General features: G+C 54.5%; 60 protein-coding genes (1 of these 60 running past the window's edge). 44 read left to right on the top strand and 16 right to left on the bottom strand.

The features are described 5' to 3' along the window. Positions 1–77: 77 nt before the first annotated feature. From JK213_RS09475 to JK213_RS09510, 8 genes are all read left to right on the top strand, one after another. Positions 78–841 (top strand): IS5 family transposase gene (locus JK213_RS09475; RefSeq protein ID WP_194263529.1). Its coding sequence is split into 2 segments (ribosomal slippage): positions 78–411 and positions 411–841, totalling 765 coding nucleotides; the frame shifts between segments, so codons are not numbered across the junction. Positions 842–1060: 219 nt separating this feature from the next. After that, positions 1061–2338 carry a type II restriction endonuclease gene (locus JK213_RS09480; protein ID WP_194262719.1) on the top strand — a complete coding sequence of 426 codons (1278 nt, stop codon included), beginning with the start codon at positions 1061–1063 and terminating at the stop codon, positions 2336–2338. Positions 2339–2568: 230 nt separating this feature from the next. Then, positions 2569–4017, top strand: a complete 1449-nt coding sequence (locus JK213_RS09485) for a DUF262 domain-containing protein (protein WP_211571370.1) — start codon at positions 2569–2571, stop codon at positions 4015–4017. Beyond that, on the top strand, positions 4010–4216 hold the full coding sequence (locus JK213_RS16080) for a DUF262 domain-containing protein (protein ID WP_211571371.1): 207 nt from the start codon (positions 4010–4012) through the stop codon (positions 4214–4216). The genes JK213_RS09485 and JK213_RS16080 overlap by 8 nt, the downstream gene beginning before the upstream one ends. Beyond that, positions 4210–6099: a DUF262 domain-containing protein gene (locus JK213_RS16085; protein ID WP_211571372.1), complete on the top strand. Its 1890-nt coding sequence runs from the start codon at positions 4210–4212 to the stop codon at positions 6097–6099. The genes JK213_RS16080 and JK213_RS16085 overlap by 7 nt, the downstream gene beginning before the upstream one ends. A gap of 565 nt (positions 6100–6664) precedes the next feature. After that, entirely contained in the window at positions 6665–8131 is a 1467-nt protein-coding gene (locus JK213_RS09500; protein ID WP_194262721.1) for a catalase, read from the top strand. A 90-nt stretch (positions 8132–8221) separates the two neighbouring features. Beyond that, positions 8222–8686 carry a nuclear transport factor 2 family protein gene (locus tag JK213_RS09505; RefSeq protein WP_194262722.1) on the top strand — a complete coding sequence of 155 codons (465 nt, stop codon included), beginning with the start codon at positions 8222–8224 and terminating at the stop codon, positions 8684–8686. A 196-nt stretch (positions 8687–8882) separates the two neighbouring features. After that, entirely contained in the window at positions 8883–9803 is a 921-nt protein-coding gene (locus tag JK213_RS09510; protein ID WP_194262723.1) for a LysR family transcriptional regulator, read from the top strand. Positions 9804–9827: 24 nt separating this feature from the next. Here the strand turns inward: JK213_RS09510 and JK213_RS09515 are convergent, their stop codons facing one another. From JK213_RS09515 to JK213_RS09540, 6 genes are all read right to left on the bottom strand, one after another. Then, on the bottom strand, positions 9828–10238 hold the full coding sequence (locus JK213_RS09515) for a DoxX family protein (protein WP_211571373.1): 411 nt from the start codon (positions 10236–10238) through the stop codon (positions 9828–9830). A 196-nt stretch (positions 10239–10434) separates the two neighbouring features. Next, complete coding sequence (locus JK213_RS09520; protein WP_322783048.1) at positions 10435–11022, bottom strand: YceI family protein; 588 nt, start codon at positions 11020–11022, stop codon at positions 10435–10437. Between the two features lie 4 nt (positions 11023–11026). Then, positions 11027–11638: a cytochrome b gene (locus JK213_RS09525; RefSeq protein WP_211571374.1), complete on the bottom strand. Its 612-nt coding sequence runs from the start codon at positions 11636–11638 to the stop codon at positions 11027–11029. A gap of 4 nt (positions 11639–11642) precedes the next feature. Continuing rightward, entirely contained in the window at positions 11643–12260 is a 618-nt protein-coding gene (locus JK213_RS09530; protein WP_211571375.1) for a YceI family protein, read from the bottom strand. Positions 12261–12405: 145 nt separating this feature from the next. Beyond that, on the bottom strand, positions 12406–14013 hold the full coding sequence (locus tag JK213_RS09535) for a Na+/H+ antiporter (protein ID WP_211571376.1): 1608 nt from the start codon (positions 14011–14013) through the stop codon (positions 12406–12408). 52 nt (positions 14014–14065) lie between these two features. Next, the gene (locus JK213_RS09540) at positions 14066–14974 is read right to left on the bottom strand and encodes a LysR family transcriptional regulator (protein ID WP_194262728.1); all 909 of its coding nucleotides are present in this window, start codon (positions 14972–14974) and stop codon (positions 14066–14068) included. 118 nt (positions 14975–15092) lie between these two features. On the opposite strand from JK213_RS09540, the gene JK213_RS09545 reads away from it, so the two are divergent. After that, positions 15093–16181: an alkene reductase gene (locus JK213_RS09545; RefSeq protein WP_194262729.1), complete on the top strand. Its 1089-nt coding sequence runs from the start codon at positions 15093–15095 to the stop codon at positions 16179–16181. Positions 16182–16542: 361 nt separating this feature from the next. Here the strand turns inward: JK213_RS09545 and JK213_RS09550 are convergent, their stop codons facing one another. From JK213_RS09550 to JK213_RS09560, 3 genes are all read right to left on the bottom strand, one after another. Beyond that, the gene (locus JK213_RS09550; protein WP_194262730.1) at positions 16543–17628 is read right to left on the bottom strand and encodes a hypothetical protein; all 1086 of its coding nucleotides are present in this window, start codon (positions 17626–17628) and stop codon (positions 16543–16545) included. 322 nt (positions 17629–17950) lie between these two features. Further along, positions 17951–18376: a hypothetical protein gene (locus JK213_RS09555; RefSeq protein ID WP_207728994.1), complete on the bottom strand. Its 426-nt coding sequence runs from the start codon at positions 18374–18376 to the stop codon at positions 17951–17953. A 142-nt stretch (positions 18377–18518) separates the two neighbouring features. Beyond that, positions 18519–20036, bottom strand: a complete 1518-nt coding sequence (locus tag JK213_RS09560) for a hypothetical protein (RefSeq protein WP_194262731.1) — start codon at positions 20034–20036, stop codon at positions 18519–18521. Between the two features lie 373 nt (positions 20037–20409). On the opposite strand from JK213_RS09560, the gene bfr reads away from it, so the two are divergent. Continuing rightward, positions 20410–20898 (top strand): bacterioferritin, encoded by a 489-nt coding sequence (gene bfr, locus JK213_RS09565; protein WP_194262732.1) that lies wholly within the window; start codon positions 20410–20412, stop codon positions 20896–20898. 44 nt (positions 20899–20942) lie between these two features. Here bfr and JK213_RS09570 read toward each other — a convergent pair whose 3' ends face one another. Then, complete coding sequence (locus JK213_RS09570) at positions 20943–21143, bottom strand: bacterioferritin-associated ferredoxin (protein WP_194262733.1); 201 nt, start codon at positions 21141–21143, stop codon at positions 20943–20945. Positions 21144–21230: 87 nt separating this feature from the next. Continuing rightward, the gene (locus JK213_RS09575) at positions 21231–21695 is read right to left on the bottom strand and encodes an Lrp/AsnC family transcriptional regulator (RefSeq protein ID WP_194262734.1); all 465 of its coding nucleotides are present in this window, start codon (positions 21693–21695) and stop codon (positions 21231–21233) included. Positions 21696–21812: 117 nt separating this feature from the next. Between JK213_RS09575 and alr the strand changes: the two genes are divergently transcribed. The 5 genes from alr (at position 21813) to JK213_RS09600 (ending at position 26122) form a co-directional block, all read left to right on the top strand. After that, on the top strand, positions 21813–22961 hold the full coding sequence (alr, locus tag JK213_RS09580; protein WP_194262826.1) for an alanine racemase: 1149 nt from the start codon (positions 21813–21815) through the stop codon (positions 22959–22961). Between the two features lie 85 nt (positions 22962–23046). Continuing rightward, entirely contained in the window at positions 23047–23493 is a 447-nt protein-coding gene (locus JK213_RS09585; RefSeq protein ID WP_194262735.1) for an Rrf2 family transcriptional regulator, read from the top strand. A gap of 208 nt (positions 23494–23701) precedes the next feature. After that, positions 23702–24019: a DUF2849 domain-containing protein gene (locus JK213_RS09590; protein WP_194262736.1), complete on the top strand. Its 318-nt coding sequence runs from the start codon at positions 23702–23704 to the stop codon at positions 24017–24019. Then, positions 24016–25689: a nitrite/sulfite reductase gene (locus JK213_RS09595; protein ID WP_194262737.1), complete on the top strand. Its 1674-nt coding sequence runs from the start codon at positions 24016–24018 to the stop codon at positions 25687–25689. The genes JK213_RS09590 and JK213_RS09595 overlap by 4 nt, the downstream gene beginning before the upstream one ends. Further along, a complete protein-coding gene (locus JK213_RS09600) occupies positions 25676–26122 on the top strand; it encodes a DUF934 domain-containing protein (protein ID WP_194262738.1) in 447 nt (148 codons plus the stop codon). Before JK213_RS09595 ends, JK213_RS09600 begins: the two co-directional genes overlap by 14 nt. On the opposite strand, the gene corA is transcribed toward JK213_RS09600, so the two are convergent. Then, positions 26119–27096: a magnesium/cobalt transporter CorA gene (corA, locus tag JK213_RS09605; RefSeq protein WP_194262739.1), complete on the bottom strand. Its 978-nt coding sequence runs from the start codon at positions 27094–27096 to the stop codon at positions 26119–26121. The genes JK213_RS09600 and corA overlap by 4 nt on opposite strands. A gap of 182 nt (positions 27097–27278) precedes the next feature. Here corA and trpB point away from each other — a divergent pair, with 182 nt between their 5' ends. Both trpB and trpA read left to right on the top strand, forming a co-directional pair. After that, a complete protein-coding gene (gene trpB / locus JK213_RS09610; protein ID WP_194262740.1) occupies positions 27279–28517 on the top strand; it encodes a tryptophan synthase subunit beta in 1239 nt (412 codons plus the stop codon). Then, a complete protein-coding gene (gene trpA, locus JK213_RS09615; RefSeq protein ID WP_194262741.1) occupies positions 28514–29326 on the top strand; it encodes a tryptophan synthase subunit alpha in 813 nt (270 codons plus the stop codon). Before trpB ends, trpA begins: the two co-directional genes overlap by 4 nt. Positions 29327–29369: 43 nt before the next feature. Here the strand turns inward: trpA and JK213_RS09620 are convergent, their stop codons facing one another. After that, a complete protein-coding gene (locus JK213_RS09620; protein ID WP_194262742.1) occupies positions 29370–29933 on the bottom strand; it encodes an HdeD family acid-resistance protein in 564 nt (187 codons plus the stop codon). Between the two features lie 274 nt (positions 29934–30207). Here JK213_RS09620 and accD point away from each other — a divergent pair, with 274 nt between their 5' ends. The 3 genes from accD to JK213_RS09635 are packed head-to-tail and all read left to right on the top strand — an operon-like array spanning position 30208 to position 33958. Then, positions 30208–31077, top strand: coding sequence for an acetyl-CoA carboxylase, carboxyltransferase subunit beta (gene accD, locus JK213_RS09625; RefSeq protein ID WP_194262743.1), 870 nt, complete (start codon positions 30208–30210; stop codon positions 31075–31077). Then, positions 31077–32399 (top strand): folylpolyglutamate synthase/dihydrofolate synthase family protein, encoded by a 1323-nt coding sequence (locus JK213_RS09630; protein ID WP_194262744.1) that lies wholly within the window; start codon positions 31077–31079, stop codon positions 32397–32399. Before accD ends, JK213_RS09630 begins: the two co-directional genes overlap by 1 nt. 44 nt (positions 32400–32443) lie before the next feature. Then, positions 32444–33958: a replicative DNA helicase gene (locus JK213_RS09635; RefSeq protein WP_099286014.1), complete on the top strand. Its 1515-nt coding sequence runs from the start codon at positions 32444–32446 to the stop codon at positions 33956–33958. Between the two features lie 540 nt (positions 33959–34498). Here the strand turns inward: JK213_RS09635 and JK213_RS09640 are convergent. Then, the gene (locus JK213_RS09640; RefSeq protein WP_235993467.1) at positions 34499–34807 is read right to left on the bottom strand and encodes a helix-turn-helix domain-containing protein; all 309 of its coding nucleotides are present in this window, start codon (positions 34805–34807) and stop codon (positions 34499–34501) included. A 197-nt stretch (positions 34808–35004) separates the two neighbouring features. Between JK213_RS09640 and JK213_RS09645 the strand changes: the two genes are divergently transcribed. The 24 genes from JK213_RS09645 (at position 35005) to JK213_RS09760 (ending at position 54629) form a co-directional block, all read left to right on the top strand. Further along, positions 35005–35310, top strand: coding sequence for a transcriptional regulator (locus tag JK213_RS09645; protein WP_194262746.1), 306 nt, complete (start codon positions 35005–35007; stop codon positions 35308–35310). 56 nt (positions 35311–35366) lie between these two features. Beyond that, positions 35367–35876 (top strand): hypothetical protein, encoded by a 510-nt coding sequence (locus JK213_RS09650; RefSeq protein WP_249200517.1) that lies wholly within the window; start codon positions 35367–35369, stop codon positions 35874–35876. A gap of 440 nt (positions 35877–36316) precedes the next feature. Beyond that, positions 36317–36466 (top strand): hypothetical protein, encoded by a 150-nt coding sequence (locus JK213_RS09655; protein ID WP_194262748.1) that lies wholly within the window; start codon positions 36317–36319, stop codon positions 36464–36466. Positions 36467–36542: 76 nt separating this feature from the next. Beyond that, the gene (locus tag JK213_RS09660; protein ID WP_322783049.1) at positions 36543–36911 is read left to right on the top strand and encodes a hypothetical protein; all 369 of its coding nucleotides are present in this window, start codon (positions 36543–36545) and stop codon (positions 36909–36911) included. Next, complete coding sequence (locus JK213_RS09665) at positions 36895–38208, top strand: phage terminase large subunit (protein WP_194262750.1); 1314 nt, start codon at positions 36895–36897, stop codon at positions 38206–38208. The genes JK213_RS09660 and JK213_RS09665 overlap by 17 nt, the downstream gene beginning before the upstream one ends. A gap of 46 nt (positions 38209–38254) precedes the next feature. Beyond that, positions 38255–39673 carry a phage portal protein gene (locus JK213_RS09670; RefSeq protein ID WP_194262751.1) on the top strand — a complete coding sequence of 473 codons (1419 nt, stop codon included), beginning with the start codon at positions 38255–38257 and terminating at the stop codon, positions 39671–39673. 14 nt (positions 39674–39687) lie between these two features. Next, positions 39688–40185 carry a phage scaffolding protein gene (locus JK213_RS09675; protein ID WP_249200519.1) on the top strand — a complete coding sequence of 166 codons (498 nt, stop codon included), beginning with the start codon at positions 39688–39690 and terminating at the stop codon, positions 40183–40185. Between the two features lie 70 nt (positions 40186–40255). Continuing rightward, positions 40256–41635: a DUF4043 domain-containing protein gene (locus tag JK213_RS09680; protein ID WP_194262752.1), complete on the top strand. Its 1380-nt coding sequence runs from the start codon at positions 40256–40258 to the stop codon at positions 41633–41635. Between the two features lie 54 nt (positions 41636–41689). Next, complete coding sequence (locus JK213_RS09685; RefSeq protein WP_194262753.1) at positions 41690–42091, top strand: hypothetical protein; 402 nt, start codon at positions 41690–41692, stop codon at positions 42089–42091. Between the two features lie 10 nt (positions 42092–42101). Further along, positions 42102–42701, top strand: coding sequence for a hypothetical protein (locus JK213_RS09690; protein ID WP_194262754.1), 600 nt, complete (start codon positions 42102–42104; stop codon positions 42699–42701). Positions 42702–42712: 11 nt separating this feature from the next. Continuing rightward, positions 42713–43699, top strand: a complete 987-nt coding sequence (locus JK213_RS09695) for a hypothetical protein (RefSeq protein WP_194262755.1) — start codon at positions 42713–42715, stop codon at positions 43697–43699. Positions 43700–43794: 95 nt separating this feature from the next. Beyond that, positions 43795–45282, top strand: coding sequence for a phage tail protein (locus JK213_RS09700; protein ID WP_194262828.1), 1488 nt, complete (start codon positions 43795–43797; stop codon positions 45280–45282). Continuing rightward, the gene (locus tag JK213_RS09705; RefSeq protein ID WP_062108428.1) at positions 45283–45708 is read left to right on the top strand and encodes a hypothetical protein; all 426 of its coding nucleotides are present in this window, start codon (positions 45283–45285) and stop codon (positions 45706–45708) included. Then, positions 45705–46022 carry a hypothetical protein gene (locus JK213_RS09710; RefSeq protein WP_194262756.1) on the top strand — a complete coding sequence of 106 codons (318 nt, stop codon included), beginning with the start codon at positions 45705–45707 and terminating at the stop codon, positions 46020–46022. Before JK213_RS09705 ends, JK213_RS09710 begins: the two co-directional genes overlap by 4 nt. Before the next feature lie 787 nt (positions 46023–46809). Then, complete coding sequence (locus tag JK213_RS09715) at positions 46810–47034, top strand: hypothetical protein (protein ID WP_194262757.1); 225 nt, start codon at positions 46810–46812, stop codon at positions 47032–47034. An 18-nt stretch (positions 47035–47052) separates the two neighbouring features. Next, positions 47053–47967: a hypothetical protein gene (locus JK213_RS09720; RefSeq protein ID WP_194262758.1), complete on the top strand. Its 915-nt coding sequence runs from the start codon at positions 47053–47055 to the stop codon at positions 47965–47967. A gap of 4 nt (positions 47968–47971) precedes the next feature. Then, on the top strand, positions 47972–48184 hold the full coding sequence (locus tag JK213_RS09725) for a hypothetical protein (RefSeq protein WP_194262759.1): 213 nt from the start codon (positions 47972–47974) through the stop codon (positions 48182–48184). Further along, complete coding sequence (locus JK213_RS09730; RefSeq protein ID WP_194262760.1) at positions 48181–49242, top strand: hypothetical protein; 1062 nt, start codon at positions 48181–48183, stop codon at positions 49240–49242. The genes JK213_RS09725 and JK213_RS09730 overlap by 4 nt, the downstream gene beginning before the upstream one ends. Continuing rightward, entirely contained in the window at positions 49239–49862 is a 624-nt protein-coding gene (locus JK213_RS09735) for a phage baseplate assembly protein V (RefSeq protein ID WP_194262761.1), read from the top strand. The genes JK213_RS09730 and JK213_RS09735 overlap by 4 nt, the downstream gene beginning before the upstream one ends. Further along, positions 49859–50218 (top strand): phage tail protein, encoded by a 360-nt coding sequence (locus tag JK213_RS09740; RefSeq protein ID WP_194262762.1) that lies wholly within the window; start codon positions 49859–49861, stop codon positions 50216–50218. Before JK213_RS09735 ends, JK213_RS09740 begins: the two co-directional genes overlap by 4 nt. Positions 50219–50262: 44 nt before the next feature. Beyond that, positions 50263–51402, top strand: a complete 1140-nt coding sequence (locus JK213_RS09745) for a baseplate J/gp47 family protein (RefSeq protein WP_194262763.1) — start codon at positions 50263–50265, stop codon at positions 51400–51402. A 41-nt stretch (positions 51403–51443) separates the two neighbouring features. Then, on the top strand, positions 51444–52682 hold the full coding sequence (locus JK213_RS09750; RefSeq protein WP_194262764.1) for a hypothetical protein: 1239 nt from the start codon (positions 51444–51446) through the stop codon (positions 52680–52682). Between the two features lie 4 nt (positions 52683–52686). Beyond that, on the top strand, positions 52687–53373 hold the full coding sequence (locus tag JK213_RS09755; RefSeq protein ID WP_194262765.1) for a hypothetical protein: 687 nt from the start codon (positions 52687–52689) through the stop codon (positions 53371–53373). Beyond that, positions 53373–54629 (top strand): hypothetical protein, encoded by a 1257-nt coding sequence (locus tag JK213_RS09760; protein WP_194262766.1) that lies wholly within the window; start codon positions 53373–53375, stop codon positions 54627–54629. Before JK213_RS09755 ends, JK213_RS09760 begins: the two co-directional genes overlap by 1 nt. 5 nt (positions 54630–54634) lie before the next feature. Here the strand turns inward: JK213_RS09760 and JK213_RS09765 are convergent, their stop codons facing one another. Together JK213_RS09765 and JK213_RS09770 are read right to left on the bottom strand one after the other, a co-directional pair. Beyond that, positions 54635–55948, bottom strand: coding sequence for a cytochrome c (locus tag JK213_RS09765; protein ID WP_194262767.1), 1314 nt, complete (start codon positions 55946–55948; stop codon positions 54635–54637). Beyond that, positions 55945–57671, bottom strand: the 3' portion of a protein-coding gene (locus tag JK213_RS09770) for a GMC family oxidoreductase (protein WP_408869899.1). The gene runs 49 nt beyond the window's last position; only the last 1727 of its 1776 coding nucleotides appear in the window; its start codon lies off the right edge, out of view — the gene reads right to left on this strand; it ends in the stop codon at positions 55945–55947. The genes JK213_RS09765 and JK213_RS09770 overlap by 4 nt, the downstream gene beginning before the upstream one ends.

Here is a 57671-nt window from a genome sequence, read left to right on the forward strand (position 1 = left end):
CTAGGCTCAGGACCTATTAATTTATTGAACTGAGCGGTGTTCCGTGATTCACAGTCTTACCGATGGAGGGTGGGCCTGTGAGTGATGTGTTTATGCTGTCTGAGAGCCAGATGAAGCGGATTGAGCCTTTTTTTCCTCTGGCGCACGGCGTGCCCCGCGTGGATGACCGGCGTGTTCTGAGCGGGATCGTTTATGTCATCCGTAACGGTCTTCAGTGGAAAGACGCTCCGAAAGCGTATGGTCCGCACAAGACTTTATACAACCGTTTTATCCGGTGGAGCCGTCTGGGTGTCTTTGACCGGATATTTGTTGCCCTGACAGAGCAGGCTGGCCGTTCGAAGCGTCTGATGATCGATGCAACACACCTCAAGGCACACCGGACAGCGGCGTCCCTGCTCAAAAAAGGGCTTTTCCCCGGCATATCGGACGGACAAAAGGCGGCCTGAACTCAAAACTTCATGCCGTGTGCGATGATCAGGGCCGACCTGTCCGCCTTCATCTGACTGCTGGACAGGTCAGTGATTTCAAAGGTGCTGATGTTTTGCTGGCGGACCTGCCGGATGAGACAGAGGAAGTCATCGGAGATCGGGGATACGACAGCAATAAGATCAGACAGTCTCTCGCAAACCGGAACATCACCGCCTGTATTCCACCAAAGAAAAACAGGAAATCAAAGCCACCTTACAATTGGCATCAGTATAAAAAGCGCCATCTGATCGAAAACATGTTCGCAAAGCTGAAAGACTGGCGACGGGTGGCAACACGATACGACCGCTGCGCTCATACATTCATGTCCGCAATCTACATCGCAGCAAGCTTCATCTTCTATCTTAAAGAATGAGTCCTGAGCCTAAAACCCCGCTAAGTCAACGGCTTAGCGGGGTTTTGCTATGCGTAAATTGAGGTCATCTTCTGGAGAACTGTTTAATTACAGAGACTTAGGCAGGGTAAGTTCAAAGCGGGGGTATCATACCGTGCAACCACTTGCGATTATCCGCATTGACGTGAGCTGCTGTTACAATCACGCTCAGAAGCGAATGTGATTTTAGCTTCTGGATTGATGACCGACCTTATTCGAGACCTTATCCTTCGCTGGCGGGACGATCCGGCAGGGGCTTATCAGAGCTGGTTTCTGTGGGACGAGCGTATCAAGAACTTTCGCTCTATCCGCCGCGGTCTGCAGCAGGTCGTTGCCGAGATTGCCGGGGGCACATTCGGGGTCGCCTATCGTGGCTCATCCCTGGAAACGGTCGTCCATTCAATTGCTGAACAGCGTCAGATTTTCAAGGGAGCGAATCATGCGTTCCTTTGGAAGCCGAAGCTACGCATTCCCGATATCTACGAAAATCCTGCCAACCAGAAAGCATTCGGGCAGCTTCTCGAGACCTGTCTGTGCTGCAATACCGAAGTGCATGTGGTCTCGGCCGTTCATGCAATCGATGCCCGGAAGATAAAAGGGCTGGGACCAGCCGTCGCCAACCTGCTGTATTTCCTACATCCCACGATCATGCCGCCTTTCAATACGGCGATCGTGAACGGCTATAATTCCTTGACCGGATCAAAGGTGAAGCTGAGGCGATGGGAGGAATATCTTGCGATGCGGCAGGGTATCCTGAAGCTGAATGCGACCTACCGTTTGCTGCTGTCTAATGATCTGGGCGCTATTGGAGGACTGCTGTTTGATCTTGGAAGTGGACGCTATTCAGCACCGCCTCTTGAGGACGACGAAACAGCGCGGAAACTCTGGGAAGCCGATCTTCACCAGGTGAGGGAGCAGAGCGCAAAAGAGGCCCGGATCCTCGCTGCGGAGCGGGAAACGGATCATACCCATACCCAGATTCAGGGCTGGCTTCGCGATCTGGGACTTTCCCTGGGGTATGATGTCTGGATTGCGGCCAATGACCGCAGTCGTCCATGGCAGGATGGCAAGCTGGGGGATGGCTGCCTGTCGGTATTGCCGGGCTTCACGGCGGAAACGCAGGGAGCGGAATCCGTGCGCCTGATCGATGTCCTGTGGCTGGACCAGGAAAGCCACAAGATCGTTGCGGCATTCGAGGTCGAGCATTCAACGACCATCTATTCCGGCATCGTGCGGATGTTGGATCTTGCTCTCGGGTCGGAGGCGCAGGCTCTGGAGGGCCTGTTCCTTGTGGCACCGGACAAGCGAGAAGCCGATGTGCGGGAACAGTTGAGACGGCCGGCGTTCAGAAGGATTGCCGATCTGAAAGTCCGGTATCTGTCTTATGGGGCGCTGGAGAAGGATCGTGAGGCAATTGAGCGCTTTGGTCACGGACTGAAGCCTATTCAGGCCATATCCCATCTCCTTACCCCAGCATGATAGTGATGACAGGCATGGCAGGAGAGGGATATGCCCACTATCGAGCAGTGATAAGGAAAAATAACCATTCATACTGCCGGTAATTTTGACAGTATCATATGTGCTGCCTCCAGATGTGATTCAGGTCAAAACGAAAGTATTCTATAAATGACGGTCTTTAAACTCATTGAACTGTGTATCTTTTACGCTCAGAACTAACTCTTTGGCCGAGTGCTTTTTAAGAAGATTTGATGATGGAAAACATTAACAATCAGGTTCTTTCAGTGCGTCAACTTCTGGCTTTGACGCAACTTTCTATCCCGACGTATCAACGTCCTTATCGCTGGGGAGCGCGAAATATAGCCGATCTCTTTACCGATTTGGCTACTCATCAAAATAAGAGCGCCTATCGATTGGGCTCTGTGGTATTTTATCAGCACACAGATAAAGACGAAAAACTCGATATTGTCGATGGTCAGCAACGAACTCTGACTTTGATGTTGACTGTCAAGGTGCTGATTGAGGTGCTGGACGAAGAAAGTAGAGACGGCAAGAAGCAAGCAACCAAATTCCAGCGCCAAGATATTCGACAACAACTTGAGGCATTAAGGGAGCCCATCGGTGCGTTTATGGAGCGGACGCGTTTTTCTAGCCGCGATTCAGAGGTAAACCTCAGACGAAATTATCTAGAGTTGCATCGGAGGGTGGCCCGCTCGGAATTTGATGAGCAGAAAATCGATTTCCTACTCAATAAATGTCAGGTGGTCTGCTTTGTCCTCGAGGATATTTCCGAGGCGTTTCAGTTCTTTGATTCGCAAAATGCCCGAGGGCGCGATTTGGCACCTCACGATCTGCTCAAGGCATTCCATCTGCGCGAATTTGCCGAGCACGAGGCCTACCGCAAGGCAGAGGCCGTTGCTCATTGGGAACGCCTGCCCAGCAACGAACTGGCCCATCTATTTGCCTTCTATCTTTATCGAGTGCGTCAGTGGGCCGAGGGCAAGTCAGCGCGCTACTTTGGTAAAGGGAATGTGAAGATCTTCAAAGGGGTCAATCTCGAGCGGGTAGGTCACTTTCCTTATGTAGAGTCACTTCGTATCGCCCACCATTTTGTTGACGATTACAATAGCCAATATCAGCGCAAGATAGATGGCCAGCGCATGGTTTTCCCGTTTCATCTCGACCAGATGATCATTAATGGTCGACGCTTCTTTGAGATGGCCGAGCACTATCAGAAGCTCGTGGCTGCAATTGTGGCTCAGGAAACTGCCTCTACTCAGGAACAACCAGCTATGCTGCTTGATGACGCGCTGACGAAGCAAGCAGGCAAAGTGCTCTTTACCTTGAATCACTATGCACGTCGTCATCGTACAGGCGATCGCTATGTGCGGGCCATGTTTGACTGCGCTCTGATCTTCTATATCGACAAGTTTGGCAGCCAAGGGCTGTCGTTGGCCATTGAGAAATGCTTTATCTGGGCCTATCGCTGTCGTATTCGTCAGCAGGTGGTGCAGCTGGCAACCATGGATAATTATGTGCTGGAGCACAACCTGATCCGTGCCATTCGTGATGCTCATCAGCCTTCTGATCTGCAGGCGTTCTATTTGCCAAACATAAGTAGAAGAGAAAACAAGAACAATTGTAACGGCAATAAAGATGAGCTGGTCGAATTATTTCAGGAAATGAATTACTATGTCTGACGCAATTGTTCGTCCGTTCTCCATCCGTGCGTTGCTGGAAGATAGTGCCCGTTATGTGGTGCCCATGTATCAGCGCAACTATGCCTGGGGCGAAGGGGAAATCACTCAATTGTTGCAGGATGTGCTCGATTATCAGAGTAAGAAAAATATAGAAGGCACAAATCAGACTTACTATATTGGTACCTTGGTACCTTGGTAGCTTACGCTCGGGCCGACGGTACCTTTGAGGTAATTGACGGCCAGCAGCGCTTCACGACCCTTTCCCTTCTGGCGATTTGGCTCAAAAACCAGAAGAATAGGACCTTAGATATGAGTTGGTATCGAGAATGTAACCTCTCTTTTGAAAGTCGTCCGGTTTCGAGCCATACTTTCGAGTATTTATGGAAGGGTGTTGAACTCTACCGTTTACGGGGGAATGCCTTTAACGAAGGTTTGGTGAATGGCTTTGAACTGATCAATAAAGCTTCGACCGAGCTTGGTCTGGTCGGCACAAAATTGACGGCTTTTTGTGAATATTTATTCAAGAACGTCCAGATTTCTCGTATCGAAGTGCCCAAGGATACAGATCTCAATCACTTCTTCGAAGCGATGAACAACCGCGGTGAGCAGTTGGAAAAGCACGAGGTGGTTAAGGCCAGGATGATGGAGGTGTTGAACCGGATTCCTGAAGTAGAAACACGTCGCCAGGATATCTATGTACTCGGGCGGGTATGGGATGCCTGCGCCAATATGGAACGCTATATTCAATACGGTTTTACACCTGCTGAACGTCATAGCCTGTTTGCCGAAAATGACTGGGGGCAGTTTATACCTCAGGATTTTGAGTGCCTGCGCAGTCTGCTGACTTTCTCTTGTAGTGCGAACTCAGAGGACAAAACGGAGGATTGCCCCTTCACGGCTAACCACGGACGCACCCTATTGGCCATTTTGCACGACGATACGCTCGACGTGGTGAACAATGTTGAAGAGGAAAGTGCTGGCTCAGAGCGATTTAGCAGCGTCATTAATTTTTCCAACTTTTTGCTTCATGTATTGAGGCTCGTAAGTCGAGGTCCCGCCAACACGGAAGGCGTACCGCTTGATGATAAGCAACTGATCGATCAGTTTGAGTTGCGCGTGATGCAGCAGGCCGATCCGGTAGCGGCTGTCCAGCGCTTTACCTATGCCCTGCTAAAAACCAAGTACCTGTTTGATCAGTTTATCATCAAGCGTGAGTTTGTGGATGGCAAGGATGCCTGGAGCCTTAAACGGCTGCATTGGTATTCAAAAGACAGTGTCAGCTATATCAATACATTTGATGATAATGATGGTGGTTTTAGAGGTATTAATAGACGTATATTGATGCTATTATCGGCATTTCATGTATCGACTCCTACGTTGGTTTACAAACACTGGCTTAATGGAGCCTTACGCTATCTGTTCGATAACTTTAATCCGGAGAATCCGGTAAGGGCAGATGCCTATCTTGGCTATCTAGAGTGTCAGGCGCAACGCTTTGTCTTCCAGCGTTTTTTGGCGCTAGGCGAATCAGCTTCCTATTATCAAATGATTTACGGCGATCCTTCCATTTTGCCTCAGATCGTAGTTAATGAGCAATGGCGGGAGATGGTCCAATCCAAATTATGTTATGGTCATATTGAGAACAATTTTGTCTTTAACTTCCTAGACTACCTTTTGTGGATAAAAGAGCGTGGCAAAGGTAAAAATTCTGATCAAGTGATTAACTTTTTTGAGTTTACCTTCCGAAGCTCGGTGGAGCATTTTTCCCCCCAGCATCCTATGAATGGTTATAAAACGGTAGAGAATGTTGCACTTCATGCTTTTGGAAATCTTTGCTTGATTAGCCATAGCAAGAATTCGCGCCTGAGTAATTTTCAGCCTCAACAGAAGCTGGAACATTTTGAGGTAAGTCTTGGCAATGGCCAGATCGATAGCTTGAAACTGCTCTCGATGATCGAGTTGATGAAAGCAAGAGGACGCTGGCAAGAGGCCGAAATTTCAGAACATCAGAACAAAATGATTGACGTACTGGCTGAGTCGCTCCGGCATTTTTCGTCATTTCAAACGAGAGGGTCGCTTTGAGTTGATCAGAAAATAGTTCCTTGAGCGCGAGACAGAATGTCAGAAAAATCACCTGACTATCCTTCGGGGCGTGAGCAAGAATATTTTCCCCTGTTGTGAAGTGTAAGCGAACATGGCTCTGAATAAACAAACACTCCGTTTGACGAGGGCAGGGGGGGGGGATGGATTTCAGTGATGGAGTTAAGCGCAGGCGGAAAAAAGTGCATTAAAACAGCTTATTAATCCCGCTTTGCTCTCAACTTGCGATTGCTGCAATTTGAGAGCCAATCCTGCCCCTGCAACCAACGATACTTGCAATACGAACGCATCATAAACCCTAACCCGGAAACGGGCTGGGGCTTTTGTGCGTCTGCCCGGAATACGGAGTATTTATCGGGATTATGCAGCAATTAACGCGGATAATCATGATATGGTTAGAGGCGTGTTTGTCTCTAATGGCTGGAACCACTTTGCATGGCTGTGCGTAGTGTCTGAATATTCGGTCAGATGTCATCTTTTAGACGACGTTTGATAGCTGCATCGGTGTTTGTGGTTCATATTCAGAAAGCGTTCGAAGGAGATGGTTATGACGGATGAGACGAAAACAATTCATACGACTGAATCGGGTATCGCTGTCTCCAGTGACGAACATTCTCTGACAGTTGGTGCGGATGGTCCGATCCTGTTGCACGACCACTATTTGATTGAACAGATGGCGGCGTTCAATCGCGAGATGATCCCGGATCGCCAGCCGCATGCTAAGGGAAGTGGCGCGTTTGGCCGGTTTGAAGTCACCCAAGACGTCAGCCGATATACCTCGGCGAAATTTCTTCAGCTTGGTGTGGTGACTGAAGTTGTAGCGCGATTTTCAACAGTTGCCGGCGAAGCTGGAAGTCCGGACACATGGCGCGATCCCCGCGGTTTTGCTCTGAAATTTTATACTGAAGATGGCAATTTCGATATGGTCGGCAATAACACGCCGGTCTTCTTCGTGCGCGATCCCCTCAAGTTCCAGCACTTTATTCACTCGCAGAAACGCCGCGTCGATAATGGTTTGCGCGATAACGACATGCAGTGGGATTTCTGGACACTGAGCCCAGAGACCGCGCATCAGGTAACGTGGCTGATGGGTGACCGCGGCATTCCGGCTAGCTGGCGTCATATGGACGGGTTTTCCAGTCATACCTATTTGTGGGTGAATGCGACCGGAGAGCGCTTCTGGGTCAAATATCACTTCAAAACCGATCAGGGCATCAAGTGTCTGACGCAGGAGCAGGCAGGTCAGCTTGCAGGCACTGACGCCGATTATCACCGGCGCGATCTTCATACGGCGATCAAACGTGGTGAGCATCCGAGCTGGACGCTCAAGATGCAAATCATGTCGTATGAAGAGGCCAAGACCTATCACATTAATCCGTTCGATCTGACCAAGGTCTGGCCGCAGGGCGAATATCCCCTGATTGAGGTCGGCAAACTGACATTAGACCGCAATCCGACGGATTTTCACTCCCAGATCGAACAACTCGCGTTCGAGCCGAATAATTTCGTGTCGGGAACCGGACTGTCCCCTGACAAGATGCTGCTGGGGCGTTCGTTCGCTTATGCGGATGCACATCGGGCACGGCTGGGCGTGAACTACAAACAAATCCCGGTCAACGCGCCGAAACGCCCTGTTCACGGCTATATCAAGGGAGGGGCGATGCGGATGCGCGAGGCACGCGATCCGGTATATGTTCCGAACTCAAAGGGTGGTCCCGTTGCCGACGCGCAGCGCTTTCCGGAAAGTGCGGTCTGGGCGGCAGATGGCGACTTCGTGCGTGCGGCTTATACATTGCGTCCGGACGATAATGATTTCAGTCAGGCCAATGCTCTGATTAACCACGTTATGGACGATGCGGCGCGCGACCGACTTGTGAATAATATTGTCGGCCATGTGTTGCAGGGCGTTGAAGAACCCGTCCTGTCGCGAGTGTTCGAATACTGGTCGAAAATCGATGCGACCATCGGATCACGGGTGAAAGACGGTGTGCTTTCCAAACGGACTGCACATTAAGACTGTTTGACGTTGGGGTCTCGACGCATGGCCTGAGGCGGTGGAAGCTGCAGCCGTTTTTCCACAAGTTTTTGGAACCGGAGATTTATTATGTCTCGTCCGCCACTGCCGCCTTTCAATGCCGAGACCGCCGCGCTTAAGACACGGTTGGCCGAAGATGCGTGGAATAGTCGTAACCCGCAAAAAGTCGCGCTTGCGTATAGTCCTGACAGTCAGTGGCGCAATCGGGAGGTATTCGTACAAGGGAGAGAAGAGATCGTCTCTTTCCTGACTCACAAATGGGCATGTGAGCATGAGTATCGGCTTATCAAAGAAGTCTGGGCGTTTTGGGGGAACAGGATAGCAGTACGCTTTGCCTATGAGTGGCATAATGCCGAGGGACAGTGGTTCCGGTCTTACGGCAACGAAAACTGGGAGTTCGATGAAAACGGTCTGATGAAACGGCGTTTTGCCGCGATCAATGATTTGCCGATTGAAGCCGGTGCTCGGCTGTTTCATTGGCCACAAGGAAGACGGCCGGATGATCATCCGGGTCTTTCGGATCTGAGGCTTTGAAGGGATACATTGCAGTCGACTAAAAAAGCCTGCGAGTTTTCAGGAATTTAGGAGAATTCGGTTTAGAGGGGAAAGAGGGCGCTGAATCATGCAGCCACTTGCGATTATTCCCAAAGTGGGTTTTGTGGAACCTCCTCCGTGACATGCTCAGAAACCGGCAGCGTGTGGCGAACTGCTGGTGTCAGGGATTGTTGATATGAGGTTACCGGATTTCGAAGCCTGGGCCATTTTCGCCAAAGTGGCTGAACGCGGTTCTTTCGTACGGGCAGCCGAAGAGCTTCAGCTTTCCAAACCGACGATTTCGAAAGCCGTCAGTCGTCTGGAGCAGTCTCTGGGTGTGGCGTTGTTCAGCCGGAATTCGCGACAGATGTCCGTGACGGAGACAGGTCGTATGCTGCTGGGGCATGCGAACCGGATTCTTGCTGAAGCAGAAGCTGCTGAAAGCGAAGCCCGTGGAGGCACTCATCGTCCTTCAGGCCTGATTCGGGTTGCTGCTCCCATGACGTTTGGAATCAGACATCTTTCCCCCGCTCTTCCGGCCTTTTTGGAGAAATATCCGGATATCGACATCACCGTGGACTTTAGTGATTCCCTCGTTGATCTCGTGGCTGAAGGTTACGATCTGGCTTTGAGGATTGCATCTCTGGCTGATTCTTCTCTGCGCGCCCGGCATCTTTGTGGCGTCCGCCTCCTTCTGGTCGCAACGCCGGAGTATCTGGATAGTATTGGACGTCCGACGCATCCGCGTGATCTCGAAGGGCAGAAAAGCTTCGTTTATACAAATACGTCCGCCCCCGGTACATTGCGCCTGACCTCCACAAAAACCGGTGAGGACTATGTGCTGTCTCAGGCTTCGCGCTTTCGGGCAGATAATGCAGAGGCTTTTCTGCCGGCCCTGAAAGCGCATCTGGGGTTTGGTCTGTTTCCCGAATTCATGGTCTGGGATGGCATGCAGGATGGTCGGTTTGAACAGATACTGCCGGACTGGGATGCCGCAAGCATTGCGCTTTATCTCGTGACATCCAGCAGTACGCTCCGTCCTTTCCGGGTCAACGCCTTGATGGACCATCTGGTCTCGGCGTTTGAACACCCGCCCTGGGCCAACACGACCGCATGAGGTTTGGCCAGAAAGATTGCGGACTTATCGACGCAGGGCGTCCACAGAGAAACGACCGGCCCCTGAAGTAGCAAGGGCGAGAAGGCCGCCTGCAATACTGAAATTCTTGTAAAAATGGATCCACATATCGTAACGGACCATACCATCAAACGTCCAGTAATGATGCCCGATGAACGCGGTGACGATCGTATAGACAGCCAGAAGAATGGAAAGCGGCGTCGTTAGGAAACCGGCGACAAGAGCCAGTCCGATACCGAGTTCGGTCGTGATGGCGATAATAGCGGACACTGTTGGAACCGGGGCACCTGTGCTGGTCATATATCCTACGGTTCCTTCAAAGCCCGTCAGTTTGCTCCATCCCATCAAAACGAACAAAAGGGCCAGAAGGATGCGTGAGGCGAGAAGAACCTGATCGCGTGGAAAGGACATGTTCATCGGTTTGTCTTTCGTGTTTGAAAGTATCTGACATTCAGCCGGAATTTTGCAGGACTGCTCTTCGGGGCTGTTGATGTCTGTTTTAGCGGCGCTTCATGTGCCAATAAATGGAAATGATAGAAATATTATGTTTCTATATTTTTATTGAAAAGGCCGCGTCCATTCCGTCAGCCGAAGGACGCAGCAATGAATTCTGTTACTGATGCGGCGATGACCCAGACGTCTGGTTTGCGGTAACATCGATGTTTACACCCACCTGAAGCGCAACCCACTGCCCAGTAGCCCACGGGCCCTGACCAACGCCGAAGGTGGAGCGGATCAGATCAAGATGGCCTTTGGCGTGAGCTGTCTGGCCACTGATGTCGAGTGTGAAAGGCAGGGCTTCGGGTTTGCTGACGCCACGGATCGTCAGCGTTCCAACAGCTTCGTACGCATTGCCGCCTTTGGCCCGGAAGCTGCGGGCTTCAAATGTCGCAGTCGGGAAGCTGGCCACATTGAACCAGTCACTTCCCGGCATGGCCCCATCACGCTGTTTGTCCGCTGTTGTGGCGCTTGCAACATCGATCGTGATTTTCGCATGTCCCTCTTCGGGATGAGCCGGGTCGAAAGAGATGGTTCCGTCGAATTTTCCGAAATGTCCCGTAAAGGCATTTCCGGTCTGTGTTCCCGAAAAACCGATCGTGCTGTGAGCCGGATCAATCGTCCAGTCTGCGGCGAGAACAGGTGTTGCGGCCAGAACGCTCATGGCGAACGCTGAAAAGGCTGCTTTTTTAAGGAAAGCCACGATGTCAGTCTCCGTGTTTGGGAAGAGATTTTCTGCCAATGGCAGGAAGCATCTGTCGCAGAATGTTATCGTTCAAAACGAAATGGTGACGCAGGGCAGCGGCGATGTGCAGAACAATCAACGCCAGCAGAAACCAGCCGCCCCAGTGATGCACCGCTTTCAGTGCGGCTTCGACGGGGGCCTTGTTCTGCAACGTTGAAAGCACCGGCAGATCGGGCCAGAGGATGGTGCCGTACAGCAGGGTTGGAATCCCCAGAGCGGACACCGACACCATGGCCCATCCGCTCAGCGGCATGAATATTTGCAGGCCGTACAGAGCAGCGTGCGTCAGATGGGCCGCCATGCGCTCGAGCCCCTTCATGTCACGGGGAAGCTCTGGGGGCCTGTGCGTCAAGCGCCAGACAATCCGCAGGGCAATAAGAATCATGACCGTAATACCGATCGACTTGTGAAGCTGGTACAGCTGAAAAACACGCATCGGATCAAGGGGCAGATGATCCATGACCAGCCCCATGACAATCAGGGTCAGGATCCCCGCAGCGATCAACCAGTGAAGGATGATCGCCACGCCCGTATATCGCGTGATCCCGCGGCTCTGCTTTGCGGGCGCTGTCATGAACTCAGCCCTGCTTTTCGAAAGCGCCAGCAATCCGCAGCTGCACGGCATCGCTGACATACGGGACATACATCTTCACGCCGAAATCGCTGCGCTTGATGGTGCCTGTGGCTTCAAAACCGGCTGTGTATTTCTTGTCGAGCGCGTTCACACCTGCGCCGATGAAATGAACCTTCAGCGTCTCAGGCTTCGTAACACCATGGAGCGTCAGATTGCCGGTGACGATGGCATCGGCTTTGCCCGTGCGGCGGACGGAGGTGGATTCAAACGTGGCGTTAGGATACTGCGCCGCATTGAACCACTGGTCGCCCTTGAGTTCTTCGGTCAGCTTGGCGCTGGTCGTCTGAACCGATCCAACCGGAATGCTCACGGAAAGATGGGATGCGGCCGGGTTTTTATCATTGAGGTCCAGCGTGCCGGAAACGTCGGAAAAGACGCCCTGATAGTTCGTGAACCCAAAATGCAGAACGGAAAAGCCAACCTGAGTGTGGCTGGGCTCAACGTCATAGGTGCCGGACTGCACCTGTTCCGGGGCCGTGACGACCTGAGCTCCTGCCGGATGCGGAATGACGGATGCAAATGTCAGGGCGGTGAGGGAAAGCAGAAAGAAAGAGGATTTCATGTCGGGTTCTCTGGTCAGAATGAAGAGGCAGGGACGGAGAAACAGGCCTTTGAAAGAGCCTGTCTTGCATCCTTGTTGACCAGAAAATTAAGTGAGAATTCTCGGGCAATAAATAAAAACAACAGAAACTCATTGTTTCCTGTTTTTACGCCATCGCCTCCTCCGAAGCCCCTAAATGACCAGTTGCCTCGATTTCCTGCATATCCATGGCCTGTTCCATTTCCCGCAGAACCCGGTCATGGATCTGCCCTGCATGATGCAGGCGCAGAATTTCCTCCCGGCCCGCTCCGATGGCTTTCAGAACGGCTTCATAATGGGCAATTTCCTCAGGACGATGCGTCGCGGTATCCTCCGCATACTGACGTGTCACATGCAGGCGATAGCGATATTGTTCCAGAAGACGCGGATGGCGCTCGCTCCCGTCCGGAAGACGGGACGCCTCTTCAATGGCACGAAGCTGCGCCTCGGCAACCGCAATCCAGGCTCGGTTTTCATCTGACTGGATAACACGTAGTTCTGACGCCCCGTTGATCCTGAGCAACCCGATCAGAGGCGCCAGTGTCGTCCCCTGAACCAGAACGGTGACCAGAATGGAGGCAAAGGCACAGGCCAGCGCCAGATCACGTCCGGGAAACCCTTCCGGAAGTGACAGGGCCGCCGTCAGGGTCACGACCCCTCGCATGGCCGCCCATCCCATAATCGTTGAAATGGCCACAGAGGGACGCGCGAACCGTTCCGGCCAGCGCCGACGCAACAGACCGACAATTCCGTCCGACGCGAAAAGCCACACAAACCGGGACAGGACCATCGCCACCAGTACGATCCCGACGGGATAGACGAGATGGTGCAGAATATCAGGTGTGCCTCGAAGACGGCCCAGAACACCCCGCAGGGAGAGCCCGATCAGAATGAACAGAACGGATTCCAACAGAAAGACGAGCACTTTCCAAAACGCATGAGACTGCAGGCGTGTTTCCGCATCAAAATCCCTGTGCTGATGCCAGCCCAGAACCAGTCCCGTAGCGACGGTGGCCAGAACACCCGAAACATGGAGATGGTCCGCACCGATATAGGACACTTCCGCCAGAAGGACCGTCGTAATGATAACCATGTCACTGTCGCGCAACCGACGGATGACAAACAACCCGAGAAACCCGACGACAAGACCAATCAGCACTCCGCCAACAGAGACGACACAGAATGTTGTCAGGGCCTGAAGCGGACGGAAAATTCCTGTCAGAGCAGCGACAACCCCAAAGCGGAACAGAACCAGCCCAGTCGCATCATTCAGCAGGCTCTCCCCCTGAAGCAGTGACGTGACCCGACCGGGTAACGACAGGCGCTCCAGAGCCGCTTCGGCTGCAACGGCATCGGGCGGAGAAACGATCGCGCCTAGCGTGAAGCACGCGGCCCATGGAAGGGCGGGAACGACGAGATGCGCCGCCACACCTACGGCTGCGGTCGTGAACGTCGTGGTGCCAACAGCCAGAAGCAGAATGCCGGACAGATTTTTCCGGAACTCCCGCCAGGCCGTAAACCATGCACTGCTCATCAGCAGGGGCGGAAGAAAGACAACCATGACCAGTTCGGGGTCGATCGTGACTTCAGGTGACCAGGGCGAAAGAGCAAGCCCCGTACCACCCAGAATGAATGCCGCCGCAGGAGGGAGCTTCAGTTTCCGCGATAACAGCTCAAGAATCAGGATGACAGTCAGAAGAAACAGAAAATACTCGTAACGCGCCGTATCAGACATGTTGCGTCCAGTGCTGGAGCTTGCTCGGGAAGAGAGGGATGTGATTTCGGATCTAGCACATCAAACGCGACACTGTTTCCAGTTCTCCGACCACTCCGGCAACGAAATCCGAAAAAGCCCGCGCCTTGGCACTCGTCAACCTGCCAGAAGGATAGACGACCCACAGATCAACAGGCGGCAAAGACCAGTTCGTCAGGCAGCGGACCACCGTTCCGCATTCCAGTTCCGGCAGGAACATCCAGTCCGCCGCAATGGTCAGACCCAGATCCGCAAGCACGGCGGCCCGGATTCCTTCGGCCGCACTCAGGTTCAGACGCGGGCTCAGTGTTGCACTTACGTCTTTTCCCTGCTGGTGGAAGACATATCTCCCCCCATCATCCCGCGCATAGGTGACAGCCTGATGCAGAGCAAGGTCTTCCGGCGTCTCCAGAACCAAGGACTGTTCCAGATACCTAGGCGTTGCAAGAACAGAGCGCCGCCCTCTCGCGAGGCGTTTTGCAATCATCGTGCTGTCGTTCAGAGGCCCCACACGAATGGCAATATCAATTCCTTCCGCCACCAGATCCACACGCCGGTCATCAAGTTCGATATCCATTTTCAGCCGGGGATGCTTCTTCAGAAAATCTCCAAGTCGGGGCACAATCTGAATCCGCCCAAAGGTTGTCGGAACCGCAACTCGGAGCCTTCCCTGCAAACTGAGCGTACTGTCACGCGCCGCGGCATCGGCGTCCTCCGCATCGGATACGATCCGGGCCACGCGCTCGAAATAGCGCTGTCCCGCATCTGTCGGTGTCAGACCATGCGCAGAGCGAAGCAGAAGCTGTACGCCCAACTGACGCTCAAGCTGCGCAACAGCCTTCGAGACTGCCGGCTGTCCGAGATGCATCAGCCGCGCCGCCGCAGAAAAAGAGCCACTTTCAACGACCCGTACGAAAACGGTCATGGCCTGAAGACGATCCATTTTATTATTCCGCTATGGAATTCTCTCTATACTGAAATGACGACTGCCAATCCAATACGGAAATCTCCATCCTCTGAAGCACGCCGCGGATGGCGCGTTTCACACAGGATTGTTTCCCATGACCAATCTTCTCTTTTCCCCGAAATTCGTAGGCTCTATGCGGCTTCAACACCGCATTGTCATGGCGCCCCTGACCAGAATGCGTTCCAGCATCGGCAATCTGCCCAACGACCTGATGCTCGAATACTATACTCAGCGCGCAACGCCGGGCGGTCTGCTCATTTCCGAGGCCTCTCCGGTTGCCCTGACGGGATATGGCTTTGAACGCGCTGCCGGCATTTACGATGACGCGCAGATCCCCGGCTGGAAACGCATCACGGATGCCGTCCATGCAAAAGGGGGACGTATGTTCCTGCAGCTCTGGCATGTCGGTCGTCAGTCCGCGCGTATTCTTCAGCCCGGTGGCGCAGCACCTCTTGCTCCATCTGCCATCAGAGCGGACGGCACGGCATGGACGCTCAACGGCACAGTCCCCTATGACATGCCCCGCGCTCTGGAACTTAATGAAATTCCATCCCTGATCGACACCTACCGTCAAGCCGCAACACGCGCGCTTCGGGCAGGATTTGACGGCGTGGAAATCCACGGCGCCAACGGCTATTTGCCCGATCAGTTTCTGCAGGACGGTACAAACAAGCGCACCGACGCCTATGGCGGCCCGATCGAAAACCGCGCGCGCTTTCTTCGGGAAATTACTCAGGCGGCCATAGACGTATGGGGTGCTGATCGCGTCGGCGTCCGACTCACACCAAGCGGATCTTACGGATCGATGTCCGACAGCAACAGACATGCCACGTTCAGTTATGCCGCCACGATGCTGGAAAACATGGACGTCGCCTACTTGCACATCGTTCAACCACGGATCGGCGCGGATGCAGAACCCGATCCGGTCGACGTGTCTGTCCTGCGTCCTCTGTTTTCTCGAACCATCATCGCAGCAGGCGGTTTCACAACCGAAAGCGCGGAAAGGCTTCTGGAATTCAAGGACGCAGACCTGATCGCATTCGGACGCGCTTTCATCGCCAATCCGGATCTGGTCTTGCGGCTGCGAAATCACTGGCCATTAAATCGATATGACCGTTCAACTTTTTATGGTGGGGACTGTCATGGCTATACGGACTATCCGGCGTTTAGAGAAAAATTGTAATTAAAGGACGTCATTTTTAATGTTTTGCCTTGGCAGACTTCAATGTTCATGACCTCCATTGTGAAACAATTTTTTAGAGGAGAATCGAAAACCCCTTTGATTTTGGATACGGCCCTATAATCCTTTAGCTACGATCGGCACACAAATACGCTTCATTTAACACTAAGGCAGACCATCGAAATATTTGTAAGAGCACGATCATGGAGATCCGGAGGTAAATTGACTGACGATATCCAAAACTAGTCTTTATCCTGAAAATTATAACATACCCACGCTGTGTTATAATAAAAATACATTACTATAAATTATTTCCGATTATTGTTTGGTTCGATTTTCCCAATAATTAAAATATATTATAAAGTTACTTAGTTACCGGTATGGTCACGATGGCTCCTGGTGGTTGTGTGGTTTTTGATAATTCTAAAAGCATTTGCGTAATTGTAAATGCTAATTTGCTTTTAAAATCTTTCCGGTCTATCCAGTAGTAATATTTATCATAGTATATAGAAACAAATGAATTTTCTATTTTTTTTCTGCCATATTTTATTTTTATGAGGGGTTTTTCTTCATAATCTAAATCCATAGATGTTCCGCCTGCTGAAAATTCATCTTCTGGAATATTTATTTGGTAGGCAACTTGACCCAGTATTGATAACATACTACGAGATAAAATATTGATTTCGCCTGGATTTGGGGTTCCAGAGCCATAAACGACTTCCATGCGTTTATAGTTAGGAGAGAAATTCAATAATTTTTTGGTGATTTGTGTAATTTTTTCTAAATTTGGATTCGATGTCGGATATATATTCAAAAAAACATGACTCGCTCCAGAGGGTTTCCCTTTAAATTTAGGAAATTGTTGAAGCTGAATCTCTAATAATCCTGATGCTTGAAGTAACCTTAAATCATGTATTAATTCGAAGAATTCATCGGTATTATAAATTGTATTATTGTCTACATCTCCGTTTCTTCTTGAGAAGGGTCTATTATTGCTCATTGAATTAATTGATTGAGCTGAAAGTTGCAATAAAATATCAATTGGTAACCCTCCCATCGCAAGAGGCAGCAAACTGGCTGGAGAAAGAGGACTCAAAAAACTGTGTGCGTAAGCATCGCCTGTCACGGGTTGAAAAGTAAACGTTGGGTTCTGTTGTAATTGCGTCGATACGCCACCGTTGGGGCGAATAGGAAAAGTGTCTGAGGCGACGCCGAGAAAGGCATTTTGTTGGAATTGATAGCCTGAAATTAATTGTGTTGTGTCTAGAAGACCTGGAGTATCGGCATATCTAAGCCTAATAAGATTTTGAAGAGTTTGTCTTTTATTTGATTCTATAATTGACACAGAATATTCGTCTTGATCTTTTCCTAGTCTTTGTGATCCTATACTGTAGCAACCACCAAGGCTAAAACAAAAAAACACAATAACTATTTTATCTAATTTTAACATAATCAATCCTAAAATATAGTAAATTTGATTTATGAATATATTTTGAGATGCTCATGAAATATAACCATAAATTATTGTCAAGGTCTTTTTATGTTTATTTGTAAATTTATTGAGAAAAATCTTATACTAACTTGTTGCTTTTCTATTGAAAATTAGATATCAAAATTATTAAGAGATGAGATGGATATTCATAATTCCTATGTATTGCAATATAATAAACTATCATAATTAACAATATTATTATATGTTGGGTATTTATATTTTAGCGCAATAAGTTTTTATAAAAATAATGGCTTATTGCGCTAAAATTTTCAGATGATTTTTACCAGCCCCAGCCTGGGCCAAAACCGTAATCTGGGCCAAAGCTCTCCCCCCAGGGCCCCCAGTCTCCCCAGTTCCATTGGGCATCTTGGTAGTCTTCAGCAGTCATTTGTTGTTCGTTGGCGATATTCTGTTGTTGTTGATACGCTAAATAGCGACCGTAAGCGGCTTGGTTTCCAACATATAGACAACCACAAACTGTCGGATCGGCGTAGACATAGGTTACTGTGCTCCCGTGTATCCGGCGTATAAAATGATGTGACGGGAGTTTTTTGAGCATAGCAATCTGCTGAGGCGTTGATGCGGGTTTCATCAGAAACCCTGCTGCAGCAAGATGGTCGTCTTTTTGAGTGGTAATTTGCTGCGGCGATTCACAGGCAGACAACGCGACCATGCAAAAGAGTGAAGTTAAAATGGTTTTTCTCATTATTAAACCTCCGTAAATAAATGCTCATATTGGTTGCCATGCAGATCGTTAGATTGCGGCATTGATATCTATGTAAAAAACGTCCTAAAGTTCCCTCGGGGCCTAATTTTTTCAAAAAATTTGGAAAATATAGAAAGAATTTTTATTCTTTGCCATGTGTTTTATGGTTTTGGTCGATTTTCTCGAAAAGAGATTCCATTATGGGAAGTTTCTTATTACCGTAACCTACACCTAAAGAAACATGCATTAAAATTCTTTCTGGATTAGATAGAAAATGCTCTACATTCCCACTATTTAATGATTTGTTATCAAGTACCGATATATTGACATTTTCATTCTGTGTGGTCACATAATTCATAACCGGCTGATCGCCGAAGCGATCAATTTCGTGTTGACGTGTGAGTCTTCCTACAGAACATATCATATCAAAAATTTTCTTTGTTTCGCCATGGTCGCTAAAGATCATAATCCCAGAGGTGGCTTTCCAGAATGGGAGGGTACCTATTTCACTGTTCCTTGCAAACATCCAACCACCGAACCAGTTAGTCCCAATATCCCATTCGCTTTCATCTATTTTTTTTACGGAACAATTTGCTTCTCTGTAAAGACAGAAATCTTCAGAACATAGGGCGTCTTTAATAATTTTATTAATATCACCTCCAACAATAATATCAGTATCTAAGTAAAAAATAGGATTATATTTCTCTACATCATAAAGATATATTTTGTATCTTTCGAATATAGGGTCTTTATTTGAGCATTCCTTTACTTCGATATTAAACTGAAAATCAAGTGGGAGAAATTTTAAAGTATCTTCTTGAGATCGGTCTGATATTAAAAATATTTTACCAGAATATAATCCAAATTTTCGTAGAGAAATTATCGATAGTGCCGCGCATTTATAATATTCATCTGATCCAAATACACAAAAATATACTAATGGATTTAGTTTTAATAGTGATCTCTTCCTTTTGAATGAGTCTAGAATGTATATTTTATTTTTTCGTAAATCCCTTAATAATAATGGCCCTGGTCTTCCGCTAATATTGTATGTTTCAAAATTACAATCTACAAATGTTTCTGAATTAATTTTATTGAAGTTTTTAAAAAAAACCTCTTTTCCGGTGTTTTGTTCAATCCACGTTTCGTTCTTGGCCTCTTGAAGCCAACTAAAGGTATCCCAAGAAAGAAGAGCAAAATTTTCCCAAGAAAGAAGATTTGTTGTGTTAAATTTAACTTTTCCTTCCAGTTCAGCTGTTAAATTAAATCCGGATAAGTTAAAAGATATTCCATCCTCTAAACTTCCACCTATATTAACTAATATTGGTTTTTCTTTTGAGGAAAATTTAAAATTTTCTTTTATTCCATCAGTTATGAGAGCATCCCATTCTGATAAATTGTTCTTTCTTAAAAACCAAACTCCGTCCGTTACCTGATATATAAGAAGAGGATTTATATTTTTGTTGGGATCATCATGGTAAATATTTCCATCCTGAGAAACACATAAGATGGTTTTATGAGAAGAAACGACTATCGAACAATCTGATTCGGTAATATCGTGCAGCCAGCTAAAATTTATTTTCTTTGATTCAAGAGAATTAAAATTATCTTCTTTTTTCTGGTGTTTTTTATTTTTCTTTGTGAAATTAAAAAACTTCATTTCATCGTCTTTCTTCTAATAATTTTTCTTGAAGCTAAAACTTTTTTAAATTCTGAGCAATAGCTTCATAGTTTTTTAAAAAATATAAATGACTAACCTGTATTAGTTAACAAACGGGCGAGCTTTGTGCACGAGGTGTTCAATTGCTTGCGGATTCGAAGTACCGTAATACGCTATAAAATCTACACCTGATCTTTCACACCTTCTTCAATTTTGCGGCCGCGAAGCTTTGGATTACGCCTTTTGTCAATGTGTTCTGGGTTTCGCTAATTTTTACAAAAATCATATAAACTTTGAAGCGTGGCTAGGGAGATATAATTTTCTTTTATGAGTTTTCTTCGATAAAATTGCATTTTTATGGAAGGTTTGAAAAGTGGCTATTAAAGATCCTGTTGTGATTGAGCATCTTAATACGCAGCTCACGAATGAATTGACGGCAATAAATCAGTATTTTCTTCATGCCCGCACACTGAGGCATTGGGGTGTGACCCATTTGGGAAAAAAAGAGTATGACGAATCCATTGAGGAGATGCGTCATGCGGATTGGCTGATCGAGCGTATTCTGTTTCTCGGAGGGCTGCCGAATGTGCAGCGTCTGAACTCTATCCTGATTGGGCAGACGGTTCAGGAAATTCTTGAATGTGATCAGAAGCTGGAAGAAAAAGCGATTCAGGATCTGCGCGAAGGTATCGCTTATTGCGAGAGTGCCCGTGATTATGTGTCACGAGATCTGCTTCTGAAAATCCTCGTCAATGAAGAAGAGCATGAGGATTTCATTGATCGCCAGTTCGACCTGATCAAGCAGATCGGGATTGAGCGTTATATTCAGAAAAACTCTGCTGCGGCTCCCGATCAGGACTAACAGAGGTCGTTTTCAAAACAACCCGGCATTGTCCGGGTTGTTTGTTATGCGGCGTTTAGATGTGTCTGTTCGGAATGGGCTTTCTGCATTGCCGATCTGAGTAGGCAGACAATGCCGGGGATGCAGTTGCCGCACTTTGCTGTGCATTTTCGGGCTGAGTAGATTTCTGCCGGGCGAGATGCTCCGTTGTGGATTGCGATTTCGATATCCTGATGGGACAGCGCGTTGCATGAGCAGACGATCATGAAAAAGCAGGCCTTCGTTCGCTGGAACCGATTTAAGAAACCTACCTTAAATGCAAATGGTTCGCAAATGCATTTTTGTGCATGCAATTACGCTGAGTACTGACTGATCCACCGTTGAACGACAGGACGGATTGCGAAATTGCTCTGGATGCGGACGACGCCCGGAAGGCGTGAGAGTTCTTCTTTATGGATGCGCTCGTAGTCAGCAAGATCTCGGGCTGCGACATGGAGCAGGTAATCGGCTTCACCTGTCATCAGATAACACTCCCGAACATCAGGACATTCCCGGATGCGGGTTTCAAAACGACGGAGCGTTTCGTCTGTGAGGCGTTCAAGCGTGATTTGTACGATAACGGTGGTCAGCTTGTGAGCTGAGCGTTCGTCAATGACCGCGCGATAGCCACGGATGATGCCGCGTTCCTCCAGTAGGCGAACGCGCCGCAGACAGGCGGACGGAGAAAGCCCGACACGTTGTGCCAGATCAGCGTTGCTGAGGCGCCCGTCATGTTGAAGGATTCTCAGGATGGATTCGGTGATGCGGTCGAAGATCATGGTGGCATTATCGGTCTATTTTCGCAGAATCGATCATATATTTTTCGCTTATTGGAAAATTATATGATTATCGGGCAGGATATTCTAGCGCACAACGCGATAGTCTCATTTCTCATGATGAGTGCATTTTCTGATCCTTTGTGGCCTTCTTCTCGTGCTGGAGCCCGTCTGACGGTGGATCTGGGCGCGATCGCCTCGAATTATCGGTATCTTCAGAAACTTGCAGCGGATGCTGCCTGTGCGGCGGTCGTGAAGGCCGATGCTTACGGACTGGGTATCGAGCGTGTAGCGCCGGTTCTTGAGCAGGCGGGGGCTCGAGAGTTTTTCGTCGCGCATGTTGATGAGGGGATCAGGCTGCGTTCCGTGGTTTCGCGAAAGGCCCGGATTACGGTGCTTCACGGCCCGAGGCCGGACGCAACGGCAGAGTGTGTGCAATATGGATTGAGGCCGGTTCTGAACAGCCTTGATCAGATTGCTGGGTGGCGCTCTGAAGCGGTCAAGGCGGGGCGGCCGTTGGAGGCTGCTCTTCAGGTGGATAGTGGCATGTCCCGGTTTGGGCTTTCTGGCGCCGATCTTGACGTGTTACATGAGGACGGGGCGCTTATGGAGGGGCTGAGTGTCAGTCTGGTCATGAGTCATCTGGCTTGTGCGGATACGCCCGATCATTCGGCCAATGGCGTCCAGAAACAGCAGTTGCTGGAGATGTCGGCACGGTTGCCGTCTGCACCGTTGAGCCTGTCGGCATCGTCGGGAATTTTTCTGGGGCCGGACTATCATCTGGATGTCGTTCGTCCTGGAGCGGCACTTTATGGAATTGCGCCAAATCTGGCTGGTCCGAATCCGTTGGATCAGGTTGTCAGGCTTCAGGCCCATGTCTTGCAGATTCGTGAAATTCTCCCGGGCGATGGTGTTGGTTACGGGATGACATATCGGCCTGAGCGGCCACGGAAAATTGCCACTGTGGCTGTCGGGTATGCCGATGGCTTTTCACGGCGTGGCGCCGGGCAGGGGTGTGCGTGGTTTGAAGACATCTGTCTGCCAATTCTGGGGCGTGTTTCGATGGATTCCCTGATCGTGGACATTTCGGATGTGCCAGAGGGCATGCTGCGAGCCGATATGATGGTGGATCTAATTGGACCCCGGCGTAGTGTGGACGACGTGGCGGCGGCGGCGGGGACAATCGGATATGAGGTCCTGACGTCTTTGGGGCACCGCTTTTATCGGGAATATGTTGGAAATGGGGAAACGTTCCAAAAGGGCGATTGACATTCCAGCATGGAAAACAAGATAGACGAACTGAAATCGGATTATGTCATGATGGCATGGTCTGGCGTAACAAATCGGAATTCTCATGTATCTCCGTCGTGACAGAGCTTTGACCGCTGTATCCATTATGTTGGACGTCGCTTTCCATGCAGGACGATCCGGGGTGGTGAGTGGCGCGGATATTGCCCGCCGTGGCGATATGCTGCGTCGGGGAATCGAACCTGTGTTGCAGGGCCTCTCTCGGGCCGGTCTGTTGGCAAGTGTACGCGGGCCGAAAGGAGGGTATCGTCTTGGCAGACCTCCGCGGACTATCACGCTGAATGAAATTGTCCGGACTGTCACGGAAGATCCGGAGATGCCCGAGGAAGGCATCAACCTTCTGCGGGCCAAGGTACTTGAGCCGTTCTGGCAGCAGATGGATCAGGAGGTGTCGGAAAAGATGGCGTCCGTCACGCTGGAGCACCTGCTTCAGAATGCGGAGGAAGCGGGCATGCAGCGACCCAGCAGAGCACCAATTTCCTTTTCAATATAACATTATAAAAAAGTATTTTGAAAAAACTACGAAATGGGTTTTAGAGGACGGAATATCTTACCATAAGGGATCAATCTTTGATCTGGTATGGTGAGTTCCATGTCCTTGGTGTTTCCTCTGCTTGCCGTTTGCAAGCGGGGAGGAGGACGCATTCATGACGGGGCCAGCCGCAGGGTAGGGTCCGTATTCGTCAGGAAGGTGAGCGCTGATGAAACGTCCTGTAAGACTCGAACTTGGTCAGAAGCTGGTTCTGACGGCCAACCGGCTGCTGGACGGTCGTACCGTATGGTGGCGGGAAGACGGGACATGGGACCTTCGGATCGGGCAGGCGGTTCTTTTGGACGCGGATGTGGCTGAGACGGCGCTTTCCCGGGCGGTGGAAGAGGCCCAGCGTGAGGGGGTTGTCGGGGTGTATGATACGGCGGTTTTACCTGTTGTGCCTCCTGAACCCGTGACTGTTCGTGAAAAAATCCGGGCTCATGGCCCGACCGTGCATCCGGAATTTGCAGTGGAGACCGCACAGTGAGCGTTCCTGTCGGCCATTATCAGTATGACCGGATTGACCGGGATTTTCTTCAGGCGCGGATTGCCGAGTTTGAGGGGCAGGTGAAGCGGCGTCTGGACGGGACGCTGAGCGAGGACGAATTTAAGCCTCTGCGGCTGATGAATGGGCTGTATCTGCAGCTTCACGCCTATATGCTACGGGTGGCCATTCCTTATGGCATTCTGGACAGTCGGCAGTTGCGCAAGCTGGGTGAGATCGCCCAGCGCTATGACCGCGACTATGGGCATTTCACCACGCGGCAGAACATCCAGTTTAACTGGATCAGGCTCGAAGATACGCCGGATATCCTGCGCGAACTGGCTGAAGTGGACATGCATGCCATCCAGACCAGCGGGAATTGCATCCGCAATGTGACGTCGGACGAGTATGCTGGGGCTGCGGCGGATGAGCTGGTGGATCCGCGGGTTCATGCGGAAGTGCTGCGGCAGTGGTCCACGCTGCATCCTGAGTTCACGTTCCTGCCGCGCAAGTTCAAGATTGCGATTTCGGGTAGTCCGAATGACCGGGTGGCGGCGCGTTTTCATGATATCGGGATTCTGGCCCGTCCGGGTGAGGATGGGGCTCCGGTGTTCCGGATTTTCGTGGGCGGGGGACTGGGGCGGACGCCGGTAATCGGCGAAGAGCTGTTTGACGGTGTGCGGGAAGAGCATCTTCTGGCGACGCTTGAGGCGATCCTGCGCGTCTATAATGCGCATGGACGGCGGGACAATATCTACAAGGCGCGGATCAAGATTCTGGTTCAGGCAATCGGGGTTGAGGCCTATCGGGAGGCTGTGGAAGCCGAGCTGGGCCAGATGGAGCTGGACCGGTATCGACTGACGCCCGAAGCGGTTGCGGCGATCCGGGCGCGTTTTGCCGTACCATTGCTTGAGGCGCCGGACGATGTAGATGCCGTACTGACGCAGCAGCGGAGGGACGATCCGCTGTTTGATCGCTGGGTGCGGAGCAATACGCATGTTCACCGCGATCCGGGGCATATCATTGCAACTATTTCGCTGAAGCCGGCGGGGGGGATTCCGGGGGATGCGACATCGGCGCAGATCGGGCGTCTGGCGGATCTGGCGGATGCGTATTCGTTTGGAGAAATCCGGATCACGCATTTGCAGAATGTGGTTCTGGGGCATGTCCGCAAGGACCGGTTACGGGATCTGTGGCTTGGACTGTCGGAAGTCGGGCTTGCGGAAGCGAATATCGGGCTGATTGGCGATATCGTGGCGTGCCCGGGGCTAGATTATTGTGCGCTGGCGAATGCGCGGTCCATTCCGATTGCGCAGAAGCTGGGTGCGCGTTTTGCGGATACGGCGCTTCAGGCGGAAATCGGGGCGTTGCGGATCAATATTTCGGGCTGCATCAATGCCTGTGGGCATCATCATGCCGGGCATATCGGACTTCTGGGCGTGGACAAGCGCGGAGAAGAGTTCTTCCAGTTGACGGTTGGTGGCCGGGCCGAGAATGGTGCGGCGCTTGGGACGATTCTGGGGGCAGCGCTTCCGGAAGACGAGACCGTTGATGCGATCGCGCGGCTTGTGGACTGCTATCTCGGGCTTCGGGAGAGTGGAGAGACGTTCCTTGAGACTCTGACGCGTCTGGGGCATGAGCCTTTTAGGGAGGCGGCGTATGAAGCTGTTTGAACTCGGTGAGCGGACCGCGCAGGTTCATGATGTGCTGGTGACGGTTGCGGAACTGGCGGAACGGGATGATGCGCGGGCTGTCCTGCTGGAGAGTGCGGACGATCCGGCGCTCCTGCGGCCTTATCTGAATCGGTTGGATCTTGTGGTGCTGCGGTTTCCGATCTTCAGGGATGGGCGTGGGTTCACGCAGGCCCGGGAATTGCGGGAATATCTGCGGTTTTCTGGAGAGATCCGCGCGGAGGGGCATATTCTGCCGGATCAGGCGGCGTTTCTGCGTCGGTGTGGGGTGGACAGTGTCGTTCTGCCGAAGAATGGCAATGGCGATCCCGGCCTGTGGGAGAAGCAGCTTCGGCAGTTTCCGGTGGCGTATCAACGGTCGGTTCTGCCGGAGCGCCCGGTCGGGCCGGGGCTGCGGGTTGAGGAAGCGTCTTAACGAGCGCCAAACCAGCCGCGCCTCCAGAACCAGAACAGCGGCAGAATAACCGACAGGACCATCAGGATCAGGCTGTAAGGGTAGCCGTATTTCCATGACAGCTCAGGCATGTCGTGGAAGTTCATGCCGTAGATGCCTGCGATCAGGGTTGGCAGGATGCCGATGGCGCTGACGACGGTCAGGACTTTCATTCCGTCATTCTGTTCGATGCTGATGAAGCCGAGCGTGGCGTCCAGCAGAAACTGGACCTTATTGACGGTCTGGGCGTCGAAGTCGTTGAGGGATGCGATGTCTCGCCCGGCGACCTTGATGCGGGTTTTGAGGGCCTGCGGTTCTTTCTCGGTTCGGTCGCCAATATAGATCAGGACGCGGTCGAGGCCGAGCAGGCTGTCGCGGATCATGGAGGCGAGGTCGCCGTTGTGGCCGAGGCGACGGAGGGTTTCGCGCAGCATTTCGGCCGCTCTGGCGGGATCGCGGGGGCTGCCGGTACTGAAAACGCGTTTGGAGATGGCGTCGAGGTCACGGCCGAGGCCTTCCAGAATGTCGGCGAGGCGATTGATGATTTCCTCGATGATTTCGACGAGGATTTCGTTGGCGGAAGGGCTCCCTTTGGCCGGATCGCGTTCGGCCTGACGGCGACCAACGATATCGAAACCGTAATAGTCAGTATAGCGGACCGTGATGAGGTGGTTGTCTGTCAGGACGAAGCCGATGGGCAGGGAAAAGGCTGTGTTTTCCTCGCGTCTGACGAGGGGAGTCGAAAGATAGAGGGTGCCATCCTGTTCGTGATGGCGGGAGGAGCTTTCGATTTCCTCAAGCTCGTTGCGGCGGGGAATATGGGTGTTGAGGGCCTTTTCTGCGCGGGCGACCTCGTCGAGAGTCGGGTTGATGAGGTCGAGCCAGACCGCTTTGGAGATATCGACGTCCGGTCCGGTTTCCCGGGCCGGAGCGCCTGCGGGGCGCACGAGGAACATCAGGCGGGTCCTTGAGGGCAATGGAAAGGCTGTGAGGCTCCCTCATGTCCTGCCTGAGGCGGGTTCGCAAGGTGCAGGGGGTGGGAATTGTTGCGGGAGAGGCCTGAAAACGGCTAGACGGATGGACGGCGGGGGCTGCTCTTGGTATCGCATTGGAGCCCTGAAGCGGAACCGAGTGCGGTATGACGAACACATCTTCCCCCCTATCTTCCTCTCTGGCCAATTCGCTTCGTTCCGGCCCTGACGAACGGGGACGGTTCGGGATTTTTGGTGGTCGCTTCGTTGCGGAAACGCTGATGCCGTTGCTGTTCGAACTGGACGAGGCCTATCGCGCTGCGCAGGCTGACCCCGCGTTCCGCGAAGAGCTGGACTATTATCTGAAGGATTATGTCGGTCGTCCGAGCCCGTTGTGGTTTGCCCGGCATCTGACGGAAGAGCTTGGGGGGGCGAAGGTCTATTTCAAGCGCGAAGAACTGAACCATACAGGGTCGCACAAGCTCAACAATGTTATGGGGCAGATCCTCGTAGCCCGACGGATGGGCAAGACCCGGATCGTTGCAGAGACGGGTGCGGGGCAGCATGGTGTAGCGACGGCGACGGTCTGTGCGCTGTTCGGTCTGAAATGCACCATTTACATGGGTGCGACGGACGTTGAGCGGCAGAAGCCCAATGTGTTCCGCATGCATCTGCTGGGTGCTGAGGTGAAGCCCGTGACGGCCGGGGCGGGCACGCTCAAGGACGCGATGAACGAGGCCATGCGCGACTGGGTGGCCAATGTTGCGGATACGTATTTCCTTGTGGGCACGGTGGCCGGGCCGCATCCGTATCCGGAGATGGTGCGGGACTTCCAGTCCGTGATCGGGGTTGAGACCAAGGAGCAGATCACTCAGGCCGAGGGGCGTCTGCCGGATGTGATTGTGGCGGCTATTGGTGGCGGTTCGAATGCGATGGGGATTTTCCATCCGTTTCTGGACGATGCGGATGTGAAGCTGATTGGTGTCGAGGCGGCGGGGCACGGGCTGGATTCCGGAAAGACGGCGGCGTCCATTTCCCGTGGGCGGCCGGGTGTGCTGCATGGCAATCGGACCTATCTGCTTCAGGACAAGCACGGCCAGATTGAGGAAGCGCATTCGATCAGCGCGGGGTTGGATTATCCGGGGATTGGTCCGGAGCATTCCTGGTTGAACGATATCGGCCGGGCCGAGTATGTCGGTGTGACGGATGAGGAGGCGCTTGAGGCGTTTCAGGTCTGTACGCGGACGGAGGGCATTATCCCGGCGCTCGAATGTGCGCATGGACTGGCGCATGTCATGAAGATCGCGCCTACGATGGCGAAGGATCAGATCATTGTTCTGAATGTTTCCGGTCGTGGGGACAAGGATATCTTTACTGTGGCGCATCATCTGGGAGTGACGCTGTGAGCCGGATCCAGACACGTTTTGCAGTTCTGAAACAGGAAGGACGCGGGGCACTGATTCCGTATCTTCAGGCCTGTGATCCGGATTATGACACCTCGCTGGAGCTGCTGCGGGCGATGCCCGCAGCGGGGGCGGATCTGATCGAGATCGGTGTGCCGTTTTCTGATCCGTCTGCGGATGGACCGACCATTCAGGCAGCGGCCCTGCGTGGACTAAAGGCCGGGGCGACGCTGGGGCTGGTGCTTCAGATGGTCCGGGCGTTCCGTGAGACGGACAGTGAGACGCCGATCGTGCTGATGGGGTATCTGAACCCGATCGACAGTTATGGCCCGGCGGAGTTCTGTTTCGATGCGGCGCAGGCGGGTGTGGACGGGATCATTGTCGTCGACATGCCGACCGAGGAGGCGGACCTGCTGGATGCTCATGCGCGGGAAGCCGGGTTGGACATCATTTCTCTGGTGGCGCCGACGACGTCGAATTCTCGTCTGTTCCATGTGCTGCGGGATGCCACCGGGTTTGTCTATTATGTGAGCATTACCGGGATTACCGGGACGAGCAGCGCGAGTGCTGCGGATCTGGAGAAGGCGCTGCCGCGTATCCGGGAAGCGACCAATCTGCCTGTGGCGGTCGGGTTCGGGATTTCCACGCCGGAGCAGGCGCGGACGGCGTCTCGGATCGGGGATGCGGCGGTTGTGGCTTCTGCTCTGATCAAGACCATGGCGGGTACGCTTGAAGACGGGCGGGGGACGGAGCGGACCGTTCCGGCTGTTCTGGCGCAGCTTGAGGCATTGGCTGCGGCTGTTCGGGCTTGATGTTTGGCATCCCGACAGGCTGAGCCTGTCGGAACGCGTTTGATCAGGTGTTGTTGCGCAGGGAAAATCCGAACATCATCGTTGCGAAGCCTGCCATCAGCAGTTCTACGGCGATGAACATGCCGATCAGCCAGAGGCCGGACCAGGGCAGTGTCATATAAAGCAGGATTCCCACGACGAGCGTGATGAGGCCACTGAGGGCCAGCATGATCCAGCTTTTGTTGGTGCGGTGTCCGCCAGCCCAGAAGGTTCGGGCGAGGCCTGCGAAGATCAGGCAGCCTGCGAGAATGGCCGTGATGAAGATCGAGCCGGTTGCAGGTTCCTCGATCAGGAGGATGCCGCCAAGGATGTAGAGGCCGCCGATCAGTCCGGACAGCCACTGGTTCGGGACGGGAAGGCCGCGATGGGCGAAGCTCTGCATGACCTGTGCGACGCCGCCCACGATCATCAGGACGCCGAGGACCACCATGCTGGCGAGGGTGGTGGCGATGGTGTCGAGGGCGGCCAGAATCCCGAGGACGATCAGCATAGCGCCGAAGCCGATGAACCAGCCGGGTTTAAGGCCCTGAGGGTTGGGAAAGCGAAGGGTGTTGAAGCTGTCGGACATGGTTTTCTCCGGTTGGGAGCTGGGTTTGTTCTGGCTGGTCTCTATCGGGAGGCCTGCCTGTTTCATGACACAACGCATGATATCGCGGTTCGTATCAGGCAGGATGACATGTTTTGTAAGGTGGGTAGGAGAGATAAGGCAGGGTAGTTGATGGTTGGGCTGGCATAATCGATGTCCTGGCGTTAAAACGCGCCCAGAGAATGTGGCCCTTCGCCGGGCTTTGCCCCCTACTCCGTCCTTTGTTCTGAAGGCGGCCAGAAAGTAATGAGACGACATGAGCTGGATGACCGACTACGTCCGACCCAAGCTGCGTGGCCTGCTTCAGCGGGATGTGCCGGACAATCTGTGGACCAACTGTGAATCCTGCGGGCAGATGATGCTCACCAAGGAGTTGGAGCGGTCCGAGAAGGTCTGTCCGCATTGCGGCCATCATATGCGGGCGACGGCGAAGGAGCGTCTGGGCTGGACGTTTGATGGTGGGGAATACACCACCATCGAGTTGCCGAAGATGCCGGTCGATCCGCTGGGGTTCAAGGATTCCAAGCGTTATACGGATCGTCTGAAGGATGCGCGGAACAAGTCTCATCTTGATGAGGCACTTGTGGTTGCGCATGGTCTGATCAAGGGACAGAAGGCTGTGGTTGCGGTCATGGCGCCTGAGTTCCTGCTTGGGACCATGGGAGCTGCGCTGGGTGAGGCATTCGTGGCGGCCTGTCGTCTGGCCGTTCTGCAGAAAGCGCCGCTGGTGGTCTATACGGCTTCGGGTGGGGCGCGGATGCAGGAAGGCGCTGTCAGCCTGATGCAGATGCCACGGACGACGATCGGTGTGCAGATGCTGCAGGAAGCGGGTCTGCCCTATGTTGTTGTCTTTACGAATCCGACGACGGGTGGTGTCTCGGCCTCCTTCGCGATGCTGGGGGATGTGCATATTGCCGAGCCTAATGCGCTGATCGCGTTTGCGGGGCCGCGCGTCATTCAGGATACTGTTCGTGAGAAGCTGCCGGAAGGCTTCCAGCGGTCGGAGTATCTGCGTGAGCATGGGATGGTCGATATCGTAGCCAAACGCTCGGAGCTGCCGGAACTGCTGGGGCGGATTCTGGGCATTATGACGCGTCAGAAAACCGTTTCTGACTCGGCGATCTGATGACTGCGGAGCGTGGGGCGCCTGTTCGGCTGTCCGGCGAATATCAGGGGCGGCCAGGGGCTGTACTTGCGCGGCTTCAGGAGCTTTATCCGGCGCTAATCGATCTTTCGCTGGGGCGACTTGAGGTGCTGCTGGCAAAGCTGGGCCATCCTGAGCGTCATCTGCCGCCTGTGATTCATGTGGCGGGGACGAACGGTAAGGGCAGCACATGCGCCAATCTGCGGGCGATTGCTGAAGCGGCCGGGCTGCGGGTGCATGTCATGACCAGCCCGCATCTGGTGAGCGTGACCGAGCGGTTCCGGCTGGCGGGGCGGTTGGTGGATGAGGATGTGCTGGTTGCTGCGCTTGAGACGGTCGAACGCGTTAATGCCGGTGCTCCGATCACGGTTTTCGAGGTTCTGACGGCTGCGGGGTTCTTGCTGTTTTCGCAGATTCCAGCAGATTTGGTGGTGCTGGAAGTCGGGCTTGGGGGACGGCTGGATGCGACCAATGTGGTGCCGAAGCCTGCTGTTTGTGTGATTACGCCGGTCAGTCTGGATCACGAAGCGTTTCTGGGGGGCACTGTTGCGGCGATTGCCGGGGAAAAGGCTGGGATCATTAAGGCTGGAGTTCCAGTTGTTTCGGCGGTCCAAGCACCGGACGCTTTGAATGTCATTCGGCGCCGGGCTGCGGAACTGGGTGCGCCACTTCGGGTGGTTGGACAGGATATCTTCGTCACTGAACAGGTGAATGGTCTGAATTACCGGGATGCGGACGGTGTTCTTCCCCTGCCGTTGCCTGCATTGAAAGGCCAGCATCAGGCCGGCAATGCAGTGCTGGCCGTGGCGGCTTTGCGTGTGTCAGGGCTAAAGTTGCCTCTTGCGGCCTATCAGGGGATTGCCCGGACATTCTGGCCTGCACGTTTGCAGAGGCTGAACGGCACGTTGGCTGGGATGCTGCCTGAGGGGTGGGAACTGTATCTTGATGGCGGACACAATCCCGATGCCGGACAGGTTCTTGGGGCGGTGCTGGAAGGCTGGAAAGACCGGCCTGTCCACGTGATTGCGGGTGTGAAGCAGACCAAGGATGCCTCCGGGTTCCTGAAGCCGATTATCGAACGTGCCGCTTCCGTTCAGGCGGTGTCTGAGCCTGGGCAGCATCTGGCGATGCCGGTTGAGGAAATCATTGCCGCTTCTGGTGGGCGGGCGATCGCCGGTCCGACGGTCAGAGCGGCGTTGGAGCGTCTGGTTTCCGAAGGGGGCGCCCCGGCCCGGGTATTAATTTGTGGCAGTCTTTATCTGGCGGGTGTGGTTCTGGCAGAGGATGGCTGGATCGCCAGTTAATCCGTTTCTGGGGACGGAGTGGGATGTTAGAAGGGCGCGTGAACATGATCGAATCGCACTCCTCTCCGTCCGCTTCTGATGCTTCCTCAAACGATGGAGATCTGGGTCTCCTGCTGAGGCGCAGTCCTCCGTCCAGTGTTGCTGCCGAACAGGCACTGCTGGGCGCCATCCTCACGAACAATAAAGCGTATGAGCGGGTTTCGGATTTTCTGGAGCCTGCTCATTTTTCCGATCCGCTGAATGGTCGGATCTATGAAGCGATTGCCCGGCGGATTGAGCGGGGGCAGTTGGCTGATCCTGTGACTATGCGGGCCGAGTTCGAGCATACCGGTGTTCTGGATGCGGCGGGTGGGCCTGCCTATCTGGCCAAGCTGCTGACGGCGATGGTCGGAATCGTCAATGCGGGTGATTACGGGCGGGTGATCCATGATGCCTGGGTGCGGCGCCAGCTGATCGATATTGGTGAGACGGTCGTTAATAACGCTTTTGGAGCGCGGCCTGATCTGGACGGATCGGATCAGATCGCGGCGTCCGAAGAGGCGCTGTTCAAGCTGGCGACGGAGCGAGGTCAGGAAGGCGGTTTCGTTTCTTTCACCAATGCTCTGACGGAAGCAGTTAAGGTTGCGACCAAAGCCTATCAGCGGACAGGCGACGTAGTGGGGCTCACGTCAGGTCTGCGGGACTTCGACAAGCGGACCGGCGGTCTGCATCCTTCCGATCTGATTATCCTTGCCGGTCGCCCTGCAATGGGCAAGACGGCGCTTGCGACCAAAATTGCGTTTTCGGCGGCGCGCTCGATTCTGCGGGATGCTGAGGATAGTGGGGAAAAGCCCAAGGGGTCGGTCGCTATTTTCTCGTTGGAAATGTCATCTGAGCAGTTAGCGACCCGTATTCTGTCGGGTGAAGCTGAGGTTTCGGGCGAAAAGATCCGACGTGGTGATATCGGGCAGAAGGAATTCGACCGGTTTGTCCGTGTGGCACGGGAGCTTCAAAGGCTGCCGCTCTATATTGACGATACGCCAGCGATTTCTCTCTCCGCCATGCGAACGCGCTGCCGGCGGTTGGCTCGGACGCAGGGCTTGAGCCTTGTTGTTGTGGATTATCTCCAGTTGATGCGGCCTGCGATCGGGACCAAGCCTGACAGTCGTGTTCTGGAAATTTCAATGATTACGCAGGGACTTAAGGCGATTGCGAAAGAGCTTTCTGTGCCGGTAATTGCGCTGTCCCAGTTGTCGCGTCAGGTCGAATCGCGCGAAGACAAACGACCCATGTTGTCGGATCTGCGCGAATCGGGCTCGATCGAGCAGGATGCGGATGCGGTCATGTTCGTATATCGCGACGAGTATTACCTGCAACAGCGTCAGCCTAAAGACAGCGCTTATGACAGCAATGACAAATTCCAGGTTGCGACAGAAGAGTGGCAGCGCAAGATGGCGTTGGTGCACAATAAGGCCGAACTGATTCTTGAGAAGCAGCGGCATGGCCCTACCGGAATGATCCAGTTGTATTTCGAAGGGGAATATACCCGTTTTGGGGATCTGGATGTTATTCATGAGTAACTCTCCGGAGGAGGGGAGTACTTTGAATGGCGTTGTATCGTGATAAGGGGCACCGTTAAAAGTACGCGATATTTGCTCGAAGAAATCGTTATGCTTTTTTCGGGAATGTCTTGGCTAGAGAGCGGACATAGAACGTCGTAATTGGTTAATTAATACAAAATCAGTACGAATTTCATCAGGATTCTACGCCTGAAAAAAGCTGAAATATGAAACTCTTCCCGGCGGTTTCGCAAAAGGGAGGAGTGCATCTTTTTTCTGGATTATGGCTGCAATGCAGAAAAAGAGCGGCAGCTAAAACCTGTCATAATGGCTCAAAGCCACATTTGTTTCTTGACCCAGTGGCACAGTGCCATTAATTTATCGTTAATCGGTGGTTGCCATGGGGGCGATTGACGGGGAAGGAAAGGAGCCGGTCATGAGTTCAGACTGTCTGATGGCCGGGGATATTTCCGATTTGTTCATTCCATCGATGAAGCGAATTTATCGTGTTGTATCGAATGGGGGGCACCTGAATGCGTATGGAAACCAGTGAAACGGTCACTAATGGATCTCCTCATCTGGTCTCTTGGGCGGATCAGGTGTGTCGGAAGGCGTGTTTCTGTCCGTGTTCTGAGCCATGTCTTGCCGCTGGAGCACCAGTTCTGGGTGCAGAGCAGCCAGTCGCAGGGCCAGTTCTTCGTCGGTACGACCGTTCAGGACGCCTTTTAGAAGAAAATCGGTCGATACGCGTAGCCGGTTCGAGAGCGCCGCGATGAGAAAGACGCTGGGCGCGCGGTCGCCGCGTTCAATCTTGTTCAGCGTGGAAGCGTCCACGCCCAGCAGGCGGGCGCATTCGCTCTGGTTGGGCATGACGAGCTCACGGGCCCAGGAAATGCGAGTTCCTATGGCTCGTTGGAGTGTGGTCAGAGAGTCTGGGCGCTTGTGTTTGGCCATGAGGCCTTTTTAGCAATGGCTTTATGCCAAATCCAGAAGAAGTTTTTTTTATCATACTCTATGGCATTTTGCCAAAAATTAGTGGCAGTTCCATACTGAGGAAGGATGTTGAGATGAGGCAGGTCAAATCAGGTTCCGTACCGCGTCGTGTATCCGCAAGCGCCCTTGCTGCCATGCTTGCGTCTGATGGTTGGCTACCGGAGCGTGGGAGCGTGCGCAAGGGGCGTCGTCGTTCCGCACAGAAAACATCCGGGAAGTCTACGCCGCGGGCTCGCGTGGTAATAGATCGGGAGACGGCCGAGGCTCTTCCTGCAGGGCATCCTGTCAGTTGGAATGCGTTGTGGGGCGCGGATCTGGTGCCGGTTTTTCCGGGATTACAGCCAATGGGCAGTCGTGATGCCGGTATGGAGATCAACTGATGTTTGGAATGGTGCAGGAGGTGTCTTTGTCAGGCGCGCATGCGGGATCTGATGTCATGGTGAAGCCGACTGCGGAGCGGTATCAGCATTCCGAGATCCGTGAAGAGAATAAGGCGTTCCGGGTCGTGAATGCGGTGCAGTCCATGTATGACGCAGGCGATATCGGAGACGACGAACTGGCTGCTGCGGATCGGTGGTATCGCGAATATGTTTTCGCGTCTCTTGGAGTGATGGAAAATCCGCAGTCTGATGGTCGTGTGAGGGAGCGTGGTGACATCCATACATGGATGATTGGACGGGGACAGTGTTCTGCGCGGATGAGCCAGATTCGTGAGATGCTTGGTCTTTGTGCGCATGTGCGTCTTGAGATGCTTCTGGCACGTGAGATGTCGTTTTCGGCCATGGCGCGACATCTTTATCCGGCTTTGTCGGAGGGGCGTGCGCGGATGAAGGTTTCGGCGCAGTGTGCGCTGCTTCTGGAGCAACTGGCGCATGTTTATGAGGTGATTTCTAGAAAGAAACATAAGAAAAAATCTGTTAACGATAAATTATCTATTGATATGTGAGCGCGGTTTTGATATAAGAAATGCATACTGAAGAATTATACATAAATATCCAAAGCCGATCTTCTGAAAAGGGGGTCGGCTTTTATTTTGGAAGTTTCCTGACAAATGGAAAAGTGTGAGATTTCTTCTGGTAGTGTTGTGTTGTCTGGTCGTCAGACGTTTATTGTCCTTCAAAATACATCCGATTCACTTGTGGGATGCCCACTTGTGTATGAAGGGGAGCCAGTTCATCGGGCTGATGTTGCTTTGGAGTGGCACGAACTGGTGGATGCGGGTCTTTCACGCCTGGATGTGAGATGCAGGTCCATTCCCTGTCAGCGTTCGGTTTTGTCGGTTCGAGTGATCGGGCGGGTTGCGCCGGAAACCTTGGCACGTGTGGCTGTGCGGGCTGAGCGGGAGCAGGTGCAGCGTAATGTGGAGGTTCAGGCACGGAAAAGAACGTGTCAGAGCGGCTTGCGTCTGCGGCAGAAGCCGGTTCGGGCTGTCTGGCTGGAGGGGGGCATGATGAGCCGCAGGGAGGCTGCGCTGAGAGCAGGCTGATGGTCGGTTCTCAGGTCGATCTGGGGAAGAAGGTTAAAGCAGATGGGTGAAGAAATATCCGGCAAATGTTCCTTGCGGCGGGAACAGTCAGAAGAACGGAAAAAAAGGTTTCTCGAGCATCTGTCTGTGAGTGGAAATATTTCGGAAGCCGGACGTGTTGCAGAGGTTCGGCGGAGTACGCTGTATCTCTGGAAAGAGACGGATAAGGATTTTTCGTCCCGCTGGGAGGATGCTCTGGAGGAAGCCGCGGATGCTCTGGAAGCGGAAGCGCGGCGGAGGGCTGTCGAGGGATATGATGAACCCATTACGTATGCGGGACGGGTTGTCTGCGATCCGGATACGGGAAATCCTGTTGTCCGCAAGCGGTACAGTGATGGTTTGATGGCGTTTTTGCTTCGGGCGCATCGTCCGTCCCGTTTCAGGGCTGGGATGGAGGCTGAGGGGCGTTCGGGAACGATCTCGATCAATATCAGCAGTGATGACAGCGCCCTTTAGGCTTAATGACTCGCAGCGTGAGGCGGTGCGGCTGCTCGGTGGGCCTGCAAGGCATATTCTTCTGAGGGGTGGGTCGCGGTCGGGGAAGACCTTTGTTCTGGTTCGGGCCGTTGTGATACGGGCGTTGAAGGCTCCGGAAAGTCGCCATGGTATTTTTCGTCATCGGTTGACGGCCCTGAAGGCGTCGGTTCTGCGGGATACGTTTCCGAAGGTTATGCGGATGTGTTTTCCGCAGGTTGGATGGAAGTTGGACCGGCAGGACTGTGTTGTGACGTTTCCGAATGGATCGACGATCTTTTTCGGAGGGCTGGATGACGAGCAGCGGACCGAGAAGATTCTGGGTCTGGAATTTGCGACGGTTTATCTGAACGAGGCCAGTCAGATCAGTTATGGCGCGCGGAACATGCTTCTGACGCGTCTGGCACAGAAGACGGGTCTTGTGGTCAAGGAATATATCGATGCCAACCCGCCGGCGATGGGGCATTGGCTTTATGCGCTTTTCGAAAGCGGGATCGAGCCCAAGTCGGGGGAGCCGGTGGGGGATCGGTCGCTTTATGCGACGATGATCCTGAATCCGCAGGCGAACCGGGACAATCTGAGCGAGGATTATCTTGCCAGTCTGGAAGCGCTTCCCGAGCGGGAAAAACGGCGGTTTCTGTATGGTGAATATCAATCGGTTGTCGAAGGTGCGTTGTGGCGGCTGGAGATGTTCCGGCGTGAGGCGGCGATTACGGCGCAGAGCCGGGCGGATGTTGCGGCGCGGATGCGGCGTATTCTGGTGTCTGTTGATCCTTCGGGGGCGGCGGGACCGGAAGACTACAGGTCCGACGAGATCGGAATTGTGGTCTGTGGCGTTGATGCGGCTGGTGTGGGGCATGTTCTGGAAGATCTGTCTGCCCGGGATAGTCCGGCGGGCTGGGCTGCCCGGGCCTTGCGGGCATTTGATGACTGGGGTGCTGAACGCATTGTTGCGGAGCGGAACTTCGGGGGGGCTCTGGTAGAGGGCACGATCCGGAGTGTGCGGGCGCATGCTTCCGTCAAGCTGGTGACAGCGGCGCGGGGCAAAGCGGCGCGTGCTGAGCCGGTTGCGGCGCTCTACGAGGTTGGCAGGGTTGTGCATCATGGCCGGTTTACGGCTCTGGAGGATCAGCTCTGTCATTTCTCGGTCAGTGGATATCGCGGGCCACGGTCTCCGGACCGGGCGGATGCGATGGTCTGGGGGCTGAGTGAACTGATGCTTGCTGGAAACGGTGGCATGACGGGCTGGAGCTCGTCTGGATTTTCGCTGGCGCGCTGAGCCGACCGTTTCAGGTCGGCGAGTGGCCTGAAACAATGGAGAACACATGGACTGGTTGTCCCTGCAACAGCGTTATGCTGTTCCTGCGGGTGCGTCCGCGCGGACGGCGCGGCTGCTGGCGCTCAAGCGTGTTCTGGATGGGACGCAGTATGATGCGCTGCCGCATCCGTTCTCGATGGAGAAGTCGGGAGCGGGCGAATATATCCCGTTATCCAGTCGCCGTCCTTCGGTCCGGACCAATCTGTGTCGGACGGTTGTGGATGAGGCGGTTTCGCTCCTTTTTGGGGACACGCACTGGCCGGGTCTGGTGACGGACGATGCGCGGGTGGCGCATGCCATGAGCACGTTTGCTTCGCAGACCAGACTGGCGTCGCTTCTGATGGAAGCGGCGCGATTGGGGTCTGTCGGGTCGGTTGCGATCCTGTTTGAAGTGTCCGCAGGGGTTCCGAAGCTTTCTGTTCTGGAAACGGCTTATCTGACGCCGTTCTGGGATGATGCGACGGGCGAACTGTTGCGGGTCGAAGAAAGGTTCCTGGTCCGGGGGCGAGATCTGGCGGCGCAGGGTTATCCGATTGCGGGTGAGCTTCTGGGCGCGCAGTTCTGGTGGCAGCGGGTCTGGACGCCGGTCGACTGTGCGGTGTCCGTGCCGTGGCTGGTGGGAATGGATGGTGGGGTTCGGGACGAGAGCCGTTCCGTTCGTCATGGGCTGGGGTTTGTGCCGATTGTGTGGACGCGCAATCTGGGTGGACCCTGTGGGCGCGATCCGGAAGGCGAGTGCACGTTCGAGCGGGCCATCGATACGGTGATCGAAGCGGATTATCTGCTGTCTCAAGCAGGGCGGGGGCTGAAATATGGCTCCGATCCGACGCTGGTCCTGAAAACGGGTGGCTTTTCGGACGGGGTGGCGCATCAGGGCGGTGCGGCTTCGGCGCTGACGCTTCCGCCTGAGGGAGATGCGAAGCTTCTGGAGATCAACGGCAATGCTGCGGGCGCGGTGCTCGATCATTATCGGGAACTGCGGTTGGTGGTGTTGGAGCAGCTTCATGGAAACCGCGCGCATGGTGACAGGGTTGGCGGCGCGCAGTCCGGCAAGGCCATGGAGATGATGTGTCAGCCGCTGATCTGGCTGGTGGATCGTCTGCGGCATTCCTATGGGGAAGGTGCACTGCTGTCGATTTACCGGATGGCGTGTCGCTTTTCCTGTGTTCTGGAAAACGGGCTGCGGCTTGGGGGCGAACTGGTCAAGGACCTGCCGCATTGCCGCATGAGTTTGCGGTGGCCGGCGTGGTTTCCGTCCACAGACCCGGAACTGCTGTCGCTGGTGCAGGGGCTGGTGGTGGCGGTTTCTAATGGAATTCTGAGCCGTGAGACTGCGGTTCGGATGTTTGCAATGGCATCGGGAAATTCTGATCCGAATACGGAATGGAAAATGCTGGAGCAGTGGTGTGCTTCTGAACAAGCATGAGTGTTGACGGGGGAATGATGTCCGGAACTGATGACACCATTGAGGATGTGGATGCTCTGCGTCAGGCGCTGAATGAAGCGCGGAGCGAGGTTGAGGCGGTCCGTCAGGAAATGACGGATGTTGTGACGCGGCAGGAGACGCTTCAGCGCAGTCATGAAGAAGCGCTGACCCGGATGCGGGAGGAGAGTAACCGCGAGGTTATTGTGTCGGCGCTCAGGGCGGAAGCGATCCGCAATGGTGCCCATAATCCTGATGATGTTGTGCGGCTGATTGATCTCAAAGGGATCGAGCGGGGCGAAGACGGCTCGGTGGTTGGTGTGTCCGAGGCTTTGCAGCAGGCCCGTCAGGAGCGGGCCTATCTGTTTGGTGAGGTGCTGCGGCCTGGATATTCGAGCGGAACGACGGTCGGGCAGGCAGCGCCTCGTCCGGGCGGGGTTGAACCGTTCAATGCGCGGGCCGTCAGCGAGGCGGATTACGAAACGCGCAAATGGCAGTTTCTGGCTCAGAAGTGAGCTTCGGAGCGATATTTGACCGGGTCTGATGGCAGGCCGGGTTCAGACAACACATTTATGGAAAAAATACATGAGCATTGATAATTTTCCTGTTCAGCTTCAGGCCGCCATTCAGCAGGGTTTTCTGGCCCGCGAGTTCGAAAATGGTCTAAAATCCCGTCTGGGCTTTCGCCAGGTTGCCGATCGCGAAGTGTTTCCGAACGCCATTGGTGAGACGCTGACGAAAACACGCAAGAGCCTTAAGGCGCCTGTGACGACGCCGCTCAATCCGACGGGGAATACCAATTTCGATAATGGTCTGAGCCCGTCTGGCTGGGCCGTTGAGCAGTATACGCTGTCGATCAACCAGTATGGCGATACGATCGACTTGAACATGGTGACCAGTGGTGTAGGGATTGCGTCGCAGTTTTTGGCCAACGCCAACACCAACGGTGTGCAGGCGATGCAGTCTCTCGACCGGCTGGCGCGCAATACGCTGTTCGGTGGTGCGCAGAATGGTGTGGGCGGCTATCTGGGCGGTAATACGCGCGTGACGGCGACACTGGGAAGCGCTGGGAATACCATTTCGGTTGATGACATCCGGGGTTTCCAGTCTGTGATCGTTCATGGTCAGGTGACGGCGCTCAGTGCGACCAATGGTATGACGGTGACGGTGGGTAGCGATGTTTATACACTTGTCAGCGTGGCGGCTGATGGGACGAATGTGTCTACAGCGCCGGGTGGTGTTTCTGGGCAGATGACGTTCTCGGCTTCAGTTTCTGTTGCGGATGGGACGGAAGGTCAGGCCGTTGTAGCTTCCACGGCGCCGATGGTGATCCGTCCGAATGGTCGTCTGACGACGGCGGCGTTGCAGACGGCGAGTGCGAACGGTCTGGCAGATACGCTGGGCATTCAGCAGGTTCTGGCCGGTGTGGCGACACTGCGGCGTAACAACGTGCCGATGATCAATGGTGCGTATCACTGTTATCTGGATGATCTGCAGCTTCTGTCGCTCTTCCGTGATCCGGATTTCAAGCATCTGTATCGTGGCGCTTATGGTTCGGAAGAGTATCGTTCCGGGCAGGTGATTGAGCTTCTGGGTGTGCGGTTTATTCCGACGACGGAAGCGCCGCAGCAGGCGTCGCTTGGGGCGGGTTCCATTCATCGTGCGCTTCTACTGGGGCAGGGTGCTCTGATCGAAGGTGATTGTGCGCTGACGGGGCATTCAGACATTCCGGATGCCGAGCGGGCGCTGATCGAGATGGTGGACAGCGTAGCGATGGTGACGCGTGAGCCACTGGATCGACTGCGTCAGATCATTGCGCAGTCCTGGTACTGGATTGGCGGTTTTGCTCTGCCGACCGACGTGACGGCGGATATGACGGTCATTCCGACGGCGACGAACAGCTATCTCAAGCGGGGTGTTGTGATCGAGAGCCTTGGTACGGATGCTCTTGGTTTGACGTTCTGACCTATTTCCGGCCCCTGTCTTTGAGGCCGGGGCCTTTCTTGCGAGGGGAATGACATGTCCGGAACGGTTGGTTTATCGACGGATATTCTCTCGGAAGGAGAGAAAATGGATATCCGGCGGTTCTGTGGGTATCCCGCGATCGGATCGCGGGAAGGAAACCAGGAATCATGGCGTTTCTTCCAGGTGGAAGGCGCGCTGGAATGGCGGATGAATTATCTGTCTGCGGCGGAGTTGCAGCAGATCCGGCTTTATCTGTCGCAGCTTTATCCGCTCGAAACCGCAATCACGGCGTCGTCGGACAATCTGGATACGGCGCGGGCGGCTAGTTGGTATCACAATGGTCGCGAAGTGCAGGACCGGATGATGTTGTTTACGCTGTGGCGTCGTCGTCTGTGCGCGTTTCTGGGTGTGACGGGTGGACTGGAACTGCAGGACGGCCGGGCAATCGTGGTTTGAGGAGGGCATTGTGCAGCAGGCAATGATCGCAGCCCGACTTTCCAGAGGATATGCCAAAGCGGCGCAGGTTCTGGGAGCTTTGGGCGAGCAGTATCGTCCTTCGAGCGGTCTGTCGCCGATGAGTGTGCTTTATGCGCAGCCGATGCTGGCTTTCGATGTGAATGCCGGGTTTTCGTTTGAGCGTCCGATTGGATGGGGGATTCCGACGGAATATGTGCTGACGGATCGCCGGGATGATACGCAGGTGGGCGATATTCTTGCTGCGAGTGGTCGGACGTATTTCGTAGCGTCCGTAGAGCCTCTGCGGCCGCCGCTCTGTGTGGTGTGTAGCCGGACCGTGTCGGTGAGCGGTGTTACAGGAGTGGTGCAGACGCTCGTATCGGACTGTCCGGCGGCTATTATCATGCGGGCGAAGGGGGAATCTTCGGGAAGTGGTGTTCCGGGGGCGACACGGCCGGGCCAGTCCGTAATGTACCTTCCGCTTCTGCCGGGAGTTGTTCTGACGCCGTATATGACGGTTACGACCGATTTGGGGACGACCTACACGGTCAATGCGGTGGAAACATCCGGGTTCGGTATTCGGTGCACTATGTCATTTCAGCAGGTCTGAGGGGGAGAAGAATGACAGATGCCTCCAAAGTCGGGCTGGCGCTCGCTTATAACTGTGCGCAGGTGCTTTATCCGGATGGGTTATCGGGCGTTTCGGTGACGGGGCGACAGGTGGTGTTGCGGCGGGGATGGCTTTTGCCGAGCGATCTTTTTACAGCTCAGAATATTCGCAACAATATCGATTTCGTAACCGTTACAATGGCGTCGCGGAAAATGCCGGAATGGGCGGAACCACTGGGGCGCCCTTGGCGGGTGCAGCAAAAGGTTGAGCCTACGGTCGGAGTTGTTGTGACGGATGGGACGGTTGAGATCGTTTTTTCCGGTACTGCGACGCCGGCGGGAGTTGTGGCGGTCTGGCTGGATGATATGCCACAGGGAGGGGAACCTTCTGCGGCTTATGCGGTGACGGCTCAGGATACGCCCCAGACGGTTGCTGCGGCTTTGGCGGCGGCTTTGACTGGCGGTGTGGCGAATGGTGCGGTTGTCAGTGTGTCGGGGCGGGTTCTGAATGGTTATGCCGGTGGGTACGGTCAGTCGGTGCGGGTGACGCGGCGGCAGGCGCAGCTTTACCGGGTTTCGATCTGGACAGCGGATGCGACGGCGCGCGAGACGCTCGCATCTGTTCTGGATACCGCGCTGGCGGAGCAGAGCTGGATCAGCACTCTGGACGGGAGGGAAGCTCAGCTTCGCTTTCAGAGTGTGGAAGATGTCGACACGATGCAGAACGAGGCGTTGTATCGGCGGGATTATTTTTATGAGCTGGTATTCGATACCCTGCAGGTGCAGTGGGCGTCCGAAATGCTGTGCGGGATTGGAAACCTGTCCGCAGGGGAGGGGCTTTCGGCACCGTTCGGAGTTCTGGCTCCTGGGGCGGCGAACCAGACGGTGACGGCGGCTCTGGAGGCCATGCAGGTTGTGGTTGCGGCGCAGGCAGCTGCTTCGGTCTATCCGGGCCTGAGTGTTGACCGTTTTGGAACGGTGGTTGCGCTCGGCGGCTGACGAAGAAGCTGAATCACAAGGCTGAAATTTCATCAGGAAAGCGGGTAACCTTCATGGAGGTGCCCGCTTTCTGCATTTTGGAGAGCGATCCGGGGATGTCTCTGGTCTATCAGGCGGGAACGCTGAACACCACGGCACTGACCGTGCCAAATCTTTATGTGCAGATTGCCCAGCCGCAGACGCTGGCCCTCTCGGGCGTATCGTCTTCGGTGTTGGGGATTGTGGGAACCGCTGGCTGGGGCCCGGTGGGGATGCCGCTGCCGATCGGGGGCATGAGTGATTATGTCGCGGCGTTTGGCGCCAAGCAGAACAAGACGACGGATGCGGGTCTGGCGGTCAATATCGCCGTAATGCAGGGAGCGTCGACGTTCGTGGTTGTTCGGGTGACGGACGGAACGGATGTGGCGGCTTCCGGTACGCTTGACGGGGTGACGATTCAGGCTGTCTGCACTGGAAGTGCGGGGAATGGCATTGTTGCCGCAGTGACGGCTACGGGGTCCGGCTATGCGCTGGCGGTGACGCATGCCGAGCTGGGTTCGAGGACTTATGCCGGTGCGGACTGGTCCGGGATTGCCGCTGCTGTGGCGCAGGATCTGAGTGCGCTCGTGAAGGTTGTGTTGCCGGAAACGGTTCCGGCTGTGGCTGCTGCGAGTGTGACGCTTTCAGGCGGCACGGATGGTGGTGTTCCGACCACGGCGAAGTTCCTAGGGCAGGATAGCACAGTCCGGACGGGCATGTATGCGCTGCGTGGGCAGGGATGTGCCGTCGGGCTGCTACATGGTGTGTCGGACAGTACGTCCTATACGGCGCAGGCAGCTTTTGGGACGTCCGAGGGGGTCTATATGATCGCCGTGGGTCCCGCCGCGGATACGGTGACGAACGCGATTGCGGTCAAGGCATCAAGTGGTCTGGATGCGGCGTCGGTCAAGCTCATGTTTGGGGACTGGCTGTGGTGGGATGATGACAGCAATGGTGTGATCCTTGTGAGTCCGCAGGCATTTGCGGGTGGCAGGCTGGCCGCGCTTTCACCTGAACAGTCCAGTCTGAACAAAGCGCTGTCGGGGGTTGTGGGAAGCCAGAAGGCCGGTCTGACGGGAAGCAGTGCGACGTATTCCACGGCGGAACTGTCCGTGCTGTTTACGGCTGGAATTGACGTGATCTGCAATCCGGCGCCTGGCGGAAGTTACTGGGCTGTACGGTGTGGGCATAATTCGTCCAGCAAGAGTACCATGAATGGCGACAACTACACGCGTCTGACGAACTATATTGCGTCTTCGCTTGCGGGGGGCATGGGTGGTTATGTCGGCGAGGTCATTAACGACACGCTGTTCAGTGATATTCGCTCGACGCTTTTGGGTTTTCTGTCGTCTCTGCTGTCTCAGGGTATTCTGGGCGTCCAGAATGGTGAATTACCCTACAGTGTGGTTTGTGATTCGAGCAATAATCCGCAATCCCGCACGGCGCTCGGGTATGTGCAGGCGGATGTGGCTGTTCGATATCAGGGCATCAACGAGAAATTCATTGTCAATCTGCAGGGTGGCGCGTCTGTCACTGTATCGTCTGCTTCGGGGAGTGTCGGCTAAATGGCAAATCCATATAGCATTGGTCGGGATTGCCGGATTACGGTTCTGTGGAATGGCCAGCGGGTTGATCTGAGGGATGTGACGTCTTTCAGTGCGGCTCAGGAAACGCATGCTCTGCGTGCCAACCCGCTGAATGGTGTTCCTCTGGAATTCAATGTTCCGAATGGCTGGCGGGGAGCGTTTCAGATTGCCCGCGCCAATGCGGCCTTGGACAATTTGGTGGCGGCTGTGGAGGCTGCCTATTGGAATGCGGGAACAGTCGGAAGCGGGACGATCTACCAGTACGTTACGGAGCCGGATGGTTCGACGAGCACATGGGAGTTCAGCAATGTGTCCATGCAGTTGAAAAGCGATCCCTGGCAGGCGGATCATATGATCCATCAGACGGTTCAGTTCTTTGCTTCTACGAGGACGAAGATTTCGTGAGTGATTTTCCGCAGGAAATTGTTCTGTCAGATAAGCGCCGTTTGACGTTGCGCGAGATTGATCCGGCGGACATGCTGGACCTGATCGAAGCGGCGGGAAGTGCGATTAATGGGGCTTCGGCGTCTGCATGGCTGGGCTATGCGGAAATGATCTGTTCCGTGACAGCGATTGATGGTGTGCCGGTTCAAATGCCGCAAAGCAAGGACGAAATCCGGGATCTTGCCCGACGTGTCGGAAAGTCCGGGATTGCTGCGCTGACACCGTTGTTTGAGCGTGATGGGGATGACGATATTCGGGACGTCGCAAAAAACTGAGTCGGCACTCCGGGTTTCAGGAGATGCTTTATCTTCTGGATCACGGGGTGCCGTGGGATGTTTTGCGGGGGTGGTCAGGGGCGCGGCGTCTGGCTGCGTGTGTCATTACCGGTGAACGGGAAGGACACTGTTTTGACTGGGAAATGATGCGGTATCAGGGAGAGATATGATGCGGGAGGACATCTGGCGGAATATTCTCTTGGTCAGGACATTTTTTGGTCAGTCTGCCAGAGGGATGCTGCGAAGGGAGACGCCGGTTTCGGCCGTGCCTCGTTTGCGGAAATCGGGCTGGGCGAAGACGGTTCATGCCAGAAATCATCCGGGGATTGCGGTCAGGATGGCGTATTCCGGAACGCGGGAAACATCCAGTACTCGGAGCGTGCCCGGCGCAGGGAAGCCGACTGGGTTGCGAAATGAGGCGCACTTTTCAAGGCGAAAAGGGGATGAGGTATCGATGCTACCCTCTTTTTCTGTCAGATCTGTTGTTGCTCTTGCCGGGAACAAGGGGCGGATTAAAAGGGTATCTACCTTTCCGAATTCTCCGCGGCAGATGTCTCAGCTGCGTGTTAAACAAGATAAAATAGTTCCTAATAAGAAACGTATTAACTTTGTTTTCCGAAGAACTGTCTCTCCGGAAAGACAATTGGGGTTGCTCGAAAGAATATTCCCTTCAAAGTCTGCGAGGCGTGTTGGGAGTGCTGCATCGTCCGTTGTTCTTGAGACGATGCGGCGGTCTGGAAACTCCTTGTTTGTGCCGCAAGCTCGGCCTCTCCTTGCGGGGGAGGGGATGTACGGAACGACCGGGCGGGAACAGAAGTCGCAGCATGTTTTTTCAGAGGCTCGACCATATTACGATACTGAAATTGTGAACGATCGTCTGGAGCATGAGGTGAGGAGCGGGGATTTTCTGCTGGGTCATCGTGATGCCCGTCTGGCGGCGCGTCGTTCTGGCGGCGGTGTGGATGAGATCATGCAGCCTCAGTATCCCGGTCGCAGTATCGGATTTTTCTGACAGAGGAGATGTTCTCTGATGGGTATTGGCCTTTCTGACATAGAAAATGCCATTGGCGCTGTGGGGCGTTTGGGGGCGTCGTCGCCTGTCATACTGGGAAGTCTGGTTCTGACGGGAATTGAGGTTCCGGACACGCTTCAGGTTGGCGGTCGTCAGATGCTGGTTGTGCATCGTTTGCCAGGTGGTGGGCGGGTTGTGGACGCGCTGGGCAATGATCCGGGACGGCTGGAACTGCGGGGGCGTTTTCTCGGTCCAGACGCGCAGATGCGCGCTCAGGCGGTTGAGCGCATGCGCATGGCGGGACAGCAGGTTGCGTTCTCGGCGGCGGGTCTTTCTGTGCAGGTGTGGATTGCGCAGTTTACTTACGTCTATCAGGCGAAGGGGGCGGTCTGTTCCTATAAGCTGGTGCTTGAGAGGCCTCAGGAAACAACGTCCGTTCAGAGTCTGTCGACCCTGTCCGGCTTGCTGGGAGATGACGTCGGGAGTGCTCTCGACAGTTTTTCTGGGACAGTTTCGGACATTTCCGAAGGGGTCTTTACTGCGGTCGGGCAGGTTTCGTCGGTTGTGGGGCAGGTGATGCCGCTGGCCAGTTTGGTTGGTGCAGGTGGTTTTGCTTCGAAAGTTACGGATGCACTGGGGACGGTCAATGGCGTAGCGCAGAGTGGGATGAATCTCGCAACCGTTCCCTCCGCACTGGCGTCTGTTGTGGGAGGGTTGCAAAATGCGGGAAGTGGTTTGCAGTCCATTATCGTCGGGACGGGACAGAATGTTGAGGCCATCCAGCCGGTCAACAGTGTTTCGCTGAATACTCTGGGTCAGAATGCAGCGCTTCTGAGTGCGGCGGCTGATACGGGAGGGTTGGTCAACCGGTCTGCGGCGAATATTGCGGTGGCTCAGGGGCAGGAGACGGTTTTGCCGTCCGTTTTCGCATGAGGGAATGATGCAGGATATTATTGTCAGTGCTGCGGATATTTCCTTGTTTCATGTGGCGGCGCGTGAACTCGGAGATGCGTCCCAATGGTGGAGAATTGCGCAGGTTAATGGGATGGCCGATCCAGATCTGGGGAGGATTTCTAAGACTGTTGTTCTGAAGGTTCCGTCAGTTGAGTCTGATCTGGTGTCCGGTCTGCCTGATGGAGCATTGGAATGAGTGTCAGAAACCTGGAGGTTCAGGTTCTTTTCGACGGGCAGGTCGATCCTGTTCTGGCGCTTGTGCAGTTTGAAATCGATGCCAGCCGTTATGAGGCGTGCGATGTTGCTACTCTTCGTCTGGCTGTCAGAAAGAAGGGAGCGGCAACGCCATGGTTTGAGGCGGAGCAGCCTGCGCGGAAATGGGTGACGCTTCAGATGCGGGATACCCAGAATATTGCGGCGGCCTGGACGACGCTGTTTCAGGGACGTCTTGATCACATCGATTATGTGGCTGAGTATGCCATTCTGGAAATGGAATGTCGTGATGCGCTGGCGGCGTTGATGGATCTGCGTGTTCAGGATGCGTGGCTCAACCATACCCAGCAGGAACTTCTGGAAATTATGGCGCAGGCGGCGGGGCTTGAAGCGCGGATTACGTTGCCTTCGGATCAGGAGGCGCTGATGGAGGGTCAGTTTTGGCAGATCGAACATAAACGGGGTGCTCTTATGGGGCAGCACCGTTTTCAGACTGCGGCGGATCTGGCGTTTACGATCGCAAGGGATGCGTTCTGCGACCTCTATGCCGACGGAACATCTCTTGTCTGTCAGCCGCTGGGGTCTGCTTCGGAGGCTGGTGCGCAGGTGACGGATATGCGTCAGGCAGTTCTCGAGACTGGAATTGCGCGCGATTTGCAGTTACTGGCGGGTGTGGTCGTTCATATGGCGTCGTGGGATTCCCGGCAGAGAAGTACGACTCACGTCTATTACGATGGTGTTTCTTTTTCTCAGGACGCGCCTTCGGGCAATTCTACCATGCATACATTCCGTGTTCCCGGCCGTCGGCTGGAAGACTTGCAGAGGCTGGCGCGGGGAAAACATGCTCGCATTGCTGCTCATGCATTGTCTGTCCGAATTAAAATTCCTGGAATTATCGGAGTTTCGCCACGGAATTTCATGACCGTGGCGGTGGGAAATGGTGAGAAAACCCTTGGGATCGATCAGGTTCTCTCACGCTTTTCCGTGGAGCAGGGATTTGTGCAGCATGTCGTTCTAAGAGATCGGGGAGGTGAGGCATGAATGACGCCCGTTTTGATGCGGCCGCTCTGCAAGGTCGGACGGCGCATACCATGTTTGGGATCGTGTCTGCCGTTGATCCGGTCAATCATGCCGTCAAAGTTCGCATTCAGCCTGAAAACATAGAAACAGGCTGGATCCCGGATGCGTGCGGTGTGCATGCGGGGGATCTTCGGATTGCACGTCCGTCTTCTCCGGGAACGCATGTTGTGTTGCAACCGGTTGAGGGAGACGGAGAGCATCTGGTCGTGACGGGAAGTGTGTATGACACGGTGGTCATGGCGCCCGTGTCTCCGCTGACCGGTAAGGTTGCACAACCCGGCGAATTTCTTGTCAAAGGCGGGTGCGGTCTTCCGCCATTGTCTGCTTCCGGAAGTGTTGGGGCATCGTCTTCCGGTGCGGGGTGGTTACATATTGGTCCGGATGGTGTGGCGGCGGGGGCGGGAAATGCGTCTCTCCTTATCAAGAACGGGACGATAAGTCTTTCTGTTGGTGGAACGGATATGACGCTGACATCTGCCGGACTGACTCTTTCCGGAGGGGATATTCGCACCGACCAGCATTCTCTGAATGAACATATTCATCTGGCAGGAAGCCAGAAAACGGGAGGGCCGCTTGGATGATCGCTCTTTCGCATATTTTCGGGAATGATCTGGTTTTGTCCGCCGGAGGGCTTCAGACAGTTTCGGGATCGGAGCTTACGAGGCAGGGATTGCTGAGGCGTCTGCTGACGGTTGCGGGAAATTATGTCTGGCAGTCCGATTATGGGGTGGGGCTTCCGCTTATGGTGGGGCAGGTTATTGCTCCGGAAGCCATGGAATCCGTCATCCGGGCGCAGGTTCAGGAAGATGCCAATGTGGACTCTTCAGAGGCCGTGACTGTCACCGTGACGGATGAGGGGTTGGGCATTTGCAGATGTGATGTCTCCTATGTGGATGCCGGGTCCGGCCAGCAGCAGAGCCTGTCTTTTTCCTACTGAAATAATGAGAGCGGCACAGTATTGAACCGCTCCAAGAGGATGCGATGTCTCTCTCTTTACGTTCCTTTTCCACGACCGTTTCCACTGCGGTGACAACGGCGCAGGCATCCTGTTCGCAGTTGCTGGACGTTTCTATCGGTTCTCCCGTTCGGGCCCTGATGGAAAGTGTTGGCGGTGTTGGTTTATGGTTGCAGTATCTGGTGTTGCAATCACTGTTACGCACACGCCTGTCGACGTCAACGGGATCAGACTGTGACAGTTTTGTCTATGATTTTGGCATGAGTCGATTGCCCGGCACGGCAGCGACAGGTGTTGTGACGTTTACTTCTTTTCTGGCCAGCGAGCAGTCGGCAGTTATTCCTCCAGGAGTGATCGTGCGGACAGTCGGGGGGATCTCCTATGCGGTGACGCAGGATCAGACTTTGCCGACATGGTCTGCCTCTGCGGGAGGGTATGTGCGGGCAGCGGGCGTTGCGACGTTGTCGGTTCCTGTGTCTTGTCAGGTGGTCGGATCGGTCGGAAATGTTTCGGTTGGTGCGATCTGTCTGATGGGAACGGCCGTAGCGGGGCTGGATACGGTGACGAATGGTGCACCCTTCCTTAATGGTTCCGATCAAGAAACGGATAGCCAGTTAAGGGCACGCTTTCCGCTTTGGCTGGCCGCAAAAGCCTCGGCCAGCAGGGCTGCGGTGGGTAATGCCATTGCCAATGTCCAGACGGATTTGAGTTATTCGCTGCGGGATGGTCTGGATACGGCAGGGAATGCGCGAAGCGGCTATTTTACGGCTGTAGTGAACGATGGAAGTGGTGTTCCGTCGGACCAGCTTTTATCAAATGTCTATGATGCCATTGATTCTGTGCGGGCTCTTGGGGTCGGTTTTGCTGTGCAGGCGCCTCAGGATCTGACGGTGAATGTATCCATGGATGTCATTGTGCCTTCGTCTGTTCCGATTCAGCAGGCCGTGAGCGCCATCCAGTCGGCCGTGTCCCAGGATATTGCGTCCACGACAGTGGGTGATGGTTATCCGTACAGCCGCCTGTCCTATCTGGCTTATGCTGGTGCGGGCGTTACCGTGACGTCAGTTCTGAATGTCCGACTGAATGGCGGGCAGATCGATATTCCTGCAAATGGCAACCAAGCACTCATGGTTGGGAATATTCAGATCAATGTCACTCAGGGTTGAGGGGGTGAATTCTGAATTCTTGGGACGGATGAGGACTTTTTATGGCTGTATTTAATACATATCCCAAACTCGACTCCCTGACGGGAGAAGAGGTTGTCGTACTGGCAGATTCCAGCGGTACACGAACCGTTACGGCGACGGTCTCCCAGATTATCGAGGCACCCGTCAGTGTTGCGGCAAGTGGGCAGTTCTACTCGGATAAGGGCGCTCAGATAAAACGGTTTGCGGACCGGCTTCTGGTGGGTGTTGCAGCCGATAATCCTACTTTGAGTGACAGGGCAAGTTCGTCGCAGGATGACTGGCTTTCGGAAACCATGGGGGCAACATCCATCGGTCCCTGGGCATTGCAGGATGCTCAGTGTGCGTCGCTTGCACAGTTTGGCAACAGTGCGTTTGTTGCGGGGTCGCGCACATCCGATGCCGTGACCGGTAAGGCGTTGCTGGGTTTTCAGCCGAGTTCGATCGGGGTGGCGTCCTGGGGAATTTCCGATGACACCTCCAGTCCGACAACCACGACCGCTTATGCTTATTATGGCGAGGCGTGGCGTCTGGCCGGAGTGAATTATCAGCCAACTTTCGGAATGGAGCTTGAGGCTGTCAATTTTGGGGGCCTTGCAGTGGGACAGTCGACGCCTTATGCGCCAAATGTTGGCGGGGGCGTCTATGGGATCCAGCTTGGCGCAGGTGGCGGCCAGACATCGGGGACTTCCGATGCGGCGGCGGGTATGGTGTTCGTTTCCAATCCGAATTCATGGCAAACGGGCATTGTGTTTGGGGCCCAGTCCCTGACTGGGACGGATGGCAAGGATTCCGGATATGCCTCCGCTGTTTCCCTTGCGCGCAACCAGGCTGTGGAGTGGCACACTCCTGAGACCGTTTCGGGTGTAGCCGGGTCCAATGTTGGTGCATTTGTCCGTTCTACCGTGACGGAACGCACCAACGGCATGCGTCAGGAATTTACGGATAACGGGATCCTCTTTGGTAATATCGAAGGTGAGACGCTGTTTTCTGTCGCCAGCATGCCAAGCCCGACCAACGCGCTTCAGGTTCAGGCGGGCGCCGGGACACAGGCAGCCGGTCTGTATGTGCAGGAAGGGAGCGGTGGATCAGGAAATCTGGGGCTTTTTCCAGCAAGCGGCGGGGAGTTGCAGATTACGTCTCCGGTGACGGGGCTAGGGGGGACGATGCCCACTGTTGCCAATGGGGGTTTTCTGCATATCAACGTCAACGGTGCAGATTATCGTATTCCGCTGATGGCTCCAGACCAGGTCGGAGGGTGAGGGGATGGCGGTTCTTTACGATGAAGGCAAAGACATCCTCCGAGCTTCTGATGGTAGCGTTCTGCTGGATACGGGGCCTGCGCCTGGCTCTATAGAGGATTTTGCAGGGCGGTTCCGGCGTCTTTTGCCGACGGGGTGGTTTCCGCCTGCTCCTCAAGGGCTGGAAGCAGAATCCGCACCGGTACTGGCCGCAATTCTGCGTGGTTTTGGTGCGGTTTTGGCCGGAATCTGGCAATTAATGCAGGAATGTTCCTTGCAGATGCGTCTTGCAACAATGAGCGGCGCTTTTCTGGATATGGCTGCCGAAGATTATTTCGGGGATGGGGGACTGGTTCGTCAGGCATCCGAGCCGGATGTCGTGTATCGCAAACGCATCCGTGCTGCACTGTTTGCCGAACGCAACACCCGTCAAGCTGTAACGAATGCGCTTGTTGCGGTGACGGGTGTGCAGCCGGTGATTATCGAAACCCTCAATGCGTCCGACTGTCATGCGCTTGCCTGTGAATCGGTTCCTGCCATAGGCGGGGGGTACGGTTATGGTGCGCAGGCCCTGCGTTACGGCAGCCTTCAAGGTGGTCAGTTTTTTGTGGAAACACAGTTGGGAAAAGCCGCAGATCTGGCGACAGTCTGCCGTGTTGTCGATCAGACAGCAGCCATGGGCGTTACCGGCTGGATCAAGGTGAAAAATTAATGGATCGGGCCATCGTTTATGCGGGATCAATCCCGCTCGATACGGATCTGCTGCGGGCAGGGCGCTATACCAAGTCGGCATTCGGTAATTTGGCGTCCATGCTTTACGGACCGAATGTCATGGCGGCTTCGGGACTGGGATGTTCGACGGCTTATAACAGCCTGAACCTGACGATTGAGGCAGGGTCGATTGTTGCTCCCGGCGTTATGGATGCTTCCGCCATTGGTGGCAATGGTGGTGGTCTGGCAGCGGACACGACCGCTCTCACATGCCAGTATATTAGCTCGGCCTCGCAGATCATTACTCTGCCCGGATCGGGCAATACATACACGATTTACGCTCTCTGCTCCGAACAGGATGCTGATCCGACGGTGCTTCCGTTCTTCAATGCCAGCAATCCGTCCCAGACACAGGCTGGTATTCAGAACAATGGCAGCGCGCTTCCTGTGCGTCGGACGGGCACTATGACCTTTGTCGCCGCGACCAACCCTCCCGTTTCTCCGGCAGGCGGGTGTGTCGTAGCGCTTTATACGATTACGGTGCCACAGGGGGCGTCTACTTTAGCGGGAGTAACGGCTCAACCAGGACAAGTGTTCTGGCCGACCATTCCTGAGCTGGCGACGCAGGCTCTGCTGAAAGCGTCGACCGAACCCATGACACTCGTGACCGGAAATGGTTCGGTTTCCATCCCGGCCTGGGCCTCCAGAGTGGAGTTGCGTGTTATCGGTGCCGGTGGAGGCGGCGCGGCCTCGCAGGCCACGACGACTGCCAGTTCGTTTTCTGGTGCCGGCGGCGGCGGCGGCGGGGATGCCTGGGGCATTTATACCGTCAGTCCGACGCAGGGCAGCGGACTGGCAATTACGGTCGGGAATGGTGGCGGGTCCGAACAGACGGGTGGTACGTCTCTTGTCAGCTATCTCGGGCAGACACTCCTGCAGGCCGAAGGCGGACAGGGCGGCACGTTCTATTCCACGACGGGGTCTGCAGGCGGTGTCGGTGGAAATGCCTCTGGCGGTACCGTCTGGAACCAGAGCGGAACGTCCGGTGGTGACGGGCAGTGCAACGCCTACACGTTCTCAGGCTATGGAGGCGATGGCCCGTGGGGTGGTGCAGGGCGTTGCGGCAATCAGGGCGGCCGGAACGCCACGCGATATGGTGCGGGCGGTGGTGGCTCCTATTCAGCGACAACCGACGGCGCATCGTCCAGTGGGGGCACAGGATATCAAGGCTGTGTCCTGTACCGTTTCCTGCCCTGATAGGCTCAGTTCAGCGCAGGTGTGTCATCCGCCATATCGGAGGGTGGCATGCTTTTGCTGAACTGTTGCACGTCTTCTGCCGAAACAGGGGAGGCGTTGTTGCCCCACGCATGGCGGATGAACGTCACGACATCGGCAATCTGCTGATCGGTCAGCTTGTGGTTGAACGCAGGCATCGTGAAGGAGGATGGCGCGGCGGTCATGGCAGGAAGGGGCGCGCCAGCCTGAATGATATGAACGAGCGACACCGGGTCGGTCTGCATCACGACGGGATTGCCTGCCAGCGGCGGAAAGACGGCAGGATATCCCTTGCCGTCAGTACGATGGCAGGCGGCGCAGCGATCAATATAGACGCGCGCGCCCCGCGATGAGAGATCCGCTTTGTGAAGCTGGTCCGTAATGGTGGGGTCATAGGTCCAGGGTGTCTGGGACTGGTCGGCCGCTTGAAGGCTTTTGAGGTAATGCGCGATCGCCCGCAAATCCTCATCAGTCAGTTTCTGTGTGCCATGCAGAACGGCAGACGTCATGGAGCCGAAGACGCTTCCGGTCTCGGCGCGGCCAGTCTTGAGGAACGCCACGATGTCCTCTTCACGCCAGCGGCCCAGTCCGGTCCGGTTTTCCTGACGCAGGGACGGAGGCGTCCAGCCATCCACCACGGCTCCACCAGACAGATAAAGACTGCCGCCATCGGCCGTCAGGGCTTTTTCCTGCATGGTGATGGCGCGTGGAGAATGACAGGCTCCGCAATGGGCAGGCCCTTCCACGAGATAGGCGCCCCGTGCCAGTTGGGGATCGGTAAATTCTCCGGCGGTGCGGGTGATGGCTTTATGAGGCGTGGGCGCAAAAATCCAGCGCCAGAACGTGAGTGGCCAACGCATGGACAGTGGCCACTTAATCTCGTTGTCCGGCGTTGCAACGGACGCTGCTGGGACGCCTTTCCTGAAATAGACAAACAATGCGTGAATATCGCTGTCTGTCATCCGGGCATATGAGGGAAATGGCATGGCGGGATAAAGGGTTGAGCCATCCCGGCGAATGCCTTCCCGTACGGCACGGCTGAACTGTGCTTCCGTATAGCGTCCGATCCCGTGTTCGGGGTCGGGGGTGATATTGGTGGAGTAGATTTTCCCCATAGGGAGAGAAAATGATACTCCTCCGGAATATTCCGGTTTTCCGTGAACGGAATGACATGCCGCGCAGTCGGAGGCAGCTGCCAGATAGCGTCCTTTTTCCAGAGTAGCTGTGTCAGCATCCTGCGCGACCGCAGATCCCGTAAGTCCGGCTCCGAGAATGAGGGCTACAAAGAGGGTTCCCTTCATGCTTTCACCAGCGGGCCAGGGGATTTGAGATAGGTTGCACGGATATGATGCGCGGCCCAGTATGCGAGCGCAGCCACCATTCCCGTCGGATTATATCCCATACCCTGCGGAAACGCATTCGACCCGATGACAAAGACGTTGGACACATCCCAGCTCTGAAGGTAGCGGTTGATCGCGCTGGTCTGGGGATTTTCTCCCATAATAGCGCCCCCGCCCAGATGGGTGGTCTGATAGGTGCGTGTGTCGAAGGGTTGACCCGCATTGAGATGAACCAGATTCATTTTCGTCGCGCCCATGGCGCGGGCGATGGGTTCGATTTTGCTCACGACATACTGGTTCATACGGATGTCGTTATCCTTCCATGTGAAGGTCATGCGGAGCAGCGGCTGCCCGTAAGCATCCTTCCACGTTGGGTCGAGATCCAGATAAACATCCCGATACGCCATGTTGCTGCCATGGGCGTCGATACCGAGTGAATGCTTGTAAGTATTGACGAGGGAGTCCTTGTAGGCGGAACCCCAGCGTGGCGTGCCTCCCCCTCCGGCGCCGAGTGCGGCGGCAATCGGCTTTACGCCCGCCTGATTGACCCAGACAGGCGATCCCCCCACAAAACCGAGCGGTCCGTGATCGAAATTCATGCTGTTGAAATCGTCAATGGCAACCCCGGCTCCGCCCGCTCCGACAAACTGGTTCGTATAGGTCGAAGGCGGCAGCCAGACGCGTGAGGACGTGATCGTCTGGTAGACGAAATTGCGCCCGACTGTTCCGGTGTTGCTAACGGGATCGTAGGGTTTTCCGATCCCGGACATGAGCATCAAATGAACGTTGTGGAACTGGAACGCCCCCAGAATAACCAGATCCGCCGAGAGCGAGGTTTCTTTCCGGGTTTTTGTATCCAGATATGTGACGCCAGTCGCTTTTGTTTTCGTGCTGTCGAGATCGACGCGTAGAACATGGGCGTTCGGGATAAGGGAAAATCTCGGATCCTGCCGCAGGACAGGCAGGATGTTTACGTTGGGTGAGGCTTTTGAATACAGGTAGCAGTCATACCCGCTGCAATAACCGCAGAAATTACATGGCCCCATCTGGCAGCCGTAAGTGTTGGTATATTGCCGCGAAGCGTTGGCCGCGGGAAGCGAATAGGGGTGGTACCCGGCATTTTTCGCGGCATCCCGGAAAACTGATGCTGAAAAAGTATCTTTCATGGCTGGAAGTGGAAAATTATCGGAACGATCCGGGGAAAAAACATTCCCGTCTCCAGCGATTTTTCCCTGAACTTTGTAAGCTTCGCCTGATGTCCCGAAAACCTTTTCTGCTTTGTCGAAAAAAGGTTCGAGCTCGTCGTGGCTGACGCCATAATCCTGAAGGTTCATACCTTCGGGAATGAATTTCTCGCCATATCGTTCGATTACGGCACTGCGGAGCCTCAGGTCTTCTGGGGCAACGCGGAAATGGACGCCAGACCAGTGCAGACCCGCACCGCCGACGCCTTCGCCGGGCAGGAAGGCTGCGAGCTGCCGGTACGGCAGGGCCGTCTGGTCCATGGTATTGCGGATCGTCAGTGTCGACTGGGAGAGGTTTTGGAAAAGCCGTTTGCGGATGGTTCCGCGCAGTTCATCAATTGATTCCGGATAGGCTCCTTCAACGGGCGTCGTTCTTTCCGCCCCCCGCTCAAGCATGACGACCGACAGACCGGCTTCGGTCAATTCCTTGGCCATAATTG

It is taken from the genome of Gluconobacter sp. Dm-44 (genome assembly GCF_018256175.1).
Taxonomy (GTDB): Bacteria; Pseudomonadota; Alphaproteobacteria; order Acetobacterales; family Acetobacteraceae; genus Gluconobacter; species Gluconobacter cadivus.

Coding starts and splice junctions, on each gene's coding strand:
- JK213_RS09700 (WP_194262828.1), top strand. CDS start 43,795: ATGTCTCTGGTCTATCAGGCGGGAACGCTGAACACCACGGCACTGACC.
- JK213_RS09540 (WP_194262728.1), bottom strand. CDS start 14,974: ATGGATCGTCTTCAGGCCATGACCGTTTTCGTACGGGTCGTTGAAAGT.
- JK213_RS09535 (WP_211571376.1), bottom strand. CDS start 14,013: ATGTCTGATACGGCGCGTTACGAGTATTTTCTGTTTCTTCTGACTGTC.
- corA (WP_194262739.1), bottom strand. CDS start 27,096: ATGTTCCTCGTGCGCCCCGCAGGCGCTCCGGCCCGGGAAACCGGACCG.
- JK213_RS09685 (WP_194262753.1), top strand. CDS start 41,690: ATGTCCGGAACGGTTGGTTTATCGACGGATATTCTCTCGGAAGGAGAG.
- JK213_RS09505 (WP_194262722.1), top strand. CDS start 8,222: ATGTCTCGTCCGCCACTGCCGCCTTTCAATGCCGAGACCGCCGCGCTT.
- JK213_RS09640 (WP_235993467.1), bottom strand. CDS start 34,807: ATGCCCAACCAGAGCGAATGCGCCCGCCTGCTGGGCGTGGACGCTTCC.
- JK213_RS09590 (WP_194262736.1), top strand. CDS start 23,702: ATGAAACGTCCTGTAAGACTCGAACTTGGTCAGAAGCTGGTTCTGACG.
- JK213_RS09670 (WP_194262751.1), top strand. CDS start 38,255: ATGGACTGGTTGTCCCTGCAACAGCGTTATGCTGTTCCTGCGGGTGCG.
- JK213_RS09755 (WP_194262765.1), top strand. CDS start 52,687: ATGGCGGTTCTTTACGATGAAGGCAAAGACATCCTCCGAGCTTCTGAT.
- JK213_RS09720 (WP_194262758.1), top strand. CDS start 47,053: ATGGGTATTGGCCTTTCTGACATAGAAAATGCCATTGGCGCTGTGGGG.
- JK213_RS16080 (WP_211571371.1), top strand. CDS start 4,010: ATGTCTGACGCAATTGTTCGTCCGTTCTCCATCCGTGCGTTGCTGGAA.
- JK213_RS09500 (WP_194262721.1), top strand. CDS start 6,665: ATGACGGATGAGACGAAAACAATTCATACGACTGAATCGGGTATCGCT.
- JK213_RS09735 (WP_194262761.1), top strand. CDS start 49,239: ATGAATGACGCCCGTTTTGATGCGGCCGCTCTGCAAGGTCGGACGGCG.
- JK213_RS09680 (WP_194262752.1), top strand. CDS start 40,256: ATGAGCATTGATAATTTTCCTGTTCAGCTTCAGGCCGCCATTCAGCAG.
- JK213_RS09695 (WP_194262755.1), top strand. CDS start 42,713: ATGACAGATGCCTCCAAAGTCGGGCTGGCGCTCGCTTATAACTGTGCG.
- JK213_RS09765 (WP_194262767.1), bottom strand. CDS start 55,948: ATGAAGGGAACCCTCTTTGTAGCCCTCATTCTCGGAGCCGGACTTACG.
- JK213_RS09645 (WP_194262746.1), top strand. CDS start 35,005: ATGAGGCAGGTCAAATCAGGTTCCGTACCGCGTCGTGTATCCGCAAGC.
- JK213_RS09510 (WP_194262723.1), top strand. CDS start 8,883: ATGAGGTTACCGGATTTCGAAGCCTGGGCCATTTTCGCCAAAGTGGCT.
- trpB (WP_194262740.1), top strand. CDS start 27,279: ATGACGAACACATCTTCCCCCCTATCTTCCTCTCTGGCCAATTCGCTT.
- JK213_RS09600 (WP_194262738.1), top strand. CDS start 25,676: ATGAAGCTGTTTGAACTCGGTGAGCGGACCGCGCAGGTTCATGATGTG.
- JK213_RS09555 (WP_207728994.1), bottom strand. CDS start 18,376: ATGAGAAAAACCATTTTAACTTCACTCTTTTGCATGGTCGCGTTGTCT.
- JK213_RS09630 (WP_194262744.1), top strand. CDS start 31,077: ATGACTGCGGAGCGTGGGGCGCCTGTTCGGCTGTCCGGCGAATATCAG.
- JK213_RS09730 (WP_194262760.1), top strand. CDS start 48,181: ATGAGTGTCAGAAACCTGGAGGTTCAGGTTCTTTTCGACGGGCAGGTC.
- JK213_RS09725 (WP_194262759.1), top strand. CDS start 47,972: ATGATGCAGGATATTATTGTCAGTGCTGCGGATATTTCCTTGTTTCAT.
- JK213_RS09575 (WP_194262734.1), bottom strand. CDS start 21,695: ATGATCTTCGACCGCATCACCGAATCCATCCTGAGAATCCTTCAACAT.
- JK213_RS09550 (WP_194262730.1), bottom strand. CDS start 17,628: ATGTTAAAATTAGATAAAATAGTTATTGTGTTTTTTTGTTTTAGCCTT.
- JK213_RS09525 (WP_211571374.1), bottom strand. CDS start 11,638: ATGACAGCGCCCGCAAAGCAGAGCCGCGGGATCACGCGATATACGGGC.
- alr (WP_194262826.1), top strand. CDS start 21,813: ATGAGTGCATTTTCTGATCCTTTGTGGCCTTCTTCTCGTGCTGGAGCC.
- JK213_RS09635 (WP_099286014.1), top strand. CDS start 32,444: ATGATCGAATCGCACTCCTCTCCGTCCGCTTCTGATGCTTCCTCAAAC.
- JK213_RS09650 (WP_249200517.1), top strand. CDS start 35,367: ATGGTGAAGCCGACTGCGGAGCGGTATCAGCATTCCGAGATCCGTGAA.
- JK213_RS09715 (WP_194262757.1), top strand. CDS start 46,810: ATGTACGGAACGACCGGGCGGGAACAGAAGTCGCAGCATGTTTTTTCA.
- JK213_RS09570 (WP_194262733.1), bottom strand. CDS start 21,143: ATGATCGTCTGCTCATGCAACGCGCTGTCCCATCAGGATATCGAAATC.
- JK213_RS09750 (WP_194262764.1), top strand. CDS start 51,444: ATGGCTGTATTTAATACATATCCCAAACTCGACTCCCTGACGGGAGAA.
- accD (WP_194262743.1), top strand. CDS start 30,208: ATGAGCTGGATGACCGACTACGTCCGACCCAAGCTGCGTGGCCTGCTT.
- JK213_RS09665 (WP_194262750.1), top strand. CDS start 36,895: ATGACAGCGCCCTTTAGGCTTAATGACTCGCAGCGTGAGGCGGTGCGG.
- JK213_RS09675 (WP_249200519.1), top strand. CDS start 39,688: ATGATGTCCGGAACTGATGACACCATTGAGGATGTGGATGCTCTGCGT.
- JK213_RS09560 (WP_194262731.1), bottom strand. CDS start 20,036: ATGAAGTTTTTTAATTTCACAAAGAAAAATAAAAAACACCAGAAAAAA.
- JK213_RS09480 (WP_194262719.1), top strand. CDS start 1,061: ATGACCGACCTTATTCGAGACCTTATCCTTCGCTGGCGGGACGATCCG.
- JK213_RS09620 (WP_194262742.1), bottom strand. CDS start 29,933: ATGTCCGACAGCTTCAACACCCTTCGCTTTCCCAACCCTCAGGGCCTT.
- JK213_RS09740 (WP_194262762.1), top strand. CDS start 49,859: ATGATCGCTCTTTCGCATATTTTCGGGAATGATCTGGTTTTGTCCGCC.
- JK213_RS09705 (WP_062108428.1), top strand. CDS start 45,283: ATGGCAAATCCATATAGCATTGGTCGGGATTGCCGGATTACGGTTCTG.
- JK213_RS09530 (WP_211571375.1), bottom strand. CDS start 12,260: ATGAAATCCTCTTTCTTTCTGCTTTCCCTCACCGCCCTGACATTTGCA.
- JK213_RS09485 (WP_211571370.1), top strand. CDS start 2,569: ATGATGGAAAACATTAACAATCAGGTTCTTTCAGTGCGTCAACTTCTG.
- JK213_RS09745 (WP_194262763.1), top strand. CDS start 50,263: ATGTCTCTCTCTTTACGTTCCTTTTCCACGACCGTTTCCACTGCGGTG.
- JK213_RS09515 (WP_211571373.1), bottom strand. CDS start 10,238: ATGAACATGTCCTTTCCACGCGATCAGGTTCTTCTCGCCTCACGCATC.
- JK213_RS09585 (WP_194262735.1), top strand. CDS start 23,047: ATGTATCTCCGTCGTGACAGAGCTTTGACCGCTGTATCCATTATGTTG.
- JK213_RS09760 (WP_194262766.1), top strand. CDS start 53,373: ATGGATCGGGCCATCGTTTATGCGGGATCAATCCCGCTCGATACGGAT.
- JK213_RS09545 (WP_194262729.1), top strand. CDS start 15,093: ATGACCAATCTTCTCTTTTCCCCGAAATTCGTAGGCTCTATGCGGCTT.